This is a genomic window from Aurantimonas coralicida DSM 14790 (genome assembly GCF_000421645.1).
GTDB lineage: Bacteria > Pseudomonadota > Alphaproteobacteria > Rhizobiales > Rhizobiaceae > Aurantimonas > Aurantimonas coralicida.
This window is the reverse complement of record NZ_ATXK01000006.1, coordinates 109,887-165,751: the sequence shown is the minus strand read 5'-3', so window position 1 is coordinate 165,751 and position 55,865 is coordinate 109,887. Positions and strand designations below refer to the sequence as shown.

The following is a 55,865-nucleotide window of genomic DNA, read 5'->3' as shown; positions in this document are numbered from 1 at the left end:
GTCTGATCCGGGCCCGCAGGCCCGGCGCGGACCCCACCGGCCCCGCGTCTCAGTCGACGTTACCACCCGCCGGCCCGTCGGCGCCACTGTCCGGCGTCACGTCGAGAACCTGCGCCCGCGAGGTGATCGACACCGGCCCCGGCTTGCAGTCCGACATGCAGGGATCGGCATCGGCCTTGTAATGGGCCTCCGACGCGCGGTCGTCGGGGATGAAGGCACCAGCATTCGGCATCTCGATAGAGGTGAAGTTCTTGTCGGACAGTTCGAACTCTTCGTCGGTCACCACATCGTTCAGATAGAGGACATAGGCCGTCAGCGCGTAGACGTCGTCGTCGCTGAGCGACCGCGCATTGCCGAAGGGCATGGCCCGCCGGATGTAGTCATAGGCGGTCGACAGATGCGGCCAATAGGAGCCGACGGTCTTTTCGGGCCGTTCGCGGGTGAGCGTGTCCCGCCCGCCGGCGAGCACCGGCCAGCGGCCCCTGCCCTCGCCGAAATCGCCGTGGCAGGAGGCGCATTGCTCGGTGAAGATCACCTCGCCGTCCGCGACCGTACCGCTGCCGACCGGCAGTCCCTTGCCGTCCGGCCGGATGTCGATGTCCCAGGCGGCGACTTCCGCGTCCGTCGCGGCGCGGCCGATACGCATCGGGCCCGTGGACGATTCGCTATGCTGCGTTGGCGCGGTCGCCGACGCGGCGCTGCCGTGCGGTGATGCCTGCGCCACCGCGTCCGGCTCCGGCTCCGCTTCGGCTTCGGGCTGGGCGGGAGCATCCTCGGCAGGGGCCGGTGCCGCCTCGGCGGCCTGTTCAGCCGAGAAGGTCGCGAGATAGGCCAGGAGATCGGTGACCTCCTTGTCCTTCTTCAGGCCGGGAAACGCCATCTTATTGCCCGGCAGCATACCGCGCGGATCAGCGAGATAGGCCGCCAGCGTCTCGTCGTTCCAGACGAGCCCTTCCGCCCCGGCGGTCTTCACGACCGGCGAGTAATTGTAGTTGTCGAGGCCACCGGCGGCGCGACCGTAGAGGTCGTTCAGATGCGGGCCGATCTTGTTCTTCGCCCCCTCGCCGACATCGTGGCAGGCGCGGCAGCGGTTGAAGACCTTCTTGCCGGCCGTGGCATCCCCCTCCTGCGCCAGCACGGGCGCGGCGGACAGGCCGGTCAGGATCAGGGCAACGGCGAGGATCGTCTCAGGACACTTCGACATTCTCGAGCCCTCCCTCGGCGTTCAGGTGCCAGGTCTGGATGCCGTTGTTGTGGTAGATCGAGTTCTCGCCCCGCGCGGCCCGCAGCGCGGACTTCGTCGGCTGGACGAAGCCCTCCTCGTCCATGGCACGGGACTGCAGCAGCAGTTCGGAGCCGTCCCAGTCGAAATCGTAGTAGAAACGGTGCAGCGCCATCGGCAGGCTCGGCCCGTCGATCCGCGCCGCATGCCAGTTGCGGCCGCCGTCGAGGGACACGTCCACCCGCTTGATCCGGCCATTTCCCGACCAGGCGAGCCCGGTCAGCACGGTGCGGCCGCGGCCATGGGTGATCGGCGCCTGGGGGCTCGGATTGGTGATGACCGACTTCACCTCCATGCCCCAGGTGAATTTGCGCGCCGTGCCGTTCGCCAGGAGATCGGTGTATTTGGAGGTTTCCTCGCGCTGCTCCCAGGGCTGGTCGCCGACTTCCAGCCGGCGCAGCCACTTGACCCACATATTGCCTTCCCAGCCGGGAACGACGAGCCGCACCGGGTAGCCCTGTTCGGGCCGCAGCGCTTCGCCATTCATCTTCCAGGCGACGAGGCAGTCGTCGAGAGCCTTCTCCATCGGGATCGAGCGGGTCATCGCCGCGGCGTCGGCGCCCTCGGCAAGCAGCCATTTGCCGGCGGTCTTCACTCCGGCCTCCTCCAGCAGGTAGCGGAGCGGCGTGCCGGTATACATGACGCAATGGACCATGCCGTGGGTGAACTGACAGCCATTGAGCTGGGCACCGCGCCATTCCATGCCGCTATTGGCGGCGCATTCGAGGAAGTAGACGCGGTTCTCGCGGGGGAAGCGCTTGAGATCCTCCATGGTGAAGACCAGCGGACGATCGACGAGGCCGTTGATCATCAGGCGATGCTCGTCCGGCGGCACCTCGGCGATCCCGGCATGGTGGCGCTCGAAGCAGAGGCCGTTCGGGGTGATGATCCCCTCCAGCTCGTGCAGCGGCGTGAAACTCACCGAACTCGTCGCATCGGCCGTCAGCCAGGAGACGTCACGGCGCACCACATGGGCCTCGAAGGGCGACGGCGTGCCGTAGGGCCGCGCCACCACGCCTTCGCCGAGATAGCGATTCCAGTCCTGGATTTCGGTGATCGCCGGATCCCCGCCGGCCGGGGCGGCGGCTGCGCTTCGCAGGCCCGCCAGCCCCGCGGCCGCGGTTCCGCCGATCGCAAGACCACGCTTCAGGAGGTTGCGGCGGGAGAGGCCGCGTTCGCTCGTTCCGGGTCCGTCGCTCATCCGCATTCCTCCCGACATATAAATATATGATATTTTGCATATATCATGCGGCAAGGCGCCTGTCGAGGCGCGGCTGTCAGCCCCGCACGGTCACGCTGCGGTTTTCGCTCGGCGAAATCTCGGGGTGGCCCTTCAGATAGCTCTCCACCAGATCCCAGATCGCCGGTCCCTCGGTGCCTTCGTTCACCGACGCCCAGCCCGCCACGACATAGTCGCGCCCGGCTTCGATCGGCTCCTGCGTGGCGAGGATGGTCATGTCGGAGATCCGCGATCCGATCTCCTTCGTCGGATCGATGCCGTAGCCGAGACCGCCGACACGGACCATGTCGCCGCCCTGCTGGTAGTAGGGATCGACGTTGAAGAGATTGTCGGCGACATCCTCCAGCACCGCCTTCAGCGTCTCGCCGCTCATCATGTTGCGGTAGACCTCCGGATAGGTCATGGCGCAGACGGTGTGCAGATCCTCGACGGTGATGTCGCTGCCGGCGGGGACGGACGTGCCCCATCTGAAGCCCGGCGACAGCGCGATCTCGGCGTCGCGCTCGGCCAGAAGCGCGTCGCAGATGACGTCGTCCCAGGTGCCGTTGAAATTGCCGCGCCGATACAGAAGCCCGTCGGTGTGGCCGATGACCCGCTGGAGCTCGTCCGCATAGGGCGCGCGGACCTCGTCGATGACGGCGGCCATCTCCGCATCCGGGGTGATCACGTCGGAGAAGACCGGGATCAGCCGGTAGCGGAAATCCTTCAGGCGTCCGTCGGCGATGTCGAGATCGAGGCGGCTGAGGAACTTGCCGTTCGAGCCCGAGGCGATCAGCAGCGTGTTGCCGACCTGCACCGGCTCGGGCAGCGCGTCGTGGGTGTGGCCGGTCAGGATGATGTCGATGCCGTCGACGCGCGAGGCGAGCTTGCGGTCGACGTCGAAGCCGTTGTGGGACAGGAGCACGACGAGATCGGCCCCGGCCGCCCTCGCCTCTTCCACATGGGCGGCGATCTGTTCGTCGCGAATGCCGAAGGACCATCCGGGGATCAGCCATGACGGGTTGGCGATCGGCGTATAGGGGAAGGCCTGGCCGATCACCGCGACCTTGGAGCCGCCGCGCTCGAACATCTTCCATGCCTCGAAGGCCGGCTCGTCCCATTCGCGGTCGAAGATGTTGGAGCCGAGGAACGGGAACGGCAGAGCGGCGATCGCCTCTTCCACCCGCTCGGTGCCATAGGTGAATTCCCAATGGCCGGTCATGGCGTCGGGCGCGATGACGTTCATGGCCGTGATCATGTCGGCGCCGGCGGTCTTGTTGGCCGTGTAGCTGCCCTGCCAGGTGTCGCCGCCATCCAGGAGCAGCACGTTGTCGTCGCCGCGCTCGGCCCGCGCCCGACGGACGATGGTCGCGATCCGGTCGAGACCGCCCATCCGGCCGTAGCGCGAGGCCAGCGCCGAGAAGTCCTCGGAGGTCAGCGCATAGGCGTCCGGCGATCCCGGCGCGATGTCGTAGAGCTTCAGGAAGTCCGCGCCGCTGACATGGGGCGGCAGCCCTGCGACCTCGCCGATGCCGATATTGACGGCGGGCTCGCGAAAGAAGACCGGCTTGAGCTGGGCGTGGATGTCGGTGACGTGGAGCAGCGTCAGATTGCCGAAATCGGGCGCGCCGAGCAGGGCATCCTCGCTCAGCGCCTGCTGGGCGGCAGCGCGGGACCAGCGTCCCGACAGACCGGAACCGGTGAGCGCCGCCAGCGCGACGGTCGCGGTCAGAAACTCACGTCTGGAGAACATGGCTCACCCCCGGTCCGGATCGCATGGGCGGGCCGGACTTGATTCCGTATCGAATTGTCAGATGCGCGAGGGGCGACCGCAGTCGCCCTCGCCGCGACTGGCTACTGGCGAACGGCCGGCGTCTCGACCGACAGGCCGCCACCGCGCCAAGCGGTGTAGACTTCCAGCGCCATCAGCTCGTCGGAGAAGGCCTTCGGGAACTCGGCCCGGGTGTCGCGAATGCAGCCGCGAAAGCGGTTGTGCAGCGACACGAGATTGGCCTGCTTCAGACGATAGGTCGGGAAGCCGTTGGTGTTGCCCTGGCTGAGGTGGTCGGCGCGGATATAGCGACCGTTATTGTCCTCGTGGCAGGAGGCGCAGGACAGGTTGAGCTGGCCGGTGCGCAGGTAATAGCGCTCCTTGCCCCGCTCCCACCAGCTCATCATCTCGCCGGCGGCCAGATCCACCTCGACGGGCGTTCCCAGTGACTGGTGCTTGATGAAGGCGGTCAGGTCCTTCTGGTCCTGGGCGTCGAACTTGTAGGGCTCGGCCTGCATATGTTCGGTCCGGCAGGCATCGATCTGCAATTCGACGTTGATCGGCCTGCTGTTCGCCGCGTCCCATTTGGGATAGCTGGCGCCAACGCCGGCCATGCTCTCCGAGGCGTCCTCGTGGCAGGTGGCGCAGGACTTGCCGGCGGCGCCCTCGACCGTGTTCCAGATATCCTCGCCACGCTCGACATTCAGCATGCCGGGATTCTCGAAGCTGTCGGACTCGACCTGACGCGTCTCGGCCTCGCGGTAGAGCCAGCCGGAGCGCACTTCGTCGAAGGGATGTCCTTCAGGCTCGCTCGGCGCGGGCGCGACGGTGATCATCTCCTGGCCGTCAATGGACAGGCCCTCGTCGACCGGGTCGGCGAGAGCACTGGAAACGAGCGCGAGACTTCCCAGGCAGGACACACTCAACAGGGCGATAACAGTCTTCTTCACGCAATTTCCTCCCATTTCGAGGCTCGGCGCCGGACCGACCGATACCGCTCCCCCGTCCGGCGTCTACTTGACCTCGATGGTCTGTTCGTCGGTGTAGGTCTCACCGTTGTCGTCCACCCAAGTGAACTTGAACGTCCCGCTTTCGGGCACCTTGGCGGTGAACTCGAAATAGGGGTTGGCCGACACGGCCGGCTCGATATCGCACTCGAACACCTTGGTTCCGTTGAACTCGCAGGTGAACTTGTTGATGATCTGCCGCGGGATCGGATTGCCGTCCTTGTCCTTGCGCTGGCCGGATTCCATCTCGTGGCTGATCAGGGTCTTGATGGTGATGACTTCCCCGGCGCTGGCGCTCTTGGGAACCTTCACTCTCGGCTTCGGCGTTGCCATGTCTCGTTCTCCTGGGGTGACCATCCGCCTAAGCGGGCCGGGTCACGCATCGATCCTCGTGGGTGAAGCGGTCGCCTCGGCGTCAGCCGCCGCAGCCGCCGATCGTCACCTTGACTTCCTTGCGATCCGAATAGGTCGAACCATCGCTCATCTTCGCGACGGCGATGACGTTCTGGGTCTTGGCCAGCCGGATGCGCGTCGTCGCGGCGGCGGCGCCGCTCATCGGCGTGAAGTGGAAGGTCGCGACCTCGGGATTGGGATTGCCCTCGGCGAAGATCGTGACCGATTCCACGTAGCTGTCGTCGGTCATCGGGCTCTCGACATCGACGGAGATCGGCACGGTGTTGCCGTTCTCGGCGATCTCGGGCGCCGTCAGGGTGATCTTGCCGCTCTCCGGCGTCTTGCCGCCGGTGAAGTCCGACAGCGCCTTTTCGGTCGCCTCGACCGTGGCAAAGGCCCGGCCCGGCGCGAAGGCGAACATGCCCGCCGTGGCCGCTCCGGCGGACAGGGCGAAAAGCTTGCGTCTCGTCACGTACATGGAATGTCCTTCCTATTCGCCCTTGAGCGTCGCCAGATAGGCGACGACGTCTTCGACCTGCTGGGCCGAAAGGATCGTCTTGCCCTGAAATTTCTCGGCCACGTCCACGCCGACATCCAGCGTGTAGAAGCCCGGCATGATGGTCTGCTCGCCGAAGATTTCCTTGGCGTTCGCGACGATCGCGCGGATCTGGCCCGGCTCCCATCGTTCGGCGACGCCATCGAGCGCCGGTCCGACATTACCGTGGAAGAGCTCGCTTTCGAGGTCCTGCACCATGTGGCAGGCAAGGCAGTTGCCGAGCCCGCGATTGGCGAAGACCTTGCGCCCCTCGACCGGGTCGCCCGGCTGACCGGTCAGCGAATCCGCCACCGCCATGTCCGCGAAGGACACATCGGCCGGGGCGGTTTCTGCAGCGAGTGCCAGCGGCGTCAGGGCCACGGACAATGCAAGGCTCAGCGCGAACGAACGCATCATGGACAAGGCTTCCTCCCGAATGTCGGCTTTGGGTAGCCGATCTGCTTCGATCCTGTCGACCCAGTAAAGCAGGACGGCGACATCAATTCAAGTATTGTTATTTTCGAATGTATTGTAGCAGTGCAATAATCTTGCTGCACTGCAGCAAGTCATTCGGTCGTTTCCATCGCCCCGCCGTCGGCCGCCAGCTTGCGCGCATGGTATTTCTGGAAGTGCTCGTCGCCCTCATAGCCCTTCTTGCGAACCCACTGGAACATATGCAGGAACGTCGACTTGCCGAAGGCGCCGGGCATGGTCGCGACAGCCGCCTCCCCGACGGTTCCGTCCTCCGGGGCAATTTCCGGCATGAACAGGATGGTCGGGGTGAAGACGACGCTCCAGCGGCGGGCCGCGGTCTTCTCCGACAGCAACGATCCGTCCAGATCGGTGACCTCCTCGTCGCCGAACATGTTGTACTGCACCACGTTGAAATTCGCCGTGATGTAGTCGCGCACCTGCGGATCGGACAGCACCTCCTCGTGCATCTTGCGGCAGTAGATGCAGCCGCGCTGCTCGAAGACGATGGCGAGGCGCTTGCCCTCCTCGCGGGCGGTCTCGATGTCCTCGGCGACGTCCCGGAACGACAGCGAGAACCAGGGCTGCTTGTGCAGGCCATCGTCGCCGATCTCGGCGGCGTGAGACAGCGTCATCGCGGCCAGAAACGCCACCAGCGACAGCATGAAGATCCGTGCCATATCGTCCTCCTCGACGTGCGATCATCCTTGGCGAGACCGACTGGAGGCCCCGCCTGCCCTGCATGCGCCCGCCGCCCCGGAGCGGCCGGCTTCCTTCTAGCCGATCGTCGCGAAGACCGGAAAGGTCTCGAGCAGCCAGTAGGAGATGGTGGCCATCTGTCCGGTGACGAACAGGATACCGGTGAACACCAGCGCGCCGCCCATGATCTTCTCGACCGTCGCCATGTGCCGGCGCATCCGTGCCGCGAAGGCCAGGAACCTTGTGGCGAAGGCGGCGGCCAGCAGGAACGGCACGCCGATCCCGATGGAATAGGTGGCCAGCAGCCCGGCGCCGCGCAAGGCGGTGTCCTGCGACCCGGCGACGAACAGGATTGCCGCCAGCACCGGCCCGACGCAAGGCGTCCAGCCGAAGGCGAAGGCGAGGCCGATGACATAGGCGCCGAGCGGCCCGGCGGGCTTCTGGGCGACGTTCACCCGCGCCTCGCGGTAGAGCAGCGACAGCCGGAAGACGCCGAGAAAGTGCAGGCCCATGATGATGATGATAATGCCGGCAACGACCGACAGGACATCGAACCATTGGGCGATCACCTGCCCGACCAGGCTCGCCGTGGCGCCGAGCGCGACGAAGACCGTGGTGAAACCGGCCACGAAGGCCAGCGAGGCCAGCATGATCTGCCGCGCCACGGCCGGTTCGGTGCCGCGTTCGCGAACCTGGTCGAAGCTCAGCCCGGCCAGATAGGCGAGATAGGGCGGAACGATCGGCAACACGCAGGGCGAGACGAAGCTGAGAAGCCCCGCCAGCAGTGCGGCGCCATAGCCGACATCGAGCATTTGGACGTTTCCGATTGCGAACTTATCTGAGGCCAGCAACGGTCGCCGGCTTGCTCCGGCGGGATCCGGCCATTAGATAGAAGAATGCATATGTTATCATCTATTGCAATTCCACTGACCGGGCGCCCGCGCCGCCCCGTTGGGCGATTCGGACGGTCGATCGTGGCCGCGGTCTTCGCATGGACGCTGCTGGGTGTGACCGCAAGCCCGTCCCTTGCCGCCGAACTCCTAATGCTGGAGCGGCCCGGCTGCATCTGGTGCGCGCGCTTCGACGCCGAGATCGCGCCGGCCTATCCGAAGACCGAGGCCGGCCGCACCGCGCCGCTGCGCCGGGTCGATGTCAGCGAGCCGTGGCCGGACGATCTGCAGCATATTGCACCGGAGCGGGTGACACCGACCTTCATTCTGGTCGACAATGACCGGGAGATCGCGCGGCTGCGCGGCTATCCCGGGGAAGACTTCTTCTGGGGCCTTCTCGACGACATGCTGGCCGACCTGCCGGCCAGGACCGCGGCTTCGCACGCACCGACCCGACCGAGCGAGTGACTTGAGCAATCTGACCAACTGGGCCGTTCCCAAATTCGATCCCTCGACCTCTCCGGAGGAGACCGAGGCGTTCTTCGCCCAGGCCCGAAAGGCGAGCGATCTCCTGAAGGCGATGTCGCACGAAACGCGGCTCGTCATCCTGTGCCTGTTGTCGGAGAAAGAGCGCTCCGTCGGCGACATCGAGTCGATCCTGTCGATGCCCCAGGCGGCGGTGTCGCAGCAGCTCGCCCGGCTGCGCTTCGACCGGCTGGTCAAGACGCGGCGCGAGGGGCGCACGGTCTATTACAGCCTCGCCAGCGAGGAGGTCACGTCGCTGATCGGGACGCTGTACGAATTGTTCTGCGCGCCCGTCAGAGGCGCGCCGGACGCGCCGCGCTGAGCGTCTTCGGCGGGTGAGTAGCCCGCCGGGTACGACGGCGATCGGCTTGTAAGCGCTGCGGGCCGGGCATAGGCTCGCAGATGGATGCGCCCCTCGGGCGCTCGGGAGGCACCGACATGCTGGTGGAAAGCGGCCTTGCGCTGCCGCTGGCGGGACTGCTCGCCGGCACGGCGATGGGCTATGTCGCCCGCAGACATCATTTCTGCACCCTCTCGGCGCTGGAACGACGCTGGTACGCCGGCGACGACAACGGCCTGCGCGCCTGGGGCCTCGCCATTCTCGTCGCTATCCTGCTCACCCAGCTTCTCGTCCTTGCCGGGCAGTTCACCCCGGAGCAGAGCTTCTATCTCACCCCCGCCTTCGGCTGGACCGGGGCGATCCTCGGCGGCCTCGCCTTCGGTGTCGGCATGGCACTGGTCGGCACCTGCGGCTTCGGCGCGCTGGTGCGGCTGGGTGGCGGCTCGCTGCGCGGGCTGGTGGTCATCATCGTTCTCGGCCTGTCGGCTCTCGCCGCCCAGCGCGGCATTCTGGCGCTCGGCCGCGTCGCCCTCGTCGATTCGCAGGCCTACGACCTGACCCGGCTCGGGGCGCCCGACCAGACGCTCGGCGCCGTCGCCAGCGCGCTTGCCGGCCGCGACCTCAGATGGCTGATGAGCCTCGTCGTCCTCGCGGCGCTCGGCACCTGGGTCTTCCGCTCCGCCAGTTTCCGCGCCGACCGCGGCAAGCTCCTCGCCGGCATCGTCATCGGCGCGGCCGTGGCCTTCGGCTGGCTGGCGACGACGCATGTCGCCGGCCTCTCCTTCGCGCCGGTGCAGGTGGAAAGCGCCTCCTTCGTGGTACCGCCCGGCGACCTGATCTTGCAGATCGTCGCCTATACCGGCGTCCTCCCCGATTACGGCGTCGGGCTCGTCCTCGGCGTGGTCATCGGCGCGGCGCTTGCCGCCTGGCGTCGCGGCGATGTGCGCTGGGAAGCCTGCGACGACGCCCGCGAGCTGTCGCGGCACCTCGTCGGCGCCATGCTGATGGGGGTGGGCGGCGTGTTCTCGCTGGGCTGCACGATCGGCCAGGGCATCTCGGCCGCCTCGTTGCTCACCATCTCGGCGCCGATCGTGCTGATCTCGATCGCCATCGGCGCGCGGCTGGGCCTCGCCTATATTCTCGAAGGCTCGATCCGCCACGCCTTCCGCGGCATCGAGCGGCGGCCGGCCGAATAGCTCACGCTTCCGGCACGAAGCGATAGGCGTTTCCGTCCGCCTCGACACGGCCCAGCCCGCCCTGCGGCAGGTGGAAGCCGACGAAGCGCAGCCTGTCGGCCGCCAGGCGGTCGAGCAGACGGCGGCGGGTCGCCGCGCCCATCTCGGGGTCCTGGTCGGCGCCCCATGGCAGATCCGGCCGTGCGAAAGAGACCGGGTCGTTGGAGATGGCGTCGCCGACCACCATCGCCGGCGCATCGAGGCCGTGCAGCACGAAGGCGCAATGGCCCGGCGTGTGCCCGAACGCCGCCATCGCCTCGACGCCGGCAACGGGCTCGGAACCGGCGTCGAACAGCGTGGTCCTCTCTTCGATGGCATCGAAGCGGCTGCGCGCCCCGACCACGAAGCTCTGCCGCTCCTCCGGCAATCCGGTCAGCGCCGCCTCGGAGCGCCAGAAATCCCACTCGGTGCGACAGACGTGAAAGGCCGCCCCGGGAAAGGCGACCTCGTCGAAATCGTCGAGGACGCCCCAGATGTGATCGGGATGGGCGTGGGTGAAGATGACGTCGGTGATCGCGCCGGGGTCGATGCCCGCCGCGTCGAGACTGTCCGGCAGGCGGCCGGCGCTCGGCATGAAGTTCGGGCCGGAGCCGGCATCGAACAGGACCAGACGCTCGCCGCTGCGGTAAAGGGTCAGATTGCAGGGCGGCGTCAGCACCGCCCCCTCGCCCGTCGCCGGAAGACCGAGTTGCCCGCGATCCTCGTCCGGCAGGCGGGACAGGAGAAACGACGCCGGCAGTTCCAGATGACCGTCGCTGAGTGTCGCCAGCGGATCGGCCGGCGATGCCGCGCGGACCGTACCCCCGGCCGCGATCGCGCCGGCCAGGGCGGCCCCGCCAACCATCAGATTGCGTCGCGTGATCATGGCATCCTCCCGTCAAACCCGTTGGCCGCATTCATACATGCGCTTTTCACGATGTATAGGCGTCGAGAGAGGGCCGAGCCCGCGTGCGTTGCCCTGGCCGTCGCGGGGCAAAGGCGCGAAACGCCTGCGCCGGCAGCTTCCGCGCACGCCGCAGAACAGCGACTGAACGTCTGAGAGAATGATCGGGAAATCGTGCGCTCGACGAAGACTAACACCGTCTTCGGAGAAGTGCTGGTCGGAGTGGCAGGATTCGAACCTGCGACCCCCTCGTCCCGAACGAGGTGCGCTACCAGGCTGCGCTACACTCCGTGACCTGCGCCGCGGTGTATAGCGACGGTGTCCTTCGCCTGCAAGCGCAGATCACGCATTCTGTCGTGCAAATTTCGCATTTTCCGCCGGCGGTGCCGGCAAGGTGATCGCGGCTTCCCGGTCGGGCCCCGGACGGCTCAGGTTCCGGCCTCGTTCCGGCTGCATTCGGCGCAGCGGCCGTTGATCTCGATCGAGGTGCGCACCGGCCGGAACCCTTCCGATTCCGCCCAGCCCTGCAGCCTCTCGCAGATCACATCGTCGGAGAATTCCCAGACGCGGGCGCAGGATTCGCAGATGCCAAAGGCGATCATGGCGCTGCCGTGATGTTCGCCCGGATGGGTGCAGGCGACGAAAGCCTTGCGGCTGTCGATCCGGTGGATCAGGCCGCAATCGATCAGCTTGTCGAGGGCGCGATAGACCTGCAGCGGCGCGCGAAACCCCTCGTCGCGCAGACGATCGAGGATGGTGTAGGCGCTCAGCGGTTCGTCCGCCCCGTCGAGCGTGTCGAAGACGAGGCTCTGGTTGCGGGTGAGATTCGGTCGGGCGCTCATCGCGATGCCTCCGCGGCCGGGTCGCGCGCTGCGCCGCGCAGCGGCCAAGGCAGCAGGCTGACAAGGAACAGGACGAGCGCGGCGACGACGATGGACGGGCCCGACGGCGTGTCGAAATGCAGCGAGCCGAAGAGGCCGCCCGCCGCCGCCGCCGCGCCGATTCCGGCGGCCAGCAGCGCCATCAGCTCCGGCGTCGCGGCGAAGCGCCGGGCGGTGGCGGCGGGGATGATCAGCAGCGAGGTGATCAGCAGGATGCCGACGATCTTCATGGCGATGGCGATGACCAGCGCCATCAGCAGCATGAACAGGAAGCGGGTCCGCTCGGGCGAAAGGCCCTCGGCCTCGGCGAGCTCCGAACTGACCGTCGACGCCAGCAGCGGGCGCCACAGGAACAGCATGCTGACGAGAATCACCACCCCACCGAGATAGATCGCCAGGAGATCGACGCGGGAGACGGCAAGAATGTCGCCGAAGAGGAAGCCCATCAAATCGATCCGCACCCAGGTCATGAAGGCGATCAGCACCAGTCCGAGGGCGAGCGTGGAATGGGACAGGATGCCCAGCAGCGCATCGGTGGAGAGCCCGCCACGCCGCTGCAGGAGGACCAGCGCGGCGGCGACGATCGCGGCGACGCCGAAAACGCCCAGCATCAGGTCGATCTCGAAGGCAGTGGAGAGGGCGACGCCGAGCAGCGCCGAATGGGCCATGGTGTCGCCGAAATAGGCCATGCGCCGCCAGACGACGAAGCAGCCGAGCGGGCCCGCGACCAGCGCGATGCCGATGCCGGCGAGCACCGCGCGGACGAAGAAATCATCGAGCATCGACGGGCTCCTTGCTAGTCGTGCCCGCGTTCTCGGCTTCGGCCGGTGACGCGTGCGGCCCGTGGTGATGATGGTCATGGCCGGCGTGGTGATCGTGCGCGCCACGGTGCCCGGTGACGGGGGTGCATTCGTCGCCGATGGTGCCGTCGGCGAAGCGCACCCGCCCGTCGGGCAGATGGGCATGATCGTGATGATGGGCGTAGATCGCCAGCGTCTCGGCGGCGCGGGGTCCGAACATGCGCTGATAGGCCGGCGAGGACGCGACCGACTGGGGCGAGCCCTGGCAGCAGACATGGCCGTTGAGGCAGACCACCGTGTCGGTCTTGGCCATCACCACGTGCAGGTCGTGGGAGACCAGCAGGATGCCGCAGCCCTCGCTGTCCCGGATGTCGGAGATCAAATCGTAGAGTGCCACCTCGCCGGAAAAGTCGACGCCCTGCACCGGTTCGTCGAGGACCAGGAGATCGGGCTTGCGCAGCATGGCGCGGGCCAGCAGCGCCCGCTGGAACTCGCCACCGGACAGGTGATGCACTTCCGAGCGTGCCAGATGCCCGATGCCGACGCGCGCCAGCGCCGCCTCGACGGCGGACCGCGTGGCCGGTTTGGTCAGGGTCATCAGCCGTTCGACGCTCAGCGGCAGGGTCCAGTCGATGGACAGCTTCTGGGGGACATAGCCGATGGTCAGCTTCGCGGCGCGGCGCACCGTGCCCTCGTCCGGGGTCAGCACGCCGATGGCGCTGCGGGCCGTCGTCGACTTGCCGGAGCCGTTCGGCCCGATCAGCGTGACGATCTCGCCGCGCCGCAAGGTCAGGTCGATGCCGCGCACCAGCCAGCGGCCGGACCGGCGCACGCCGACCCCCCGCATTTCAACCAGGGCGTTCGGTTCCGTCGGAGGCTGGTGGCGCATGCGATACCTGCGAATGAGGGCTTGTCGGGCGATATGGCAGACGTTATAGCATTACGCAAGCCAGACGTTATGACATAACATATCGCTCCGTTTTGACACTGGAAGGTTCTCCCATGCGCATGCTTCGCCTCCTGCTTCTCGCCAGCGCCACGTCGCTGGCCTCCTTCGCGCCGGCACAGGCCGAGGCGCCCAAGGTCATTGCGTCGATCAAGCCGGTCCATTCGCTCGTCTCGTCGGTCATGGCGGGCGTCGGCGAGCCGACGCTGCTGGTCGCGGGTTCGGCGTCGCCGCATACCTACGCCATGAAGCCGTCGGATGCCGCAGCCCTGCAGGACGCCGACATCGTCTTCTGGGTCGGCGATGCGCTGGAGACGTTCCTCGTCAAGCCGATCGGAACGATGGCGAGCGACGCCACCAGCGTTGAACTGGTCGACACGCCGGGCCTGGAAACACTGCCCTTCCGCGAGGGCGGTCCGTTCGAGGAGCATGAGGATGAGGGAGACGACAAGGCCGGGCATGAGGGCCGTGAGCATGGCGAGACCGGCCATGAAGACCATGCGCAGGCCGACGGCGACCACAAGGACGGAGGGCACGCCGGGGAAGTGGATGCTCATGCCGGTCACGAGGGCGACCATCGCGCGGATGCGCATGACCACGGTCATGGCGAGCTGGACATGCATGTCTGGCTCGACCCGCTGAATGCCCGCGCCATGACCGCGCATATTGCCAGCGTCCTGGCGGATGCCGACCCCGAGAACGCCGCCACGTACCAGGAAAATGCCAAAGAGCTCGACGCGCGGCTGGCAGGGCTGATCGCCGAGATCGACGGGCAGCTCGCCGAGGTCCGCGGCACGCCCTTTATCGTCTTCCACGACGCCTACCAGTATTTCGAGCACCGCTTCGACGTGAAGGCGGCGGGCTCGATCACCGTCAGCCCCGATCGGCTTCCGGGCGCCCAGCGGATCGCCGAGATCCAGGCGAAGGTGCGCGACAGCCGCGCTGCCTGCGTCTTCGCCGAACCCCAGTTCGAGCCGCAGCTCGTCGACGTGGCGATCGAGGGATCGGCGGCGCGTTCCGGCGTGCTCGACCCGGAAGGCGCAGACATCCCCGAGGGGCCGGAGCTGTATTTCACCCTGATCGGCAATCTGGCCGGCTCGCTGCGGAGTTGCCTCGCGGGCGAATAGACCGACCAATCCGCGGCCGCGCCACGAGGCGGCCGCAGACCGGACGTCGTCAGCCGGCGAAGGCGGCAGCCCGCTTGTCGAAAAAGGCGCCGACGCCCTCACGGGCATCGGCCGTCTCCCAGGTGTCGGCCAGCCGGCGGGCGGTCTCCTGCAGCGTCGCATCGTCGATGACCGGACCCAGCGACCGGGCCAGGGCCTTCGACGCCGCCACCGCGGCGGGCGAGCAGGCGAGATAGGGCGTCACTTCGGCTGCAATCGCGGTATCCAGCTCGTCCGCCGGAACCGCCTTTGCCAGCAGCCCGAGATCGACAGCCTCGGCCGCGCCGAACAGCCGGGCCGACATGAAGACCCGGCGGGCCCGGCCCTCGCCCATGCGGACCAGGACGTAGGGCGAGATCGTCGCCGGGATCAGGCCGAGCTTCGCCTCGGTGAAGGCAAAGCGCGCCGCGTCGCTGGCGATGGCGACGTCGCAGACCGAGATCAGCCCGAGACCCCCGCCGAAGGCCTGGCCGTTGATCCGGCCGATAAGGGGTTTGGGCAATTCGTTCAGCGCCCTGAGCATGCCGGCGAGTTTCATCGCCTCGGCGATGCGGTCCTCGCGGGTGGCGGCGAACTGGGCCTTCATCCAGTTCAGATCGGCGCCGGCCGAAAAGCTGCGCCCTTCGCCGGTCAGGACGACCACCCGCACCGCCGGATCACCCCCGAGCTGGCGCGCCGCCGCGTGCAATTCGCCGATCATCGCCGCATCCATGGCGTTGTGGCGCTCGGACCGCGTCAGGGTGAGCGTCGCGACGCCCCTCTCGTCGGTGTCGATGCGGATCGTGTCGGTCATGGTGTCTCCCCGACCCTGCCGGCCGTCATGCGATCAGGCGTCCGCGGGCTCGGCCGGCCGCAGCGTGCGGGCGAAGGCGGCGGCCTCTGCCAGCGCGGCGGGGTCCAGCCCGGTTTCGAAGCCGCGCTCCCGCAGCAGCGCGTCGACCTTCAGCGTGTCGACATTGCCCTTGGCGCCGGGCGCATAGGGACAGCCGCCCAGTCCGCCGACGGCGGCATCGAAGGTTCGCAGGCCGAATTCCAGGCTGGCGGCGATGTTATCGAGCGCCCGGTTGATGGTGTCGTGGTAGTGCCCGGCGATCCGCCCGGCCGGCGCGACGTCCAGCACCGCCGTCAGCATCGCGGCGATGGTCTCGGGCGTGCCATGGCCGATCGTGTCGCCGAGCGAGACCTCGTAGCAACCCATGGCGAGCAGCGCCTCGGTAACGGCGGCCACTGCGCCCGGTGCAACCGGTCCCTCATAGGGGCAGTCGGTGACACAGGAGACATAGCCGCGCACCGGTACCCCCGCGGCCCTCGCCGCCTCCGCCACCGGGCGGAACCGTTCGAGGCTCTCGGCGATCGAACAATTGATGTTCTTGCGGCTGAAGCTCTCCGAGGCCGCACCGAAGATCGCCACTTCGTCGGCTTTCGCCGCGCGCGCCGCCTCGAAGCCGCGCAGGTTGGGCGTGAGCGCCGTATAGGCGATGCCCGGCCGCCGGGCGATGCCGGCCAGCACGCTTGCTGCATCGGCCAGTTGCGGCACCCATTTCGGCGAAACGAAGCTGGTCACCTCGATCTTGGCGAAACCGCAGGCGGACAGGAGGTCGACGAGCCGGATCTTGTCGTCCGTGGCGATCAGGCGCTTTTCGTTCTGCAGCCCGTCGCGCGGGCTCATCTCGAAGAGGGTGATGTCGGTCATGACGGCTCAAAATAGCGTTCGCGCGTATAGATGCGATGGGCCGCATCCGGGGCCGGCAGCGCGGCACGGAAGGCCGGCCGCTCGGACAAACGCGCATAATAGGCCGCGACCTGCGGAAACGCGGCGAGGTCGGTGAACAGCCGCGCGATGTGGATGCTGTAGCCGACCCCGACATCCACCGCCGAGAAGCCGGACGCCAGCAGGTGGTCGCGGCCCTCCAGCCGGTCCGCGACAACGCCGAGCGCCTTTTCCAGACGCCGCGTCTCCAGCTTGACGAGGGTCGGCGATTGCAACGCCGGATCGGTGATAACGAGGATCTGCTGGGTCAGGCTCGCCACATGCACCGAGACGGTCTCGGCATAATGCAGCCATTGCAGCCATTCGGCCCGTTCCGGCGTGCCGGGCGCCCGCCAAAGGCCGGAGTCGCGGCCATGGGTCTCACAGAGATATTCGGCGATGGCGCCGCTTTCGAACAAAGTCACCGGCCCGTCGATCAGAGCCGGCACCCGGCCCAAAGGATGGACCGCAAGGTAGGCGGGATCGCGCAACTCGCGGCCGAAAGGATGGACGATCACGTCCGCGTCCAGCCCCAGCTCGTGGATCAGCCAGAGCGAGCGCATCGAGCGCGCCTCGTGGCAATGGTGGAGGGTGAGGGTCATCCGGCCTCCGGTTCCAGCGCCAGAAGCAGCGCGCCATCCTCGACCTGATCGCCCTCGGCCACCAGCAGTTCGGCGACCTTGCCGTCGCGCGGGCTCTTCAGCGTGTGCTCCATCTTCATGGCCTCGAGCACGATCAGCGCCTCGCCCTTCGTCACCATGGCGCCGGCCTTCACGGCCACCAGCTTGACCAGACCCGGCATCGGGGCGGCGACGCGGTCGCCGCCGGCGCCCTCGTCGGCATGGGCCATGGCGCTGTAATCGGCGAAACGATGGGCCGCCCCGTTGAGGAAGACGGTCAATGCGTCGGGCTCACGGGAAATTGCGGCGCCGAAGACGCGGCCATCGGCCTCGATGCGGATCGTGTCGCCGCCGGGAGATTCGGCCAGCACCAGCTCCAAAGCCTCCCCCTCGGCTGCGACCGAGAAGCGACCCCTGCCGAGATCGGAGACGATGAGGTCACGGCGGGTGTTCCCCTCGCCTTCGAAGCGCGCGGCCTGCCGGGCAACGCCCCAGGCGCGAAAGCCGCGCAGGCGTGCCCAGGGATCGGCGTCCCGATCGCCTGACTCGTCGCCGGCTGCCGGGACATGGCCGAGCTGCGCCAGCGCGGCGATTGCCGCGGCTTCGGTGGAGCGGCCTTCCGGCGCGGTCAGCGCCTCCTGGTCGCGGCCGATCAGGCCGGTGTCGACGTCGCCGGCGGCGAAACCCGCATGGCTTGCCAGCCGCGACAGGAAGGCGACATTGGTCACCGACCCGGCAATGCGGGTTTCGGCCAGCGCGGCGCGCAGCAGCCCCAGGGCACTGGCGCGGTCGGGCCCGTGGACGATCAACTTGGCGATCATCGGGTCGTAATGCGGAGTGATCCGGTCGCCTTCCCGCACTCCCGTATCGATGCGGGCGCCGGTCGCCGGAAACCGCAGATGGGTCAGCGTGCCGGTCGCCGGCAGGAAGCCGCGCGCCGCATCCTCGGCATAGATCCGCCCCTCGAAGGCGTGGCCGTCGATCGCCAGATCGGACTGGGCGAAGGGCAACGGCTCGCCGGAGGCGACGCGCAATTGCAGCTCGACCAGATCCAGCCCGGTGATCGCCTCGGTGACCGGATGCTCGACCTGCAGGCGGGTGTTCATCTCCATGAACCAGAACCGGTCCGGCCGCAGCCCGTCGGACGCGTCGACAATGAACTCGATCGTGCCGGCGCCGGCATAACCGATCGCCTTGGCCGCCGTGACCGCCGCCTCGCCCATGGCGGCGCGCATCTCGTCCGGCATGCCCGGCGCCGGGGCTTCCTCGATCACCTTCTGGTGGCGCCGCTGCAGCGAACAGTCGCGCTCGAAGAGATGCACCGCGTTTCCGTGGCTGTCGCCAAAGACCTGGATCTCGATATGCCGCGGCTTCTCGACATATTTCTCGATCAGGCAGTGGGGATCGCCGAAGGACGCCTCCCCTTCCCGCCTCGCCCCCTCCAGCGCGGCGCGGAACTCCACCGGATCGTCGACCCGGCGCATGCCCTTGCCGCCGCCGCCGGCGCGCGCCTTGATCAGCACCGGATAGCCGATCCGGTCGGCCTCGCCGGCCAGAAACTCGGGGTCCTGCTCGTCGCCGTGATAGCCGGGCACCACCGGAACGCCGGCCTCGTGCATCAGCCGCTTGGCGGCATCCTTCAGGCCCATAGCCCGGATCGCCGAAGCCGACGGACCGACGAAGATCAGCTCCGCCGCCGTGACGGCGTCGACGAAATCCGGGTTCTCGGACAGGAAACCATAGCCCGGGTGAATGGCGTCCGCGCCGGTGCGGCGGGCGGCTTCGATGATCCGGTCACCGCGCAGATAGCTGTCGGCCACCGCCGCGGGGCCGATCCGCACCGCCTCGTCGGCCATGGCGACATGCATCGCATCGCGATCGGCGTCGGAGAACACAGCGACGGTACGGATGCCAAGCCGCTTCGCCGTGCGGATCACCCGGCAGGCGATTTCACCACGATTGGCGATGAGGAGAGATCGGATTGGTGCAGGCATCATGCGATCTCCGGCAGATTGGACCAGCTATTATTCAGTGCGCGCGCCGCCGCGTCAGCCAAGTTAGCGCCGAATGCCATTTCCACAGAGAGACGATTCCGCCCGGCACCCACACCGAGGCTTTCGAGCATCGTCTCGTCGAGCTGCAGAATGACCGGGTGTTTCATCGTCGCTTCCGATGTCAGATCACATCCGGAACAGGCCGAACCGGGTCTCCGGGATCGGCACGTTCAGCGAGGCCGAGAGCGACAGGGCCAGGATCTCGCGGGTCCTGGCAGGATTGACGATGCCGTCGTCCCAGAGGCGTGCGGAAGCGTAGAGCGGATGGCTCTGGCGCTCGAACATCTCGATCGTCGGGCGCTTGAACTCGGCTTCCTCCTCGGCCGACCATTCGCCGCCGTGCCGCTCGATGCCGTCGCGTTTCACCGTCGCCAGCACGCCGGCCGCCTGCTCGCCGCCCATCACGGCGATGCGGCTGTTCGGCCAGGTCCACAGGAAACGTGGGCTGTAGGCCCGCCCGCACATGCCGTAATTGCCGGCGCCATAGGAGCCGCCGATCAGCATGGTCACCTTGGGCACCGAAGTGGTGGCCACGGCGGTGACCAGCTTGGCGCCATGCTTGGCGATGCCGCCGGCCTCATAGGCGCGGCCGACCATGAAGCCGGTGATGTTCTGCAGGAAGACCAGCGGGATCCTGCGCTGCGAGCAGAGCTCGACGAAATGCGCACCCTTCACGGCGCTCTCGGCGAAGAGCACGCCGTTGTTGGCAACGATGCCGACCGGGATGCCGCAGACATGGGCGAAGCCGCAGACCAGCGTCGGCCCGTAGCGCGCCTTGAACTCGTCGAAGCGCGAGCCGTCGACGATGCGGGCGATGGCCTCGCGCACGTCGTAGGGCGTCTTCGGATCGGCCGGCACGATGCCGAGCAGTTCGTCCGGATCGTAGGCCGGCGCCTCGGGCGCCTGCAGTTCCACCGTGAACGGCTTCGGCCGGTTCAGATTGGCGACGGCGCGGCGGGCGAGTTCCAGCGCGTGGAGATCGTCGTTGGCCAGATGGTCGGCGACGCCGGACAGCCGCGTATGAACGTCGCCGCCGCCCAGATCCTCGGCCGAGACCACCTCGCCCGTGGCCGCCTTCACCAGCGGCGGGCCGGCGAGAAAGATCGTGCCCTGGTTGCGCACGATGATGGTCTCGTCGCTCATCGCCGGCACATAGGCGCCGCCGGCGGTGCAGGAGCCCATGACGACGGCGATCTGAGGAATGCCCTTCGCGGACATCTGCGCCTGATTGTAGAAGATGCGGCCGAAATGGTCGCGATCCGGGAAGACCTCGTCCTGGTTCGGCAGATTGGCGCCGCCGGAATCGACCAGATAGACGCAGGGCAGGCCGTTCTGCTCGGCGATCTCCTGGGCCCTGAGATGCTTCTTCACCGTGGTGGGAAAGTAGGTCCCGCCCTTCACCGTGGCGTCGTTGGCGAGCACCATCACCTCGCGGCCCGCCACCCGGCCGATGCCGGCGATCATGCCGGCAGCCGGCACCGCGTCGTCATAGAGCCCGTGGGCGGCGAACAGGCCGACCTCCAGAAAGGGCGAGCCGGGATCGAGCAGGCCCTCCACCCGGTCGCGCGGCAGCAGCTTGCCGCGTGACAGATGCCGCTCGCGGGCCCTGTCGCCGCCGCCCGCCATGGCGGCCTCGGCGGCCACCTCGACCGCCTGCATCTGCCGGGCCATGGCCTCGCGATTGGCCGCGAAGGCGTCCGAGCGCGGCGAGATGGACGAGGTGAGGACCGCCACCTACGCGGTCTCCCGGAACAGTTCGCGGCCGATCAGCATGCGGCGGATCTCCGACGTGCCGGCGCCGATCTCGTAGAGCTTGGCGTCGCGCAGCAGCCGGCCGGTCGGATAGTCGTTGATATAGCCGTTGCCGCCCAGCGCCTGGATTGCCTCCAGCGCCATCTGGGTCGCCTTCTCGGCGGCATAGAGGATGCAACCGGCGGCGTCCTTGCGGCTGGTCTCGCCACGATCGCAGGCCGCCGCTACCGCGTAGACATAGGCCCGGCAGGCATTCATCGTGACATACATGTCGGCGAGCTTGCCCTGCATCAGCTGGAACTCGCCGATCGGCTGGCCGAACTGCTCGCGCTCGTGGACATAGGGCACGACGACGTCGAGGCAGGCGGCCATGATGCCGAGGGGGCCGGCGGAGAGCACCACGCGCTCGTAGTCGAGGCCGCTCATCAGCACCTTTGCGCCGCCGCCCTCCTCGCCGAGGATGTTCTCGTAGGGCACCTCGCAATCCTGGAACACCAGTTCGCAGGTGTTGGAGCCGCGCATGCCGAGCTTGTCGAGCTTCTGGGCGGTCGAGAAGCCGGCCATGTCCTTCTCGATCAGGAAGGCGGTGATGCCGCGCGGGCCGGCATCCGGATCGGTCTTGGCGTAGACGATCAGGGTCGAGGCGTCGGGACCGTTGGTGATCCACATCTTGGTGCCGTTGAGGACGAAGCGGTCGTTGCGCTTGTCGGCCCGCAGCTTCATGCCGACAACGTCCGAGCCGGCGCCGGATTCCGACATGGCGAGCGATCCGACATGCTCGCCCGAGACGAGCTTCGGCAGATATTTCGCCTTCTGCTCGGCAGTGCCGTTGCGCCGGATTTGGTTGACGCAGAGATTGGAATGGGCGCCGTAGGACAGGCCCACCGAGGCCGAGGCGCGGGAGATCTCCTCGATGGCGACGCAATGGGCGAGATAGCCCATGGCCGAGCCGCCATATTCCTCCTCCACCGTGACGCCGAGGAGCCCGAGGGCGCCGAGCTCCTTCCAGAGTTCGTTGGGGAATTCGTTGGTCCGGTCGATCTCCGACGCGCGGGGGGCGATCCGCTCCTGCGCGAAGCGGCGCACCATGTCGCGCAGCGCGTCGATCTCCTCGCCAAGCGCGAAATTCATGCTCTTGTCGAACATCGTCCTGTTCCTCCCTGACCCCGACCGTCCTGAGGACGGGCGTTCGGGATCGACCGCGAATCGTGCCGATCTCATCCCGGCTGCCGGCATTGGCGGCGAAGGTCTCCCCTCCCCGTGCGAAGGTCAACTCGCCAGCCGGTCGCAGCGACCGCCATGCGTCATCCGGCGGGCCCGGCCCGACGCCGGCTCGCGCCCCGCCAGCAACCGGCCAGTCGTGGTGCAGATTGATATTGCTGCATTGCAATATTGCGCTGCATTATCGCACGGAGGGACAATATAGGACAGACGTCGAAGCCGGTTCATCCGAAAGTACTATAGTCGAAAACCGCGGACTCGTGGACGATGCGCGTCATCCGGCGGGATCTGGGGCGGACGATCGACATGTCGTGCTGTCTGCCGCTACGGCCGGAATGGGATAATCGGGAGGTGACCAATGGCATTTTACAAGGACGGATGGACCCGTCGTCGACTGCTGACGACCGGCGCCGGCATCACGGCCGGTCTCGCCATGCCGCATGTCTTCACGCGCGGGGCCTGGGCGCAGGATCAGGCATTCTGCAACAACCCGTCCGGTGGCACCGTGACGCTCGGCTTCAACGTGCCGCAGTCCGGTCCGTATGCGGATGAAGGCGCCGACGAGCTGCGCGCCTTCCAGCTGGCGGTCAAGCACCTGAACGGCGAAGGCGACGGCGGCATGTTGTCGACGATGCAGCCGTCCAACCTCAAGGGCAACGGCATCCTGGGCAAGAAGGTCGCGTTCGTGACCGGCGACACCCAGACCAAGTCCGACGCGGCCCGCGCCTCGGCCAAGCGCATGATCGAGGCCGACAAGGCGATCATGATCTCCGGCGGCTCGTCCTCGGGCGTCGCCGTTGCGGTGCAGTCGCTCTGCCAGGACATGGGCGTGATGTTCATGGCCGGCCTGACCCACTCCAACGACACCACCGGCAAGGACAAGCGGCGCTACGGCTTCCGCCACTTCTTCAACGCCTACATGTCCGGCCAGGCGCTCGGCCCGATCCTCGCCGAGGAATATGGCAAGGACCGCCGCGCCTACCATCTGACCGCCGACTACACCTGGGGCTGGACCCAGGAAGAGTCGATCAAGAACGCCACCGAAGGGCTGGGCTGGGAGACGGTGGAGGCCGTTCGCACCCCGCTCGGCGCCGGCGACTTCTCGCAGTATCTGACGCCGGTCCTGAATTCGGGCGCCGACGTCCTGATCCTGAACCATTACGGCGGCGACATGGTCAATTCGCTGCGCCAGGCCGTCACCCAGTTCGACATGCGCTCCAAGCAGGTCAACGGCAAGGACTTCCAGATCGTCGTGCCGCTGTTCTCCGAGCTGATGGCACAGGGTGCGGGCGAGGCCGTGAAGGGCATCCTGGGCACCGCCAACTGGGACTGGAAGCTCGACAACGCCGCCACCAAGGCGTTCTCGAAGTCCTTCGGCGAGGAATACGGCAGCCCGCCGTCGCAGGCCGCCCACACCTGCTACGTCCAGACGCTGCTCTACGCCAACGCCGCCGAGACCGCCGGCACCTTCTATCCGCCGGAGCTGATCAAGGCGCTGGAAGGCTTCGAGTTCGACGGCATGGGCAATGGCCCGACGCTCTACCGCGCCGAGGACCACCAGTGCTTCAAGGACGTGCTGGTGGTGCGCGGCAAGCAGGAGCCGACCAACCAGTTCGACCTGATGGAGATCGTCAAGGTCGTGCCGCGCGACGACGTGACCTACGACGCGTCGATCTTCGGCGGCGAGCTCGGTCCCTACGACGCCAAGGAATGCTGATCGCATCCTGACCCGATCAGGTCGCCGGCAGACATGCCGGCGACCGTCCAGCATCGCAGACATCAAGACGACAGGCGCCGGCCCAGCGGGCGACGGCGACACGAGGCAATCGAACTGCCGCTCGCCAGGGCCGCGCGCATCGACCCCGACAATTCAAAGCGGCAATGCCAGGAGCGACCAAGGGGCACATGGACGCCATCATTCTTCAGATCCTCAACGGTCTCGACAAGGGCGGGGCCTATGCGCTCATCGCCCTCGGCCTGACCCTGATCTTCGGTACGCTCGGGGTGGTCAATTTCGCCCACGGCGCCCTCTTCATGCTCGGCGCCTTCTGCGCCGTCGCCTTCTCCATGGTCCTGTCGATCTCCGAGCGCGTGCGCGACGAGAGCGTGACCTTCTTCGAGGCCTACAAGGAAGTCCCCTATCTGGAGATCTGGTTCGGCGACACCGGCCGCACGATCCTCGACTGGTCGGTCCCCTTGTCGATCCTCGTCGCGATCCCCTTCATGCTGCTCGTCGGCCTGGCGATGGAGCGCGGCCTGATCCGCTTCTTCTACAAGCGCAGCCATGCCGAGCAGATCCTCGTGACCTTCGGCCTTGCCATCGTCCTGCAGGAGATCGTCAAGCACTATTTCGGCGCCAATCCGATCCCGATGACCGCGCCCCCGGCCTTCGCCGGCAGCGCCGACATCGGCCAGTGGTTCGGCATTCCCGGCCTAAGCTATCCGATGTGGCGCATCGTCTACTTCCTGTTCTCGCTGGCCATCATCGGCGCGGTCTTCGCCTTCCTGCAGCTCACCACCTTCGGCATGGTGGTCCGGGCCGGCATGGCGGATCGCGAGACGGTGGGCCTGCTCGGCATCAATATCGGCCGCAAGTTCTCGATCGTCTTCGGCCTCGCCGCCGTCGTCGCCGGGCTGGCGGGCGTCATGTACACACCGATCCTGTCACCCAACTACCATCTGGGCATGGACTTCCTGGTGCTGTCCTTCGTGGTCGTCGTCGTCGGCGGCATGGGGTCGCTCGGCGGCGCCGTGGTCGCCGGCTTCCTGCTCGGCATCCTGCAGTCCTTCTCCTCGATGACCGAGATCAAGGCGATCCTGCCGGGCATCGACCAGATCATCATCTACCTTGTCGCCGTCGTCGTCCTGCTGGTCCGCCCGCGTGGACTGATGGGCCGCAAGGGCGTCATGGAGGCCTGATCGATGAACAGCGCCATCACCTCGACCGACCTCGGCGGCACGCCGCACGAGACCACCCGCAAGACCCGCGACTCGCGGCCGTTCTTCGCGACCACCATGGGCGACTACGCCTTCACCGCGATCTTCGCGGCGGCCGTCCTGACCATGCCGATCTGGCTCGCGCCGATCGGCGCGGGCTACCCGGACATCCTGCAGAAATTCGCGATCTTCGGGATCTTCGCGATCGGCTTCAACATCCTGTTCGGCTTCTCGGGCTATCTGTCCTTCGGCCATGCGGCCTTCCTGGGCACCGGGTCCTACGCCGCGGTCTGGATGTTCAAGCTCCTGTCGATGAACGCGATCTTCGCGATCCCCTTTGCGATCATCGTCGCCGGGCTCCTGGCCCTGGTCATCGGCTTCGTCTGCCTGCGCCGCGCCGGCATCTACTTCTCGATCCTGACGCTCGCCTTCGCGCAGATGTCCTACAACCTCGCCTATTCGGTGCTGACGCCGATCACCAACGGCGAAACCGGACTGCAGATCTCCCGCTCCGATCCGCGGCTGATCGACCGGGCGCTGGGCGAAGTCGGCGCGGGCCTGCCCAAGCCGAACTTCTTCGGCATCGAGCTGCAGGGCTATCCGGGCTTCTATTTCTGCGCGATCCTGCTGGTCCTCGGCTTCTTCCTGGCGCTCAGGATCCGCAACTCGACCTTCGGCATGATGCTGTTCGCCATCAAGTCGAACCAGAACCGCATGGGCTATACCGGCTTTGCCGCCCGCCCCTATCTGCTCACCGCCTTCGTCATCTCGGGCATGTATGCCGGCCTCGCCGGCGGCCTCCTGGCGGTCACCGATCCCCTCGCCGGCGCCGACCGGATGCAGTGGACGGCGTCGGGCGAGGTCGTGCTGATGACCATTCTCGGCGGCGTCGGCACGCTGCTCGGTCCGGTGATTGGCGCGGCCGTGATGAAGTATCTCGAGCAGATCTTCTCGTCCTTCAATGACGGCTTCCTCTATCGCAGCTTCGACTTCCTGCCCGGCTGGGCACAGAACCTGGCGGTCGAGATCACCAGCCCCTTCGTCGGCGAAGGCTGGCACCTGACGCTCGGCCTCCTGTTCATGGTCATCGTCATCTTCCTGCCGGGCGGGATCATGGAGGGGCTGCGCCGCATCGGCGCCCTGTTCCACAAGCCCAAACCGGCTGACGGGTCCACCGGCGACACCGCCGCTGCCCGCGCGAACCACGAATAGAAAGAGCCGGCATGGACATTCTCACCATCAACGGCGTCAGCAAGCGCTTCGGCGGCCTGAAAGCCCTCGACGACGTCAATCTCAGGGTCAAGGAAGGCACGGTCCACGCGATCATCGGGCCGAACGGCGCCGGCAAGTCGACCCTGCTCAACACGCTGGTCGGGCGGATCGTGCCGGACGAAGGCACCGTCGAGTTCAACGGCGCACCGCTGCTCGGGCACAATCCGTACGAGATCAACCAGGCCGGCATCGCGCGGGTGTTCCAGACGCCGGAGACCTTCGCCGAGCTGACGGTCATGGAAAACGTCATGATCCCGGCTTTCGCCCGCAAGGACGGCGCCTTCAAGATCAATCTCTGGGGGCGCGCCAACGACCGGCGTGTCGTGCTGGAGGAGGCCGAGGAGATCCTCGAGGATCTCAACCTGGCCGCCCAGCGCCACCAGCGGGTCGATTCCATGTCCCGCGGCGACAAGCGGCGGCTGGAGCTGGCGATGTGCCTCGTCCAGAGGCCGAAGCTGCTGCTCCTCGACGAGCCGACCGCCGGCATGTCGCGGGCCGACACCAACAACACCGTCGATCTCCTCAAGGCGATCGCCAAGCGCGGCATCACCAAGGTCATCATCGAGCACGACATGCATGTCGTGTTCTCGCTGGCCTCGACCGTCAGCGTGATGGCGCAGGGCACGGTGATCGCCGAAGGCACGCCGGAGGCGATCAAGGCCGATCCGCGCGTGCAGGAAGCCTATCTGGGGGGAGCCCATCTATGAGCGACACGATCGACGCCGTCCGGCCGCATGGTCGCAGCGCCCGGGCCGAGTCCGTCCGGTCCGAGGGCCAGCCCTTCTTCGCCGCCCGCGACCTGCACGCCTATTACGGCGAGAGCTACATCGTGCAGGGCGTCTCCTTCGAGGTGCGGGAGGGCGAGATCGTCGCCCTGCTCGGCCGCAACGGCGCCGGCAAGACCTCGACGCTGCGCACCATCGCGCGGGCCGGTTCGCCGGAGCTGAAGCATGGCGAAATCTGGCTAGACGGCCAGCCGCTGCACACAATGCAGGGCTACGAGGCGGCCCGGCTCGGCGTGCAGCTGGTGCCCGAGGACCGGCGGATCATCGCCGGCCTGACGGTGGAGGAGAACCTCAAGCTCGCGCAGATCGAGCCGCCCATCGGCTGGTCGCTGGAGCGGATCTACGAGCACTTTCCCCGGCTGGCCGAGCGCCGCACCCAGGAAGGCATCACCATGTCCGGCGGCGAGCAGCAGATGCTGGCCGTTGCCCGGGCGCTGGCCCGTGATGTCAAGCTGCTGCTGCTGGACGAGCCTTATGAGGGGCTGGCGCCGGTCATCGTGCAGGAAATCGAGCGCATTCTGGAAGAGATCAAGCAGATCGGCATCACCACGATCCTGGTCGAGCAGAACGCCATCGCCGCGCTGCATCTGGCCGACCGGGCGATCATCCTGGAGATGGGCGAGATCGTCTTCGACGGTACCGCCCAGCAGATCATCGACGACAAGGAAATGCGGCTGCAATATCTCGCCGTCTGACCCGTCGCCTCAAGCCGACAACGAAAAAGCGCCCGGCGGCAACGCCGGGCGCTTTCGGTTTTTGGGCGACGGACGCCGGCGGGATCAGCCGAGCTTGGCTGTCACCGCCTCCACGGCATCGGCGGTGCGCTCCACCACCATGTCGGCCTCTTCGCGGGTCAGGACGAAGGGCGGCGCAAAGCCGAGGATGTCGCCTTCCGGCATGGCCCGGCCGATGACGCCGCGCTCCAGCAGTGCCGCCGCGATCTGCGGTCCGACCTTCAGCGACGGGTCGAAGAACTTGCGGTCATCCTTGTCCTCGACAAACTCCACCGCGGCCATCAGGCCGTCGCCCCGAACCTCGCCGACATGGGCGTGGCCCGCCAGCGCGTCGGCGAGGCCCTTGCGGAAATGCGCGCCGACGGTGCCGGCATTCTCAACGAGGTCGAGCTTGTCGATCAGTTCGAGATTGGCGACGCCGGCGGCCGCACAGAGCGGATGCGCCGAATAGGTCCAACCATGGCCGATCGGGCCCATCTCGTCGGAGCCCCGGACGAGAACGTCCCAGACCTTGTCGGAGATGATGCTGCCCGACAGCGGTGCATAGGCCGAGGTCAGGCCCTTGGCGATGGTGATGATGTCCGGCTTGATGCCGTAATGCTCGGAGCCGAACATCGTGCCGAGACGCCCGAAGCCGGTGACCACCTCGTCGGCGACCAGCAGGATGTCGTATTTTGCCAGCACGGCCTGGATCTTCTCCCAGTAGCCGGCCGGCGGCGGGACAATGCCGCCGGTGCCCAGGATCGGCTCGCCGATGAAGGCGGCGACCGTGTCCGGCCCCTCGGCGAGGATCATCTCCTCCAGCTTGTCGGCGCAATGCTGCGAGAACTGCTCCTCGCTCATCGAGCGGTCTTCGCGGCGGAAATAATACGGCGCCTCGGTGTGCAGGATCGGCGCGCGCGGCAGGTCGAAGGCGTTGTGGAACAGCTTCAGGCCGGTGAGCGAGCCGGTCATCACGCCCGAGCCGTGATAGCCGCGCCAGCGCGAGATGATCTTCTTCTTCTCGGGCCGGCCGAGGATGTTGTTGTAGTACCAGATCAGCTTGATGTTGGTCTCGTTGGCGTCCGATCCCGACAGGCCGAAATAGACCCGGCTCATGTGGTCCGGCGCCCGGTCGATGATCATCTTGGCAAGCTGGATCGACGCCTCGGAGCCGTGACCGACATAGGCGTGGTAATAGGGCAGCTTGTGCGCCTGCGCCGCGATCGCGTCGGCGATCTCGGTCTGGCCGTAGCCGACATTGACGCAATAGAGTCCGGCAAAGGCGTCGAGGCTTTCACGGCCGTTGGTGTCGACGATGGTCGCGCCCTTGCCGCCGGCGATCACCCGGGTCGGCGTCTCCCCGCGGGCATGGCTGCCCATATGGGTCGACGGGTGGAAGAAATGATCGCGGTCGAAGGCGGCGAGTTCGTTGTTCCGGTCGAGCATTATCTGCTCCTTTCCTGACTGTATGCGTCGTGACTGAATGCGGATCTGTCGAAAGCGGCGGTCAGCCGATGTCCTGACAGACATATTTGAGGTCGGTGAAGGCTTCGAGGCCGTGGCGGGCCCCTTCCCGGCCGATGCCCGACTGCTTGACGCCGCCGAAGGGGACCGGCGCGCCGGTGATCTTGACCCGGTTGACGGCGACCATGCCGTATTCGAGCGTCGCGGTCATGCGGGCGATCCGCGCGGCGTCACGCGTCACCAGATAGGCGACGAGGCCGTATTCGGTGTCGTTGGCGCGGGCCAGAACCTCGTCCTCCGCGTCGAAGGGGGTGACGGCGGCGACCGGGCCGAAGGTCTCCTCATGCATGATCAGCGCGTCCTCCGGCACATCGGCCAGTAGCGTCGGCCGGTAGAAGAGCGGCCCAGCGGCATCACGGCCACCGCCGGCGAGGCAGCGGGCGCCGCGGCCGACGGCGTCGTGCACCTGCGCCTCGACCTTGGCGATGGCGCGGGCGTGCATCAGCGGGCCGATCTCCGTGCTGGCATCGAGGCCCGGCCCGACCGCCAGCGCCTCGATCCGCGCCTTGAAAGCGGCCAGGAACGGCTCGTAGATCGAGCGCTCGACATAGATGCGGTTGGCCGCCAGGCAGTCCTGCCCGGAGGTGGCGAACTTGGCGTCCATGGCGATGTCGACGGCCCGGTCGAGATCGCTGTCGGCGAAGATCATCAGCGGCGCGTGGCCGCCGAGTTCCATGATCAGCCGCTTGACCGTCGGCGCGGCCTGCGCCGCGATCAGCCGGCCGATCTCGGTCGAGCCGGTAAAGCTCATGGCCCGCACGCGGCTGTCCTCGCAGAGGCGGCCGACGATCGTCGCGGCATTGCCGGTGACGACGTTAAAGACGCCGGCCGGCATGCCGGCGCGTTCGGCCAGCGCCGCCAGCGCCAGCGCCGAGAACGGGGTTTCCGACGAGGGATGGGCCACCGTCGTGCAGCCGGCGGCGAGCGCCGCGGCGGCCTTGCGGGTCAGCATGGCCGCCGGGAAGTTCCACGGCGTCACCAGACCGACGACGCCCAGCGGCACCCGGGAAAGCGTCATCTGGGCGTTCGGCAGATGGCTGGTCAGCCCCTCGACAGCGATGCGCCGCGTCTCCTCGGCATAATAGTCGACGAAGGACGCGGCATAGTCGATCTCGCCGCGGGATTCGGCCAGGGGCTTGCCCTGCTCCAGCGTCATCAGGAGCGCCAGATCCTCACGCGACGCAAGGATCAGATCATGCCAGCGCTTGAGGATCCGCGCCCGCTCCTGCGGCAGCAGGGCGCGCCAGGCCGGCAGGGCGGCTTCGGCCGCGTCGATCGCCCGGCTGGTATCTTCCGCGGTCAAAGCGGGGATGAACCCGAGGGTCTCGCCGGTGGCAGGATCGGTGACGGCGACGGTCGTTTCGCTGGTGATCCAGCGCCCGCCCAGAAAAGCCGCCTGGACGAACAGCGTCGCGTCGTCCAGCGCGGCCAGAGGGTGAAGGGTGTCGAGATGGCGTATCGCTGCAGACATGGCGCTCTCCTGTTCCGTCAGGAGAACGCTATCGCGTTCGCAGGCGAGACGTCGGCCATAGATCGGCCCGGGAAGCGAATTCTCTCCTGCCGAAGGGCCCTTGCGGCGATGGCTCGTCGCCCGCGCCTCAGCGCGCCGAGTCGGCGATCATCTGGATGGGGATCGGCGCCTTCTTGATCGACGTCATCACCGGATAGCTGAAGTAGCGCTTGACCCCGGAGCCGTTCGACAGAAGCCGGTCGATGATCGCCTGGTAGCTGGCGAGATCGCGGGTGACGAACTTGCAGAGATAGTCGAAGCCGCCGGACACCGAGAAGCACTCGACGATCTCCGGCACGTCGCGGATCGCCGCCTCGAAGGCCGCGAAATCCTCCGTGCGGTGGCTCTCGATCTCCATCATCACGAAGAGAACGGTGAGCGGCCCGTAAGTGCTCTCGGCGATCATCGCGCCGTAGCCCTCGATGATTCCGGCTTCTTCCAGCCGGTTCAGCCGCTCCCAGCAGGGCGTCGGCGACAGGTTCACGCGCTCCGCCAGCGTCGCCTTCGGAATCCGCCCCTCCGACTGGAGGATGGTCAAGATCTTGATATCGCGGTCGTCCAGCTTGATGCGGCCCGGTGGCATGGCGAGTCCTGGTCCGAAGAGGTCGATCCCCTTCAATAGACTGCCGGTTTGGCCGGCGTCCACCGCCGAGTGACGGGTGTCAGCGTACGATCAGGCAATGCTGGGGGGCGAGCGAGGCCACCTTGTGGGACACCGAACCGAGGAGAAAGCCCTCGATGTCGCCATTACCGCGGGCGCCGAGCACGATCAGGTCGCAGTCATGCTGCTTGGCAAAGGTCACGATGGCGCGCGAGGGCTGGCCGCGCTTGGCATAGGCTGTGACCTCCTCGACGCCAGAATCGAGCGCCCGGGCCTTGGCGGCCGCGGCGATTTCGCTGGCGTAGGTCTTGAGGGAATCGTCCGGTCGCTCGGCCGGCTGCTTGACCCGGACCATGGAGAGCGAGGCTTCCAGCGGCGAGTGATGCCGATAGACGCACAAGGTGATCAGGCGCGCGCCAAAGAGCCGGCACATCTCGGATGCCACGTCGAGGGCGCGCGTGGCCATGGGGGAGCCATCCACGGGCACGAGGACCGTCTTGTACATGCATCGCCTCCAGGAGCGGTTCGGATCGTGTCGACAGGCCCCGGCCCTTCGCGGCCTAGCGGAAGGCCAGATCGCGAAGGAACAACGCCAGCGGCGGCCATGCGATGAGCAACGCACTGACCAGGAGCAGGATGAAGATGAACGGCGGCGTACCGCGGATCACCTCGATATAGGGACGTTTGAAGATCGCGATCGCCGTGAAGATATCGCAGCCGAAGGGCGGCGTGGCCGACCCGATCGCAACCTGCAGCGTGATGATCACGCCGACCAGCACCGGGTCAAGCCCGAGACCGGAGACGAGCGGCGAGAAGATCGGCACCAGCACCAGAATGACCACGATCGGGTCGACGAACATGCAGCCGACGAAGAAGGCGATCGAGATCGCGATCAGCACGCCGACCGGCCCGGCTTCGGTCAGGCCGATCGCCCCGAGGAGCATCTGCGGGATCTGCTGGAACGAGATGACCCAGGAGAACGCCGCGCCGGCCGCGACGAGGATGAACACCACCGCGGTGATCAGGCCGGTCGACTTGGCGATGTCGAAGATGTCGCTCAGCTTCAGCGAGCGGAAGATCACCATCTCCAGAAGCAGCGCATAGCCGACGCAGACGGAGGCCGCCTCGGTCGGGCTGAAGATGCCGCCATAGATGCCGCCGACGACGATCAGCGGGAAGCCGAGCGGCCAGATCGCCGCCACCATCGCCTGGCCGCGCTCGCGCCAGGTGGATTTCGGCTCGGTCTCGAGATTGTGCATCCGTGCGTAGATCACGGCGTAGATCGAGAACAGGAACAGGATCAGAAGGCCCGGGCCGACACCGGCGATGAACAGTTCCGAAATCGAGGTACCGGACACGACACCGTAGATGATCATCGCGATCGACGGCGGGATCAGCATGGCGATGTCGGAGGAATTGATGATCAGCGCCAGGGTGAAGCTGTCGCTGTAGCCGGCCTTCAGCATGCGCGGCCGCAACGGACCGCCGACCGCGACCACGGTCGCCTGGGTCGAGCCGGAGACGGCGCCGAACAGGGTGCAGCTCATCGCCGTCGCGACGCCCAGACCACCGCGCATATGGCCGACGAAGCGCATCACCATGTCGATCAGCCGGTCGGCCGAATGGCCCTTGGTGATGATGTCCGCGGCCAGGATGAACATCGGCACGGCGACCAGCGCGGCCGGCCGGATGCCGGCGATCATCTGCTGGACCATGATCTCCGGCCCGATGGGCAGGAAGAAGAAGAACCCCACCAGTGTCGCCATGAGCAGCGGCACCATCATCGGGAACCCCAGAAGCAGGAGAACCACCATGGTCGAAAGCATCGCAGTTGCCATGGATTTCCTCTGGTCAGAGCGCGCGGCGGCGGATGTTTAAGCAGGTCGACGGCGGTGGCGGCGTCAGATCTGAGTTTCGGTGTCTTCGTAGGAATCGACCACGGAGACGGACAGGTAGATTTCCGGCCGGGTCAGATTGGCCAGGGCCGTCAGCACGTACTGGATGCCGGTGATGACGAAGCCGATCGGCAGCCAGACGAGGGTCACGTAGATCGGCAGGCGTAGCACCGGCGAAATCCGGCCGGTGTCGAAGACGCTGACGACGTAGAACCAGGAGAACCAGGCGAGGATGAACATGGTCGCCGCGGTGACCAGCGCGATCACGATCATCAGGGCGCGGCGCGCCGGATCGGGCAGCTCGTCATAGATCGCCGACATGCGGATATGGCGGCCATGGCGCGCGGCGAAGCCGATGCCGGCAAAGGTCACCAGGATGACCAGGAACTGGTTGAGTTCCTGCGAGAAATAGAGGCTGCGCCCGAAGGCGAACCGACCGATGACATTGGCGACCGAATTGACCGCCATCATCAGGATGCCGGCCGTCAGGATGACGGATTCCAGCACCGCGATCGACCGGTCGAGAATCTGGAAGGGCTTGAGAACGCCGGAAAAGCCGCTTTCGGGCGCGTCCGTCTTGTTCGTCGAGGAATCCTCGGAGGGCCTCGGGCCACCCAGACTTTCGGCGGGGGCGTCCGGGTCGGTCGACGGGTCGGGTCGGTTCATCGGCGTTCCATCCTATGGCGCCACACATATGCTGCCGCGCATGATGATAGCGCGGCAGCAGCTTTCGGCGACCGGCGAACGCACCGCCGGCCGGATTCCTGTCGGATCAGCCGCCGCTGCCGACCCGCTCCTGCGAGGCCTTGATGTCGGCCTCGAAGCCGTCGAGCACGGCCTTGCCGCTGTCGCCCGTCATCTCGACGAACTTCTCGCGGACCTGCTCGGCTGCCTTGCGGAACGGCTCGCGCTGCTCGTCGGTCAGGCGCGTCACCGTCATGCTCGGCTTGGCTTCCTGGATCTTGGCGAGCGCCTCGTCCTCGAGACCCTTCTGGTAGTCGATGATGTAGTCGTAGGCGGCATCGGCCGCTTCCGTGACGAGCGCCTTGTCCTCGTCGGACAGGCCGTCATAGAAGCTCTTGTTGGCCGCCACGGCGGTGGTGAAGGTGTTGTGGCCGGTGAAGGTGATATGATCGGTCACCTCGTACATCTTCGTGGATTCCACGAAGAACATCGGGTTCTCCTGGCCCTGGATCATGTTGAGCTGCAGACCCGAGAAGGTCTCACCCCAGGGCAGCGGCGTCGCCGTCGCGCCGAAGGCGTTGTAGGTCTCGACGAGCAGCGGCGTGGTCATCACGCGGAACTTCACGCCCTCCAGATCGGCCGGCGACGTCACCGGCTCCTTGGTCGTCATCACGACCTCGCCTTCCGGGAACATGTCGATCAGGTGCAGGCTCTGCGCCTCATAGAGCTCGGCCAGATCCTCGTTGATCGTCGGCGACGTCTTGTAGAAATCCGCCAGCACGTCCGGGTCTTCCGGCAGCACGTAGGGCATCAGGAAGACCTGCAGCTCGGGGATCAGGCTGCCGGTGAAGCCCGGCGAGGCATCGACGAACTGGATGGCGCCCATCTGGGCCAACTCGGTGGTGTCGGCGGACTCGCCGAGGGTGCCGAACGGGAAGATGGCGACGGTGTGGTCCGAATTCGCCTCGATATGCTCCTTGAACTTCGTGGCGTAGACGCCCTGAACCTCTTCCAGCGCTTCCTCGATGGCGTATTTCCACTCGGCGGCGAAAGCCGGGCCGGCCAGAAGGGTCAGCGCGGTCGTGGCTGCCAAGGTCTTGGCCACCAGATTGCGGCGGCGCGTCTTCATCGGATTGGTCATTCAACGATCTCCGTTTCTCGGTTCGACGACAGGAGGTCAACAAACCATAGCATTCGAAATCAGCAGGAAAAGCGTAGCCCGCGAAAAATCCGCCGACGGCGCACGATCGGCAATGGAAATCAGGATCATCGCCGGCGAGATCAGTCGATCTCGGATATTTCGCCTGCTCATCACAGGGTTCGATTGCACGAACCGTCGTGAAGCACCGGGCTCCTGCTTGAAGGGAGCCCAAGCCTGCACATCGACGACCGTCAGTCAACGTTCGCATCCTCTGGATCGCCGAAGATCAGCTTCCGAATATTATCGCGCCGTGTCGAGCGAGCGTTCGCCCGAATGCGTTCGGGCCGGCAGCAGAATACACTTCTGGCGCCAGCGAAAAAGGATGGTTCGCCTAATTGCCGGGCATGCCCAAGGCGTGATCATTTGAGCGCTGTAACGTCGGGGAACAAGCGGTTCGCGGGTTGACCGGGGCGAAGGGAAATGCGCCTTTTCGGCTCCGGGTCGCCCGGTCCGGCTTTCACCCTCGGCACCTTGCGCATGCACCGGCGGCGACGGGTTCGCAGAGAGCATCAGGCCATGGCGACAAAACTCTGTTTTCCCTGTTGAAAGTTTCTGCCATGAGCGTCCCGATCACCACCTCGGACCTGCCTCTCGCGCTCGATGAGCGGGCCTGCGAGCGCCGTGTCGGCCTGATTCTTCTGGCGACCGACCAGTCCACCGAGGCCGATTTCACGCGCATGGTCGCCTCCGACACAATCCACGTCTTCGGCACCCGGATCGAGTTCGCCAATCCCACCACGACGGAGAACCTGCGGGCGATGAAGCCGCGCCTCGCCGCCGCGGCCGGCCTGCTCCTGCCGGGCGAGGCCTTCGACGTGATCTGCTTCTCTTGCACCTCCGGCACCGTGCTCATCGGCGACGACGAGATTGCCGCGGCGATCCATGCCTCCAAGCCCGAAGCTGCCGTGGTGACCCCGCCGGCTGCCGCCGCCATGGCCCTGCGCGCCCTCGACGCCCAGAAGATCAGCGTCCTGACGCCCTATGTCGTGCCGGTCGGCGAACTGATGGCGGATTATTTCGTCGATGCCGGCTTCGCGCTGGAAAGCTTCACCTGCCTCGAGATGGAGGATGACGGGGACATGGCCCGGATGTCGCGGGCCAGCCTGGTCGAGGCAGCCGTCGCCGCAACCGCTCCGTCCGCCGAGGCCCTGTTCATCTCCTGCACGGCCCTGCGCTCGGCCGCCGCTGTGCCGGAGATCGAGGCGCGCATCGGCCGGCCGGTCGTCACCAGCAATCTGGCGACGGTCTGGGCGACGCTTGGCCATTGCGGCGCCCTCGCCGCACGACCGGACGCCGGCCGCCTGATGGCGCGGTCCCTGCCCGCCGCCGCGTAACGCCATGGGGATCGTGACGCTCACCGACATCGAAGCTGCGGCCCGCCGGATCGAGGGCCGGATCCGGCGCACGCCGGTCGATCTCTCGCCGAGCCTGTCCGACCGGGCCGGCGTCCCCGTCCATCTGAAGCACGAGCACCGGCAGATCACCGGCGCCTTCAAGCTGCGCGGCGCGACCAACGCCCTGCTGCAGTTGACGCCAGAGCAGCGCGCGAAGGGCGTGACCGCCGCCTCGACCGGCAATCACGGCCGGGCGCTGGCCCATGCGGCGGCCGCCGAGGGCGTTCGCTGCATCGTCTGCATGTCGGCGCTGGTGCCGCGCAACAAGCTCGATGCCATCGCCGCGCTGGGCGCCGAGACCCGGATCGTCGGCCGGTCGCAGGACGAGGCCCAGATCGAGGTCGACCGCCTCGTCGCCGAAGACGGCATGACCAATGTGCCGCCCTTCGATCATCCGGCCATCGTCGCCGGCCAGGGCACGATCGGGCTGGAAATCGTCGCCGACCTGCCGGACGTCGAGACGGTGCTGGTGCCGCTGTCGGGCGGCGGCCTCGTCGCGGGCATTGCCGCGGCGGTGAAGGGCCTGCGCCCGGATGTGCGGGTGATCGCCATCTCCATGCGCCGCGGCGCCGCCATGCAGGCGAGCCTCGCCGCCGGCCATCCGGTCGAGGTCGAGGAACTGCCGACCATCGCCGATTCCCTCGGCGGCGGCATCGGCCTCGGCAACGCATGGACCTTCGAGGCCGTGCGCAGCCTCGTCGACGAGGTGGTGCTGCTCGACGAGGCGGAGATCGCCGCCGGCATCCGCCACGCCTATGCCGAAGAGCGCGAGATCGTCGAGGGCGGCGCCGCCGTCGGCATCGCGGCGCTTCTGGCCGGCAAGGTGCAGCCGAACGGGCCGACGCTGGCGCTTCTGTCGGGCCGCAACATCGACATGCAGTTGCATCGCGCCATCCTCAATGGGGCGAACACGCTGGAGGAGGCTGCCTGATGCCACAGATGCGCATCCTCACCGAAACCGATCTGCGCCGGCTGGTGCCGCTCGATCTGGAGGCCATCGCCGCCGTCGAGGGCGCCTTCGAGGCGCTGGCGACCAAGGCGGTGGCGATGCCGCCGATCCTGCGGCTCGACATTCCCGAGCATCACGGCGAGGTCGACGTGAAGACCGCCTATGTGCCGGGCCTTTCGGGCTTTGCCGTCAAGATCAGCCCGGGCTTCTTCGACAATCCGAAGCTGGGCCTGCCGAGCGTCAACGGCATGATGGTGCTGCTGTCCTCCACCACCGGGCTGGTGGAGGCGCTGCTGCTCGACAACGGCTATCTGACCGACGTGCGCACGGCCGCCGCCGGTGCGGTCGCCGCCCGGCATCTCAGCCGGCCGGATTCCAGCATCGCCGCAATCTTCGGCGCCGGCGTCCAGGCGCGGCTGCAACTGAAGGCGCTGACCCTGGTGCGGCCGATCACCGAGGCACGGATCTGGGCCCGCGACGCCGGCAAGGCGGATAGAGCGGCGGCCGAGCTTTCGGCGGAGCTGGGGATCGCGGTCACCGCTGTTGCCGACGGCGAGCGGGCCGTAGCCGGCGCCGACATCGTGGTGACGACGACCCCGTCGGAGACGCCGATCCTGATGGCGGGCTGGCTGGCGCCCGGCCAGCACGTGACCGCCATGGGCTCCGACGCCGAGCACAAGAACGAGCTCGATCCGGCCGCCATCGCAGGCGCCGACCTCTATGTCGCCGACAGCCTGTCCCAGACCCGGCGGCTCGGCGAACTTCACCACGCGATCGCCGCCGGCGCGGTCCCTGCGGATGCGCCCTTCGCGGAACTCGGCGCCATCGTCGCCGGCCGCAATGCGGGCCGTCCCTCGCCCGAGGCGTTGACGATCTGCGATCTGACCGGCACCGGCGTCCAGGACACCGCGATCGCCACACTGGCCAGCGACCGCGCCGTCGCGGCCTCTGCCGGCACAACCTTTACCAGCTGACCCCTCCGACCACAGGTGCACCCATGCGTGAGCCGCGATTCAAGTTTACCCGACCGGAATATGCCGAGCGGCTGGAGAAGACCCGGGCGGCCATGGCCGAGAAGGATATCGAACTCCTGTTCGTGTCGGACCCGTCGAACATGGCGTGGCTGACCGGCTATGACGGCTGGTCCTTCTACGTCCACCAGGGCGTGCTGGTACCGCCGGAGGGCGACCCGGTCTGGTTCGGCCGGTCGCAGGACGCCAATGGCGCGCGGCGCACCGCCTATATCGGCAACGACAACATCGTCGGCTATGCCGACCACTACGTGCAGTCGTCCGAGCGCCACCCGATGGATTTCCTCGCCACGGTGATCAAGGATCGCGGCTGGGCGAACCTCTCGATCGGCGTCGAGATGGACAATTACTGGTTCTCCGCCGCCGCCTTCCTGTCGATGCAGACCTATCTGACCGAGGCGCGCTTCGTCGACGCGACCGGCCTTGTCAACTGGCAGCGGGCGGTCAAGAGCACGCAGGAACTGGAATATATGCGCATCGCCGGGCGCATCGTCGGCGCCATGCACAAGCGCATCCTGGAGAAGGCCGAGCCGGGCATCCGCAAATGCGATCTCGTCGCCGAGATCTGGGACGTCGGCACCCGCGGTGTTGACGGCTATGGCGGCGACTACCCGGCCATCGTGCCGCTGCTGCCCTCGGGCCTCGACGCCTCGGCGCCGCACCTGACCTGGGACAATCTGCCGATGGAGCGCGGCGAAGGCACCTTCTTCGAGGTCGCCGGCTGCTACAACCGCTATCACTGCCCGCTGTCGCGGACGATCTTCCTCGGCAAGCCGCCCCAGAGCTTCCTCGACGCCGAGAAGGCGACGCTGGAGGGCATGGAGGCGGGCCTCGAGGCGGCCAAGCCCGGCAACACCTGCGAGGATCTGGCCAATGCCTTCTTCGCGGTGCTCAAGACCTACGGCATCATCAAGGACAACCGCGCCGGCTATCCGATCGGCCTGTCCTATCCGCCGGACTGGGGCGAGCGGACCATGAGCCTGCGGCCCGGCGACCGCACCGAGCTGAAGCCCGGCATGACGTTCCACTTCATGACCGGCATCTGGCAGGAGGACATGGGCATCGAGATCACCGAGTCGATTGCCATCACCGAGACCGGCTACGAGCTTCTGGCCGACGTGCCGCGCCAGCTCTTCGTGAAGGACTGAGCCATGCGGCAGGACAATCTGGCGCCCTCGCCGCTGGTGGCGACGGTCGATTTCCAGGCCGACGGCATCCAGCACGGCTTCCTGCGGATGCCCTACAGCCGCGACGATTCGGCCTGGGGCTCGGTGCTGATCCCGATCACCGTCGCCAGGAATGGCGACGGCCCGACGGCGCTCCTGACCGGCGGCAATCACGGCGACGAATATGAGGGGCCGATCGCGCTCTTCGACCTCGCGCAGCGGCTGACCATGGAGGAAATTACCGGCAGGGTCATCATCCTGCCGGCGATGAACTATCCGGCTTTTCGCGCCGGCACGCGGACCTCGCCGATCGACAAGGGCAATCTGAACCGGCTGTTTCCCGGCTCCCCCGTCGGCACGCCGAGCCAGAAGATCGCCGACTACGTCACCCGCTACCTGCTGCCGATGGCGCATGTCGTGCTCGACTTCCATTCCGGCGGCAAGACGCTGGACTTCCTGCCCTTCGCCGCCGCCCATGCGTTGGACGACAGCCGTCAGGAAGAGGAGTGCATCGCCGCCGTCGCCGCCTTCGGCGCACCCTGGTCGGTGAAGATGCGCGAGATCGATGCGGTCGGCATGTTCGACACCACGGTCGAACAGCTCGGCAAGGTGTTCGTGACGACCGAACTCGGCGGCGGCGGCACGGCGACGGCCCAAAGCGCCGGCATCGCCAAGCGCGGCACCGCCAATCTCCTGCGCCATGCCGGCATCCTGTCGGGCGCGGTCGAGGAACGGCCGACCCGCTGGCTCGACATGCCGTCGGACGATTGCTTCACCTTCTCGGAGATCGACGGGATGATGGAGCCGCTGGTGGATCTGGGTGACGCGGTCCGCAAGGGCCAGCCCATCGGGCGGGCCTGGCCGATCGACCGCACCGGCGTCGCGCCCTACGAATATACCGCCAAGATGGACGGCATCCTCGCGGCAAGGCACTTCCCCGGCCTCGTCAAGGCGGGCGACTGCATCGCCGTGCTCGGCGTCACCGACTGAGGACGTGCGAGGGTCGAGCGGTCAGCCGACCCAGTCGACCCGCGTCGCGAAGACATAGCCGGCGCCATAGACGGTGCGCACATGGACGGGCTTCTTCGGGTCCTCGTCCAGCTTCTTGCGAAGCCGCGAGACGCGCACGTCGACGCTGCGGTCGAAGGCCTCCTCGCCGCTGGCCGAGAACAGCTCCAGCAGGAAGTCGCGGCTGAGCACCCTGCCCTGCGCTTCCAGGAAGGCACGCAGGAGCTCAGCGTCGGAGCGTGACAGCGGCTGCTCGGCGCCGCCGGGCGCGCGCAGGGTCAGCGAGCCAAAGTCGGCCCGCCAGCCGGCGAATTCGGCAATGTCGGTCCGCGCCGTCGCGCTGGCGCGCAGCGTCGGGGTTGCCTCCCGGTTGCGCGACGTGCGCCGCAGGACGCTGCGGATGCGGGCGGCCAGTTCCAGCGGCTCGACCGGCTTGGTGAGGTAATCGTCGGCGCCGCTTTCCAGCCCCCGCAACCGGTCGTCCAGCGCCCCACGGCCGCTGACGATGACGATCGGCAGGCCGTGCCGGCCGAGTTCGTCCTTCAGAAGCGCGAGGCCGTCGCCGTCGGGCAGGCCAAGATCGACGATGCACAGATCCGGCGGCGCGGCGCCGAGCTGGCGGCGGAAATCGGCGATCCGCTGGAAGGTCGCGACCACGAAGCCCTGCTCGGTCAGCTCGCGCGCGAAGACAGCGGCAAGATCGCGGTCGTCCTCGAGAATGAAGATGCGCTTATGCATCCGTCGTCACCCTCCGGAGACGGCTCGGGTCCGGCATCGTCAGCCCCCCGCCGTGAAGGCGGAGACGATGGCCCGCCGCTCGAACGGTTTCTGCAGGACGCGCACCCGCGGCGAGAGATCGGCCCGTATGCCGTCCTGGCCGAAGCCGGTCATCAGGACGATCCGCTTGCCCGGATGGCGCCGTTCGATCTCGGCGGCGAGGTCGACGCCCGACATGCCGCCCGGCATGGTGATGTCGCTGAGGACGAAGTCGATGCCGTCCACCGCTTCGAGAAGCTGCAACGCCTCGGCCCCGCCGCTCGCCTCGATCAGACGGGCCCCGCAGCCGAGGAGATCGCGGCGCAGCACGGTACGGACCTCCTCGTCGTCGTCGACCAGCAGCACGAAGCGGTCCCTCAGCCCGTCGGAGCAGTCCAGGCCCGCATCGCTTACGGCTGCGGCCTCGTCTTCTGCCGGCACCTCCGCGGCAGGCAGGCGCAGGGTGAATATCGTGCCCTCTCCGGGGGCGGTGTCGAGCGCCACCGTGCCGTGCGAGGCGGTGACGAAGCCCTGCACCATGGTCAGGCCGAGACCGGAGCGTTCGGTGCCGGTCTTGGTGGAGAAGAAGGGTTCGAAGATCTTTCGCCGCGTGGCCTCGTCCATGCCCTTGCCGTCGTCGGCGACGACGATCACGACGGTGCCGCTCGCCGCGTCGTTTTCCGCCGCCACCCGAATACGGCCGCCGGTCAGGCAGGCATCGGCGGCATTGACCACGAGGTTGATCAGGCTGGCTTCGAGCTGGGCGGGATCGACGAAGGCGTGGGGCGTGCCGTCGATCTCCACCGCGATGCAGGTGCCGTCATGCAGCGACGGGCGCACCAGTTCGACGATGGTCCGGATCGTCTCGCCGATATCGACCACGGCGGGCTCCAGCGGCTGGCGACGAGCGACGGCCAGAAGCCGCCGCATCAGGTCGGCGCCACGCCGCGTGGCGCGGATGGCCGGCTCCAGCATCTCCGCCTTCAGGGACGGATCGTCGATCCTGGCCACGAGCGGCGTCAGATTGCCGAGAATGATGGTCAGGAGATTGTTGAAGTCATGGGCGATGCCGGACGAAAGCTGGCCGAGCGTCTCCATCTTCTGGGCCTGCAAGAGCGCCGCCGCGGCCTCCTTCTCCTTGGTGACGTTCACCGTCAGCACGTAGAAGCCGCGCGGCGTGCCGTCGGGGTCGCGGTCGGGCCGAAGAAAGGTGCGCGTGTCGAGAACCCGCCCGTCCGGAAAGGCGATCTCCTGGTCGAAGTCGAGCGCCTCGCCGGTCTTGGCGCGGGCGAAGAACGGGCGTACGCGGGCCATGGTGGCAGCGCTCAGCACCTCGTCATGGCGCAGGCCGGGGATTGCATCGGGTGACAGGCCGTAGGCCCGGGCGAAGCGGCGATTGACGAAACGGAACACCTCGTCCCGGTCGAGATAGGCGATGCCGGCCGGCACCTCGTTGGCGATCAGCCGCAGCCTCTCCTCGCTGCGGCGCAGATCCTCGGTCTGGCGCAGCAGCCGCTGCTCCAGCCGCAATTCGCGCCGGCGCTGGTCGGTGATGTCGGTGTAAACGGTGGCAAAGCCTCCCTCGGGCAGCGGCCAGCCGCTGACCCGGATGACGACGCCGTTGGGCCGCGTGCGCTCCAGCGTGTGCGGCTCGAAGCGACGCGCCGCCGCGACCCGATCGGCAACCATCGCCTCGATGTCGCCATGGCCGTATTCGCCATGGGCCGCGTTGTGGCGCACGATCGTCTCGAAATGCGTGCCCGGCTCGGCCAGCGCCTGCGGCAGGCCGACCAGTTCGACCAGCCGGCTGTTGGCGAAGACCAGCTTCAGATCCGGACCGAACAGCGTGATTCCCTGATCGAGCCGGTCGAGGCCGGCCATCAGCATGGCGAGCGTTCCCGCCTGCCCCCGCTCGGATGCCGCGACGCCCGCGCCCGTCTGTGTCTCTCCCAACGCCGCCGATGCCTCCCTGTCCGGCCACGCGGCAGCCTAGCAAGGCGCAACCGCCATTGCATCGCTTCTGGAAAAACTCTCGCAACAATTGCCTGCCAGCGTGACACAGTGCCCTCGGGAGCGGGCATCGAAACGCGGGTCGCACGGCGCAGCAGCCGGTGCCCCGCGGACAGGTCGGCGGGCAAACGCCGACGGGAGGATGAATTGTGACGTCAGGCGAACGCCTCCTGGAGGTCCGTGATGTCTCGCTGCGATTCGGCGGCGTGCGCGCCCTGAGCAATGTCAGCTTTCACGTCGAGGCCGGCGAGCTGTTCTCGATCATCGGGCCGAACGGCGCCGGCAAGACCTCGATGCTCAACTGCATTTCCGGCCGCTACAAGCCGACCGAGGGCGACGTCCTCTACAAGGGCGGCTCGCTGCTGAAGCGCTCGATCAACGATCGCGCCCGCCTCGGCATCGGCCGCACCTTCCAGAACCTCGCGCTGTTCGGCCATATGAGCGTCCTTGACAACATCCTCGTCGGCCGCCACCACCGCCTGAAGAACAACCTCTTCACCGGCATGGCCTACTGGGTCGGCGGCGCCCGCACCGAGGAACTGGCCGAGCGGCGGCGGGTCGAGGAGATCATCGACTTCCTCGAGATCCAGCATGTGCGCGGCGAACCGGCCGGCACCCTCTCCTACGGGCTGCGCAAACGGGTCGAACTGGCCCGCGCCATGGCGATCGAGCCGGAGCTGATCCTGCTCGACGAGCCGATGGCCGGCATGAACCTGGAAGAGAAGGAAGACATCGCCCGCTACGTCGTCGCGCTGAACCAGGAATTCGGCATGACCATCGTGATGATCGAGCATGACATGGGCGTGGTCATGGATCTGTCGGATCGGGTGATCGTGCTCGATTTCGGCAAGGTGATCTCCGCCGGCACGCCCGACGCGGTGCTGGCCGACGAACACGTCAAGCGCGCCTATCTCGGCGAGGACGACGAGACGCTGGACGCGCTGGCCGCCGAGACCGGAGAACCGGCATGACCGCGCCCCTCGCCGTCAGCGGATCGGAGCTGCCCTGGCCGGACGACACGCCGGAGGTGAAACAGGCCGCCGGTCTCGACACCCTGCCGAAGCTTCTCGCCCACAACGCCCTCCTGCACCCCAAGGCCATCGCCCAGCGCGAGAAGGAATTCGGCATCTGGGTGCCCTATGACTGGGAGAGCGTCGAGACGCATGTCGCGCGCATGGCCGTCGGCTTCGCCGGCCTCGGCCTCGGGCCCGGCGACATCGTCGCGCTGATCGGCGACAACCGCCCGGAATGGGTCTGGGGCGAGGTCGCCGCCCATGCCTGCCGGGCGATGAGCCTCGGCATCTATCGCGACGCGCTGGAAGAGGAGATCCGCTACCTCTTCGACTATGCCCAGCCGAAGATCGTCGTGGCCGAGGACGAGGAGCAGGTCGACAAGCTGCTGGCCCTCGGCGACGCCATCCCGAGCGTCGTCGCCATCGTCTACACCGACCCGCGCGGCATGCGGAAATACGACGATCCGCGGCTGATCCCGATCGAGACGCTGGAGGCGGCCGGCAAGGACGCACTCGACCTATCCCCCAATCTGTGGCGCGACATGGTCGGCGCGACGCGCGGCGAAGACGTCGCGATCCTGTGCACCACCTCCGGCACCACGGCCCATCCCAAGCTCGCCATGTGGACCGGCACCGCCTTCATCGGCCATGCGGCGAGCTATCTGCGGGCCGATCCGCGCGGGCCGGACGACGAATATGTGGCGGTGCTGCCGCTCTCCTGGGTGATGGAGCAGATGTATTCCGTCGCCTGGAACTTCCTTGCCCGGATGAAGGTGAACTTCCCCGAGGAAGAGCAGACCACCATGGCCGATCTGCGCGAGATCGGGCCGACCTTCGTCCTGTTCTCGCCGCGCGTCTGGGAGACGGTCGCCGCCGACATCCGCGCCCGCATCATGGACAGCAAGCGCTGGAAGCGGGCGATCTACGACTGGGGCGTCGCCAAGGGCATGGCCGCGGTCGAGCATGGCGGCCATTCGGGCGCTGCCGACCTTCTCCTGTTCCGGCACCTGCGCGACCGGCTCGGCTTCACCAATCTGAAATCCGCGGCCACCGGCGGCGCCGCCATGGGCCCTGACACCTTCCGCTTCTTCCAGGCCATGGGCGTGCCGCTCAAGCAGCTCTACGGCCAGACCGAGGCGATGGGCGCCCACACCATCCACAAGGATGGCGAGGTCGACAACGAGACGGTGGGCTATCCGATGCCCGGCTGCGCGCTGAAGATCCGCGACCCCGATCCCGAGGGGCTCGGCGAGGTGCTGGTCAAGCATCCCAACATGATGAGCGGCTACTACCGCAACGAGGCCGAGTCCGAGGCCAGCCTCGATGCCGAGGGCTGGTTCCAGACAGGCGACGCCGGCTACCTGACGGACAAGCGCCACCTCGTCGTCATCGACCGGATCAAGGATCTGGCGACGACCGCCAAGGGGGTGCGCTTCTCGCCGCAATTCATCGAGAACAAGCTGAAATTCTCGACCTATGTCGCCGAGGCGGTGATCCTCGGCAACCGGCGGGACTATCTGACCGCGATGATCTGCATCCGCTTCCCGATCATCTCGAAATGGGCGGAGGAGCGGCGGATCTCCTTCACCACCTATTCCGATCTCGCCGCCCGGCGCGAGGTCTACGACCTCCTGCGTGCCGAGGTGGAGCGGGTCAACGCGACGCTGCCCGCCCAGCAGCGGATCGCGAGGTTCCTGCTTCTCTACAAGGAGCTCGACGCCGACGACGGCGAGCTGACCCGCACCAAGAAGGTCCGGCGCAGCGTGATTGCCGAGAAATACGAGGACATCATCGCCCGCCTCTATTCCGGCGCCGACCACGTCGACGTCGACACGGTGATCCACTTCCAGGACGGCTCGAAGCAGCGGATCGTCACGACGCTGCCGATCGAGACGCTGGTACCGGATGCGGGCCACAGGCAGGAGGCAGCCGAATGAACACCGAACTCCTTCTCCAGCTCGTCATCAACGGCGTCATCGTCGGCATGCTCTACGGCATCGTCGCGATGTGCTTCGTGCTGATCTACAAATCGACCCAGGTGGTGAATTTCGCGCAAGGCGAATTCGTGGTGCTGGGCGCCTGGGTTTGCCTTGCCCTCGTCGTCTCCCTCGGCCTGCCCTTCTGGCTGGCCTTCATCTTCTCCCTCGTCTTCATGACGCTGTTCGGCATCCTGGTGCAGGTGCTGTTGCTGCGCCCGCTCGTCGGCGAGCCGGTGATCTCCGTCATCATGGCGACGATCGGCCTGTCGATCTTCATGCGGGCGCTGATGAACTGGATCTTCGGCAACAATGCCGTGCGCTTCCCGCAGGTCTTCGACCGGAGCACCGTCTCCATCGGCGGCCTCAACGTCGAGACCGCCTATCTGATGAGCCTCGTCCTGTCGCTCATCGTCATGGTGATGTTCTTCTGGTTCTTCCGCTATTCGCGCTGGGGCCTCGCCATGCGGGCGACCGCCTACAACCAGCAGGTCGCCCAGTCGCTCGGCGTCAATGTCGGCCGCGTCTTCGCCATGGCCTGGGCGATCTCGGCGGTGGTGTCGGGGATCGCCGGCGTTGTCATCGGCCTCGTCAGCGCCGTGTCCAACTCGCTGGCGATCATCGGCATCAAGGTGTTCCCGGCGGTGATCGTCGGCGGCCTCGATTCCATCGTCGGGGCGATCGTCGGCGGCCTTACCATCGGGCTCCTGGAGAACCTCGCCGAATTCGTCGACGGCCAGTATCTGCAGGTCGGCAACATGTACCAGGTCGCGCCCTTCTACGTGCTGATCGTGATCCTGATGATCCGTCCCTACGGGCTGTTCGGCACGCCCGACATCGAGCGCATCTGATGGCCCACGTTCCCAATCCGCGCCCGGCCGGCGACTTCCGGACCAGCTACAAGGCAGACCAGTCGCTGTTCCGCACCCATTTCGAGCAATGGGCGGTGGTCACCCTCGTCGTGCTGGTGGCGCTGATGCCGCTGGTCTTCGGCGGCTATGTCCTGTCGCAGATGATCCTGATCGGCATCTACGGGATCGCCGCTTTGGGCCTCAACGTCCTCACCGGCATGACCGGGCAGATCTCGCTCGGCCACGGCGCGTTTTTCGGCTTCGGTGCCTTCGCCTCGGCCTGGATCGCGTCGAAGGGCATCCCGGTGCTCATCGCGATCCCGCTCGCCGGCCTGATGACGACGGCGGTCGGCATGATCTTCGGCATTCCGGCGGCGCGACTGAAGGGCCTGTACCTGGCCATCGCCACCCTCGCCTCGCAGTTCATCCTGGAGGATTTCTTCGGCCGGGCGGCATGGTTCACCGGCGGCCCCTATGGCTCGCTGGCCGAGACCGCGACCCTGTTCGGCTTTCCGCTGAACACCGACGAGCGCTATTTCTACCTCGTCCTGTTCTGGGTGGTGATCTGCTTCCTGGCGGTGGCCAATCTGGCCCGCACCCGCGACGGCCGGGCGCTGGTGGCGGTGCGCGACCATTATCTCTCGGCCGAGATCATGGGCATCAACCTGACCCGCTACCGGATCATGTCCTTCGGCATCTCCAGCTTCTTCGCCGGCATCGGCGGCGCCCTCTACGGCCACTATCTCGGCTTCGTCTCCGGCGAGGGCTTCACCATTCTCCTGTCGATCGAGTTCCTGGCGATGATCATCATCGGCGGCCTCGGCTCGGTCTCGGGATCGCTGCTCGGCGCGGCCTTCATCCTGCTCCTGCCGCAGGTGATGGAGATCTTCGCCAACGGCCTCGCCGACGTGTTTCCCGCCATCGCCCAGGGCACCGCCTACATCAAGCAGATGTCGGTGGGCGCGGCGATCATCCTGTTCCTCGTGCTCGAGCCGGAAGGGCTTGTCCATCGCTGGCGGCTGATGCGGGCCAGCTGGAAGCTCTTCCCCTTCTCGCACTAGCCATTCTTGCCCCGAACCCGGCGTCAGACCGGACGGGGCACCCCGGGTCCGGCGGGCTTCGCGGCACCGCCGCCTTCGGATCGAACCAGTCCGCGAACGGGAGGAAGACATGACCAAACTGAAGATCCTGGCCGGCGCGGCGCTCGCCGCCGGCACGATGCTCGGCACCGCGCAGGCGCAGGACAGCGTGCTCGTCGGCCATCTCGCCGACTATACCGGCCCGACCTCCTTCGTCGGCAAGCAGTACGCGCCGGGCGTCACCGACGCCTTCAAGCAGATCAATGCCGATGGCGGCATCGACGGCACCATGGTCGAGCTCGACACGGTCGACTACGCCTACAAGGTCCCCGAGGCGATCTCGCTCTACAAGCGCTGGATCGGCAACGGCATGGTCGCGCTGCAGGGCTGGGGCACCGCCGATACCGAGGCGCTGATCACCTTCATCACCCGCGACGAGATCCCCAACATCTCCGGCTCCTATTCGGCGCATCTGACCGATCCGAGCGGCAAGAACCCCAACACCAAGCTGCCGGCGCCGTTCAACTTCTTCTACGGCCCGTCCTATTCCGACGCCTGCCGGGCGCTGGTGCAGTGGGCCTCAGAGGATGCCAAGGGCAAGGGCATCGACAACCCGACCTTCGTCCATACCGGCGACAATCATCCCTATCCGAACGCCCCCAAGGAGGCCTGCGCCGCCTATGCCGAGGAGCTCGGCATGACGGTCGCGCCGCCGGTGGTGGTGCCGCTGGCACCGGGCGACTTCAAGGCCCAGTGCCTGACCATCAAGGATACCGGCGCGCAGTACGTCTACATGGGCAATCTCGGCGGTTCGGTCGTCTCGCTGATCAAGTCCTGCAACACGGTCGGCGTCGAGGCGACCTACATGGGCAACCCCTGGGCGGGCGACTACCAGACGGTGGAAGCCGCCGAGGCGCAGAACCTGATCTTCCCGACCTCGACGCCGTTCTACGGCGCCGAGGTGCCGGGCATGGCGCTGGTCAAGACCATCCTCGAAAACGGCGGCGGGCAGGTCGGCGACCGGCCGACCCACCATTACCTGCGCGGCGTCTGCGCGGCCTACTACATGAAGGAAGCCATGGAGTGGGCGAAGGCCAATGGCGGCATCACCGGCAAGGGCATCCGTGACGGCATGTACCAGAAGAGCGAGTGGGTGCCCGAGGGGCTGGAAGGCGTCTGCCTGCCCTCGACCTGGACCCCCGAGGATCATCGCGGCCTGATGACCGTGGCGATCAATTCCGGCTCGATGACCGACGGCAAGGCGGAGATCGAGGAGATCGCCGAGATCGATCTGCCGCGCCGCGACGACTGGCTCGGCCAGTAAGCCCGACCGCATCGGCCGGGACGTCCCGCGTCCCGGCCGGCCGCATCCAGGGAAACGAAAAGGGTCGCCCCCATGACCGTCGCAGAGCCGCTTTCCGCCCCCGAGCCCGCAACGGCCCCGGCCGAGGACATTCTCGCCCTCAACAATGTCGAGGTGGTCTTCAACGACGTCATCCTCGTCCTGCGCGGCATGTCGATGGCCGCCAAGCGCGGGCAGATCACGGCCCTGCTGGGCGCCAATGGCGCCGGCAAGTCGACGACGCTGAAGGCGATTGCCGGCCTGCTGCACACCGAGGACGGCGCCATCACCCGCGGCTCGGTGTCCTATGAGGGCCAGGACATCACCCGCATGTCGCCGGACCAGAAGGTCTGCAACGGCATCTTCCTGGTCATGGAAGGCCGCGGCATCGTCCAGGACATGACGATCACCGAGAACCTGCGGCTGGGCGCCTTCACCCGTCCGAAGGCCAACATCCGCGAGGAGATCGAACAGGTCTACGAGTTCTTCCCGCGGCTGCGCGAGCGCAGCGGCCTCGCCGGCTATCTGTCCGGCGGCGAGCAGCAGATGCTGGCGATCGGCCGGGCGCTGATGGCCAAGCCCAAGCTGATCCTGATGGACGAGCCGTCCATGGGCCTGTCGCCGCTTCTGGTGAAGGAGGTGTTCGGCATCATCCGGCGGCTGAACCGCGAGCTCGGCATCTCGATCCTGCTGGTCGAGCAGAACGCCAACATGGCGCTGAAGGCGGCGGACTACGGCTACATCATGGAGAACGGCAAGATCGTTCTCGACGGCACCGGCGCCGAGCTCGCCGACAACGAGGACGTCAAGGAATTCTATCTCGGCGGCGGCGAGCGGCGCTCGTTCAAGAACGTCAAGAGCTTCCGCCGGCGCAAGAGATGGCTATGACGGCGCCGCGCGCCCTGCCCCCGACCTGCACCGAACGATCCCGGAAGGCTCCGGCATGAGCGACCATTTCGACGACCGCGAGACCCGCGCCCCCGCCGCCCGCGAGGCCAACCTGTTCGAGCGGCTGCGCGTGCAGTTGCGGCATGCGATTGCCACGTCGCCGCACTACGCCGGCAGCCTCGCCGGCATCGATCCCGACACCATCGGAAACCGGGCGGCGCTCGCCGCCCTGCCGGTCCTCTACAAGTCCGACCTGATCGAGATGCAGGAGGCCCACTCACCCTTCGGCGGGCTGACGCCGCGCAGCGCCGGCGGCTTTCGCCGGCTGTTCCTGTCGCCCGGCCCGATCGTCGAGCCGGAGGCCGAACACGAGCACTGGCGCATGGCCCGGGCGCTCTATGCCGCAGGCTTTCGCCGCGGCGACATCGTCGCCAATTGCTTCGCCTACCATCTGACGCCGGCGGGCTTCATGTTCGACCACGCCGCCGCCGCGATCGGCTGCGCGGTGTTTCCGGGTGGCGTCGGCAATACGGAGACGCAGGTCGAGGCCTTCGCCCGGCTTGGGGTCCGCGGCTATATCGGCACTCCGGACTTCCTGAAGATCATCCTGGAAAAGGCCGATGCGGCCGGCGTGGCGCTCAGCTCGGTGACCAGGGCGCTGGTCAGCGGCGGGCCGCTGTTTCCCAATCTGCGGCAATGGTACGCCGAGCGCGGCATCGCGGTGCGCCAGTGCTACGGCACCGCCGAACTCGGCCTGATCGCCTATGAGGCGGCCGGCCCCGGCGACGGCATGGTGATCGACGAGGATGCGCTGGTGGAGATCGTGCGCCCCGGCACCGGCGATCCGGTCCCCGACGGCGAGGTCGGCGAGGTCGTGGTGACCACCTTCAACGCCGCCTACCCGCTGATCCGCTTCTCCACCGGCGACCTGTCGGCTGTGATGATCGGGCAGAGCCCGTGCGGGCGCACCAACCGCCGGCTGAAGGGCTGGATGGGCCGGGCCGACCAGACCACCAAGGTGCGCGGCATGTTCGTGCATCCACGCCAGGTCGCCAATATCGTCCGGCGCTTCCCGCAGATCGCCCGGGCGCGGCTGGAAGTGGGCGAGGATGGCGGCCGCGACACGCTGCTGCTGCATATCGAGAGCACCGAGCGCGGCGCGGCCTTCGCAGAAACGGTGGCCGAGGCGATCCGCGCCGAATGCCGGGTGCGCGGCGAGGTCGCCTTTGCCGAGGACGGCACCCTGCCCAATGACGGCAAGGTCATCGACGACAAGCGCGCCCTCGGCGTCTGAGCTAAGGGACGTTCGCTGAAAGGCGCCTACTGCCCCGCGGGGAACGCCGCGTCATAGGCGGCGACTGCCTTGTCGGCGCGCGCGCGCACCGTCGCCGCCTCGTCGCCCGGCTTGTAGAGCGACGAGCCGAGCCCGAAATGCCGGACGCCGATGGCACCATAGGCGGCAAAATCCGCTTCCGAGACGCCGCCGACAGCGCCCACCGCAAGGCCCTTGGGCAGCACGGCGCTGATCGCCTTGATGCCGTTCGGCCCGAGGACGTTCGCCGGGAAGAATTTCAGCGCCGAGGCGCCCGCCGCCGCCGCTGCCAGCGCCTCGGTCGGGGTGAAGACGCCGGGCATGGTCACCATGCCGTGGACCGCTGCGCGATGCAGCACCGCCGGGTCGACATTCGGGCTGACCAGCAGCCGGCCGCCGGCCGCATGCAGCCGGTCGGTGTCGTCCGGCGTCAGCACGGTGCCGGCGCCGATCAGTACGCCATCCGGCGCCATGCGGGCTGCGGCGGCGATCGAGGTGAAGGCGTCCGGTGAGTTCAGCGGAATCTCGATGGCCTCGAAGCCGGCCTCCAGCAGCGCGCCGACGATCGGCTCGCACTCGTCCGGCGTCAGGCCGCGCAGGATCGCGACGAGGTCGCGCTTCAGCGTCGGCCATGGAGCGGAGCGAAGGTCGGTCATGCGAGAATCTCCCTGGCGGCGGCGAAGAGGCCGCGGCGCACCGCCGCGTCCGCATCGGCGGCCACGGCTTCGATGCCCGCCAGTTCGCATGCCACCGTATAGATGTCGAGAAGCTGGCCGGAGGCGACGAGCGTCACCCGCGGCGTCGCGCCGAAGCGGCTGCGGGCGCCGGCGAATTCGAGGCCGAGAACGAGGCCGGAGAGTTGCGATCCGCCGTCGCCGCCGGCACCGACATCCAGGAGCCCGCCGGCGCGGATCGCGAACATGCGGTTGGTGGCTTCGGCGGGCGATTCCAGCCCGGCCCGGAAGCCGTCGACAAAGCCGGCCCGATCGAAGGGCGCGGCCGGATCGGCCACCGAATGACGCAGGATCGTGTGCTTGGCCACCGCGGCGAACAAATCACCGGTGATGAAGGTGGCAAAGCCGGCGATCCGGCCCGCCTCCAGCGCGACCCATTTGGAATGGGTGCCCGGCATGCAGACGAGATCGAGGCCGCCCGTTCCGCCGGCCCGCTCGGGCAGGCCGAGGATCTGGGTTTCCTCGCCGCGCATGACGTCGGGCGTCGACGCGTTGCGCTGCGCGACGCCGGGCAGGATGTGCACCGGCCGCTCCAGGCCCGGCACGCGGCAGGCGCTGGCGGCGATGGAGGCGGCGGTCGCCGGGGTCTCGACATAGGGCGCCTCGACCCAGCCCTGGCGCGCACCGACCATGCCGCAGGCGATGACCGGCAGGTCGGCCGACGCACCGACGGTCGACAGATGCGCGTCGAGAATGGCGGCAAAGCCGTCCGGCCCGGCGGCGAGCATGCCCTCGCCGCTGCGGCGTTCGGCGAGAATTTCGCCGGCGGCGTCCAGCAGCCAGAGACGGAAGCTGGTGGTGCCCCAGTCGACGGCCGCGCAATAGGCGTTCATGCAGTGTCCCGGTTCGGTTGATCGTGGAACGGCTCGACCGTCAGATGGCGGCCCAGCATGAACGCGTCGGCGACATGGCGGAGCGGCGCGAGATCCACGTCGGACCCGCCGCTCGCCACCAGTTCGGCGAAGCGTGCATAGATGCCGTCATATTCGGCTTCGGCCTGATCGACCACCGATTCCCCGTCGATCCACAGGCGCGCGCCGCCCGACGACAGGAGAAGATCGCCGGCATCGGTGCCGACATGGATGTCCCAGGTCTGCGGACCGGTCTGGCGCCAGTCGAATTCGGCATTCATCGCCGCACCGGACGCGCCGGCAAAGCGCAGCGAGGCGGCGATGGGCGCGGCGCGGTTCTCGGGGAAGGACAGTTCGCCGCCGGTCAGGAACATTGGCTCCGGCAGGATGTCTGTGACGATCGACAGGGCATTGATGCCCGGATCGAAGACGCCGAGCCCGCCCGGCTCCCAGATCCAGTCCTGGCCCGGATGCCAGTGGCGGACATCCTCCTTCCATTCCACCCGCACCGATCGCACCTGCCGTCCGGCAAGCCAGCGACGCGCCGGCGCGACGCCGGGGGCAAAGCGCGAATGCCAGGTGGCGAACAGGCTGACGCCTTGCGTCTCCGCCAGATCGGCGAGATGCGCGACCTCCGACAGAGTGGCGCCGGGCGGCTTTTCCAGCAGCACGTGCTTGCCCCGGCGCAGCGCGTCGGCCGCCATGACATGGCGCACCTGGGGCGGGACGCAGAGGGCGACCGCGTCGATCTGCGGCATGGCGTCGAGCATCTCGGCGGGCGTGGCGAAGCGCGCGACCCCGTCGACGGAGGCGCTGCGGCTCGCCGTCGCGACAAGCTCGAAGGCCGGGTTGCGGCCGATCGAGGGAATGTGCTGATCGCGGGCGATCTTGCCGACGCCGACGAGGCCGAGCCGGATCGGCGGGGTCATCTGGAGCGGCTCCCGGCAAGCCGGCGGTCGTCAGGCCCGGCCGCAGGCGCTTCTGGTTGGCGGCGCACCCGGCTCACCCCTTGTTCTTGTTGTAGACGTCGAAGATGACGGCGAGCAGCAGGACGAGGCCCTTGATGACCTGCTGGTAGTCGATGCCGATGCCCAGGATCGACATGCCGTTGTTCATCACGCCCATGATGAAGGCGCCGATCACCGCGCCGACGATGGTGCCGACGCCGCCGGACATGGAGGCGCCGCCGATGAAGACCGCGGCGATGACGTCGAGCTCGAAGCCGAGACCGGCCTTGGGCGTCGCCGTGTTGAGGCGGGCAGCGAAGACGAGGCCGGCCAGCGCCGCCAGCATGCCCATATTGGCGAAGGTCAGGAAGGTCAGCCGCTCGGTCTTGATGCCGGAAAGCTTGGCCGCCTTCTCGTTGCCGCCCAGCGCATAGATGCGCCGGCCGATGGTCGTGCGCGAGGTGACGAAGGAATAGAGCGCGATCAGCAGCGCCATGACGATGAGGACGTTCGGGAAGCCCCGGAAGGTCGCGAGCATCCAGGCGAGATAGAGGATCGCGCCGACGACGATGACGATCCGCGCCGCAAAGAAGGCGAAGGGCTCGTCCTCGCCACCATGGGCCTGGCTGCGCATGCGAGCCCGCACCGCCAGGAACAGGATCAGCCCGGCCAGCGCCACACCGAGAGCCAGCGACAAGAGGTTGATGTCTTCGCCGCCGAAGAGGTCCGGCAGGAAGCCCGAGGAGATCAGCTGGAAGCCCCGCGGGAACGGCCCGACCGACTGGCCGGCCAGGAGCCAGAGCGTCAGACCCTTGAAGACCAGCATGCCGGCCAGGGTGACGATGAAGGAGGGAATGCGCCAATAGGCGATCCAGTAGCCCTGCATGGCGCCGATCACCGCGCCGACGAACAGGCAGATGACCCCGGCCAGGACATAGTTCATGTCCCAGTTGACGATCATCACCGCGGCGAGCGCGCCGACGAAGCCCAGCA

54 protein-coding genes and 1 tRNA gene (1 of these 55 only partly in view) are annotated in these 55,865 nt (G+C 67.3%); 21 read left to right on the top strand and 34 right to left on the bottom strand.

Features of this window, described 5'->3' with window-relative positions:
* Positions 1–49 precede the first annotated feature (49 nt).
* The 9 genes from H536_RS0114350 to H536_RS0114310 form a co-directional block, all read right to left on the bottom strand.
* Entirely contained in the window at positions 50–1,204 is a 1,155-nt protein-coding gene (locus tag H536_RS0114350) for a c-type cytochrome (protein WP_024351140.1), read from the bottom strand.
* A complete protein-coding gene (gene soxC, locus H536_RS0114345; RefSeq protein WP_024351139.1) occupies positions 1,188–2,483 on the bottom strand; it encodes a sulfite dehydrogenase in 1,296 nt (431 codons plus the stop codon). The genes H536_RS0114350 and soxC overlap by 17 nt, the downstream gene beginning before the upstream one ends.
* 76 nt (positions 2,484–2,559) lie before the next feature.
* Positions 2,560–4,254, bottom strand: coding sequence for a thiosulfohydrolase SoxB (soxB, locus tag H536_RS0114340; protein ID WP_024351138.1), 1,695 nt, complete (start codon positions 4,252–4,254; stop codon positions 2,560–2,562).
* A gap of 101 nt (positions 4,255–4,355) precedes the next feature.
* Positions 4,356–5,237: a sulfur oxidation c-type cytochrome SoxA gene (gene soxA, locus H536_RS0114335; RefSeq protein ID WP_029703299.1), complete on the bottom strand. Its 882-nt coding sequence runs from the start codon at positions 5,235–5,237 to the stop codon at positions 4,356–4,358.
* Positions 5,238–5,285: 48 nt separating this feature from the next.
* Positions 5,286–5,612, bottom strand: a complete 327-nt coding sequence (soxZ, locus tag H536_RS0114330) for a thiosulfate oxidation carrier complex protein SoxZ (protein ID WP_009209820.1) — start codon at positions 5,610–5,612, stop codon at positions 5,286–5,288.
* Between the two features lie 82 nt (positions 5,613–5,694).
* Positions 5,695–6,150, bottom strand: a complete 456-nt coding sequence (gene soxY, locus H536_RS0114325; protein WP_024351136.1) for a thiosulfate oxidation carrier protein SoxY — start codon at positions 6,148–6,150, stop codon at positions 5,695–5,697.
* A gap of 12 nt (positions 6,151–6,162) precedes the next feature.
* Positions 6,163–6,621: a sulfur oxidation c-type cytochrome SoxX gene (soxX, locus tag H536_RS0114320; protein WP_029703298.1), complete on the bottom strand. Its 459-nt coding sequence runs from the start codon at positions 6,619–6,621 to the stop codon at positions 6,163–6,165.
* Positions 6,622–6,773: 152 nt separating this feature from the next.
* A complete protein-coding gene (locus tag H536_RS0114315; protein WP_024351134.1) occupies positions 6,774–7,358 on the bottom strand; it encodes a thioredoxin family protein in 585 nt (194 codons plus the stop codon).
* Between the two features lie 96 nt (positions 7,359–7,454).
* Positions 7,455–8,189 carry a cytochrome c biogenesis CcdA family protein gene (locus H536_RS0114310; protein ID WP_024351133.1) on the bottom strand — a complete coding sequence of 245 codons (735 nt, stop codon included), beginning with the start codon at positions 8,187–8,189 and terminating at the stop codon, positions 7,455–7,457.
* Between the two features lie 162 nt (positions 8,190–8,351).
* On the opposite strand from H536_RS0114310, the gene H536_RS0114305 reads away from it, so the two are divergent.
* The 3 genes from H536_RS0114305 (at position 8,352) to H536_RS0114295 (ending at position 10,328) form a co-directional block, all read left to right on the top strand.
* Positions 8,352–8,735, top strand: a complete 384-nt coding sequence (locus tag H536_RS0114305) for a thioredoxin domain-containing protein (RefSeq protein ID WP_024351132.1) — start codon at positions 8,352–8,354, stop codon at positions 8,733–8,735.
* Position 8,736: 1 nt separating this feature from the next.
* Positions 8,737–9,114, top strand: a complete 378-nt coding sequence (locus H536_RS0114300) for an ArsR/SmtB family transcription factor (protein WP_024351131.1) — start codon at positions 8,737–8,739, stop codon at positions 9,112–9,114.
* 80 nt (positions 9,115–9,194) lie between these two features.
* Entirely contained in the window at positions 9,195–10,328 is a 1,134-nt protein-coding gene (locus H536_RS0114295; RefSeq protein WP_029703294.1) for a YeeE/YedE family protein, read from the top strand.
* Between the two features lies 1 nt (position 10,329).
* On the opposite strand, the gene H536_RS0114290 is transcribed toward H536_RS0114295, so the two are convergent.
* From H536_RS0114290 to H536_RS0114270, 5 genes are all read right to left on the bottom strand, one after another.
* A complete protein-coding gene (locus H536_RS0114290) occupies positions 10,330–11,232 on the bottom strand; it encodes an MBL fold metallo-hydrolase (RefSeq protein ID WP_024351129.1) in 903 nt (300 codons plus the stop codon).
* A 232-nt stretch (positions 11,233–11,464) separates the two neighbouring features.
* A tRNA-Pro gene (locus H536_RS0114285) sits at positions 11,465–11,541 on the bottom strand.
* A 137-nt stretch (positions 11,542–11,678) separates the two neighbouring features.
* Positions 11,679–12,092: a Fur family transcriptional regulator gene (locus H536_RS0114280; protein WP_024351128.1), complete on the bottom strand. Its 414-nt coding sequence runs from the start codon at positions 12,090–12,092 to the stop codon at positions 11,679–11,681.
* Positions 12,089–12,913 (bottom strand): metal ABC transporter permease, encoded by an 825-nt coding sequence (locus H536_RS0114275; RefSeq protein ID WP_024351127.1) that lies wholly within the window; start codon positions 12,911–12,913, stop codon positions 12,089–12,091. The genes H536_RS0114280 and H536_RS0114275 overlap by 4 nt, the downstream gene beginning before the upstream one ends.
* Complete coding sequence (locus H536_RS0114270) at positions 12,903–13,820, bottom strand: ATP-binding cassette domain-containing protein (protein WP_024351126.1); 918 nt, start codon at positions 13,818–13,820, stop codon at positions 12,903–12,905. Before H536_RS0114270 ends, H536_RS0114275 begins: the two co-directional genes overlap by 11 nt.
* Before the next feature lie 113 nt (positions 13,821–13,933).
* On the opposite strand from H536_RS0114270, the gene H536_RS0114265 reads away from it, so the two are divergent.
* The gene (locus H536_RS0114265) at positions 13,934–15,004 is read left to right on the top strand and encodes a zinc ABC transporter substrate-binding protein (RefSeq protein ID WP_024351125.1); all 1,071 of its coding nucleotides are present in this window, start codon (positions 13,934–13,936) and stop codon (positions 15,002–15,004) included.
* Between the two features lie 49 nt (positions 15,005–15,053).
* Here H536_RS0114265 and H536_RS0114260 read toward each other — a convergent pair whose 3' ends face one another.
* The 7 genes from H536_RS0114260 to H536_RS0114230 are packed head-to-tail and all read right to left on the bottom strand — an operon-like array spanning position 15,054 to position 22,350.
* On the bottom strand, positions 15,054–15,836 hold the full coding sequence (locus H536_RS0114260) for a crotonase/enoyl-CoA hydratase family protein (RefSeq protein WP_024351124.1): 783 nt from the start codon (positions 15,834–15,836) through the stop codon (positions 15,054–15,056).
* A gap of 33 nt (positions 15,837–15,869) precedes the next feature.
* Positions 15,870–16,736, bottom strand: coding sequence for a hydroxymethylglutaryl-CoA lyase (locus H536_RS0114255; RefSeq protein ID WP_024351123.1), 867 nt, complete (start codon positions 16,734–16,736; stop codon positions 15,870–15,872).
* Positions 16,733–17,395, bottom strand: coding sequence for a glutathione S-transferase family protein (locus H536_RS0114250; RefSeq protein ID WP_024351122.1), 663 nt, complete (start codon positions 17,393–17,395; stop codon positions 16,733–16,735). Before H536_RS0114250 ends, H536_RS0114255 begins: the two co-directional genes overlap by 4 nt.
* Positions 17,392–19,410, bottom strand: coding sequence for an acetyl-CoA carboxylase biotin carboxylase subunit (locus H536_RS0114245; protein WP_202814815.1), 2,019 nt, complete (start codon positions 19,408–19,410; stop codon positions 17,392–17,394). Before H536_RS0114245 ends, H536_RS0114250 begins: the two co-directional genes overlap by 4 nt.
* A complete protein-coding gene (locus H536_RS24435; protein ID WP_155898498.1) occupies positions 19,407–19,574 on the bottom strand; it encodes a hypothetical protein in 168 nt (55 codons plus the stop codon). Before H536_RS24435 ends, H536_RS0114245 begins: the two co-directional genes overlap by 4 nt.
* Positions 19,575–19,593: 19 nt before the next feature.
* Positions 19,594–21,201 (bottom strand): carboxyl transferase domain-containing protein, encoded by a 1,608-nt coding sequence (locus H536_RS0114235; protein ID WP_024351120.1) that lies wholly within the window; start codon positions 21,199–21,201, stop codon positions 19,594–19,596.
* Positions 21,202–22,350 carry an isovaleryl-CoA dehydrogenase gene (locus H536_RS0114230; RefSeq protein WP_483213128.1) on the bottom strand — a complete coding sequence of 383 codons (1,149 nt, stop codon included), beginning with the start codon at positions 22,348–22,350 and terminating at the stop codon, positions 21,202–21,204.
* A 448-nt stretch (positions 22,351–22,798) separates the two neighbouring features.
* Here H536_RS0114230 and H536_RS0114225 point away from each other — a divergent pair, with 448 nt between their 5' ends.
* The 5 genes from H536_RS0114225 (at position 22,799) to H536_RS0114205 (ending at position 28,129) form a co-directional block, all read left to right on the top strand.
* On the top strand, positions 22,799–24,157 hold the full coding sequence (locus tag H536_RS0114225) for a substrate-binding protein (RefSeq protein ID WP_024351118.1): 1,359 nt from the start codon (positions 22,799–22,801) through the stop codon (positions 24,155–24,157).
* 188 nt (positions 24,158–24,345) lie between these two features.
* The gene (locus H536_RS0114220) at positions 24,346–25,359 is read left to right on the top strand and encodes a branched-chain amino acid ABC transporter permease (protein ID WP_024351117.1); all 1,014 of its coding nucleotides are present in this window, start codon (positions 24,346–24,348) and stop codon (positions 25,357–25,359) included.
* 96 nt (positions 25,360–25,455) lie between these two features.
* A complete protein-coding gene (locus H536_RS0114215) occupies positions 25,456–26,589 on the top strand; it encodes a branched-chain amino acid ABC transporter permease (protein ID WP_035695048.1) in 1,134 nt (377 codons plus the stop codon).
* Between the two features lie 11 nt (positions 26,590–26,600).
* The gene (locus H536_RS0114210) at positions 26,601–27,356 is read left to right on the top strand and encodes an ABC transporter ATP-binding protein (RefSeq protein WP_024351115.1); all 756 of its coding nucleotides are present in this window, start codon (positions 26,601–26,603) and stop codon (positions 27,354–27,356) included.
* Entirely contained in the window at positions 27,353–28,129 is a 777-nt protein-coding gene (locus H536_RS0114205; protein WP_024351114.1) for an ABC transporter ATP-binding protein, read from the top strand. Before H536_RS0114210 ends, H536_RS0114205 begins: the two co-directional genes overlap by 4 nt.
* A gap of 84 nt (positions 28,130–28,213) precedes the next feature.
* Here the strand turns inward: H536_RS0114205 and H536_RS0114200 are convergent, their stop codons facing one another.
* From H536_RS0114200 to H536_RS0114170, 7 genes are all read right to left on the bottom strand, one after another.
* Complete coding sequence (locus H536_RS0114200; protein WP_024351113.1) at positions 28,214–29,596, bottom strand: aspartate aminotransferase family protein; 1,383 nt, start codon at positions 29,594–29,596, stop codon at positions 28,214–28,216.
* A gap of 61 nt (positions 29,597–29,657) precedes the next feature.
* Entirely contained in the window at positions 29,658–31,145 is a 1,488-nt protein-coding gene (locus H536_RS0114195) for an NAD-dependent succinate-semialdehyde dehydrogenase (protein ID WP_024351112.1), read from the bottom strand.
* A 127-nt stretch (positions 31,146–31,272) separates the two neighbouring features.
* Positions 31,273–31,767: an Lrp/AsnC family transcriptional regulator gene (locus tag H536_RS0114190; protein WP_024351111.1), complete on the bottom strand. Its 495-nt coding sequence runs from the start codon at positions 31,765–31,767 to the stop codon at positions 31,273–31,275.
* A gap of 79 nt (positions 31,768–31,846) precedes the next feature.
* Entirely contained in the window at positions 31,847–32,290 is a 444-nt protein-coding gene (locus H536_RS0114185) for a universal stress protein (RefSeq protein WP_024351110.1), read from the bottom strand.
* Between the two features lie 55 nt (positions 32,291–32,345).
* Positions 32,346–33,623 (bottom strand): TRAP transporter large permease, encoded by a 1,278-nt coding sequence (locus H536_RS0114180; protein ID WP_024351109.1) that lies wholly within the window; start codon positions 33,621–33,623, stop codon positions 32,346–32,348.
* Between the two features lie 63 nt (positions 33,624–33,686).
* Positions 33,687–34,346, bottom strand: a complete 660-nt coding sequence (locus H536_RS0114175) for a TRAP transporter small permease (protein WP_024351108.1) — start codon at positions 34,344–34,346, stop codon at positions 33,687–33,689.
* A gap of 106 nt (positions 34,347–34,452) precedes the next feature.
* Positions 34,453–35,505 carry a TRAP transporter substrate-binding protein gene (locus tag H536_RS0114170; RefSeq protein ID WP_244495440.1) on the bottom strand — a complete coding sequence of 351 codons (1,053 nt, stop codon included), beginning with the start codon at positions 35,503–35,505 and terminating at the stop codon, positions 34,453–34,455.
* Positions 35,506–36,122: 617 nt separating this feature from the next.
* On the opposite strand from H536_RS0114170, the gene eutA reads away from it, so the two are divergent.
* From eutA to doeB, 5 genes are read left to right on the top strand one after another with little or no spacing between them, the layout of a single operon-like run.
* The gene (gene eutA, locus H536_RS0114165) at positions 36,123–36,899 is read left to right on the top strand and encodes an ectoine utilization protein EutA (protein ID WP_024351106.1); all 777 of its coding nucleotides are present in this window, start codon (positions 36,123–36,125) and stop codon (positions 36,897–36,899) included.
* 4 nt (positions 36,900–36,903) lie between these two features.
* Positions 36,904–37,890 (top strand): hydroxyectoine utilization dehydratase EutB, encoded by a 987-nt coding sequence (gene eutB / locus H536_RS0114160; protein WP_024351105.1) that lies wholly within the window; start codon positions 36,904–36,906, stop codon positions 37,888–37,890.
* Entirely contained in the window at positions 37,890–38,882 is a 993-nt protein-coding gene (gene eutC, locus H536_RS0114155) for an ectoine utilization protein EutC (RefSeq protein WP_024351104.1), read from the top strand. Before eutB ends, eutC begins: the two co-directional genes overlap by 1 nt.
* Positions 38,883–38,905: 23 nt before the next feature.
* Positions 38,906–40,087: an ectoine hydrolase DoeA gene (doeA, locus tag H536_RS0114150; RefSeq protein WP_024351103.1), complete on the top strand. Its 1,182-nt coding sequence runs from the start codon at positions 38,906–38,908 to the stop codon at positions 40,085–40,087.
* A 3-nt stretch (positions 40,088–40,090) separates the two neighbouring features.
* Positions 40,091–41,095 carry a N(2)-acetyl-L-2,4-diaminobutanoate deacetylase DoeB gene (gene doeB, locus H536_RS0114145; protein WP_024351102.1) on the top strand — a complete coding sequence of 335 codons (1,005 nt, stop codon included), beginning with the start codon at positions 40,091–40,093 and terminating at the stop codon, positions 41,093–41,095.
* Between the two features lie 21 nt (positions 41,096–41,116).
* Here the strand turns inward: doeB and H536_RS0114140 are convergent, their stop codons facing one another.
* The gene (locus tag H536_RS0114140) at positions 41,117–41,851 is read right to left on the bottom strand and encodes a response regulator transcription factor (RefSeq protein WP_024351101.1); all 735 of its coding nucleotides are present in this window, start codon (positions 41,849–41,851) and stop codon (positions 41,117–41,119) included.
* Between the two features lie 39 nt (positions 41,852–41,890).
* Positions 41,891–43,822, bottom strand: coding sequence for a hybrid sensor histidine kinase/response regulator (locus H536_RS0114135; protein ID WP_155898497.1), 1,932 nt, complete (start codon positions 43,820–43,822; stop codon positions 41,891–41,893).
* Positions 43,823–44,028: 206 nt separating this feature from the next.
* Between H536_RS0114135 and H536_RS0114130 the strand changes: the two genes are divergently transcribed.
* The 7 genes from H536_RS0114130 to H536_RS0114100 all read left to right on the top strand — a co-directional run bounded on the left by H536_RS0114130 (position 44,029) and on the right by H536_RS0114100 (position 52,322).
* Complete coding sequence (locus H536_RS0114130) at positions 44,029–44,850, top strand: ABC transporter ATP-binding protein (RefSeq protein WP_024351099.1); 822 nt, start codon at positions 44,029–44,031, stop codon at positions 44,848–44,850.
* Positions 44,847–46,829 carry an AMP-binding protein gene (locus H536_RS0114125; protein WP_024351098.1) on the top strand — a complete coding sequence of 661 codons (1,983 nt, stop codon included), beginning with the start codon at positions 44,847–44,849 and terminating at the stop codon, positions 46,827–46,829. Before H536_RS0114130 ends, H536_RS0114125 begins: the two co-directional genes overlap by 4 nt.
* The gene (locus H536_RS0114120; RefSeq protein WP_024351097.1) at positions 46,826–47,719 is read left to right on the top strand and encodes a branched-chain amino acid ABC transporter permease; all 894 of its coding nucleotides are present in this window, start codon (positions 46,826–46,828) and stop codon (positions 47,717–47,719) included. Before H536_RS0114125 ends, H536_RS0114120 begins: the two co-directional genes overlap by 4 nt.
* Positions 47,719–48,780 (top strand): branched-chain amino acid ABC transporter permease, encoded by a 1,062-nt coding sequence (locus tag H536_RS0114115; protein ID WP_024351096.1) that lies wholly within the window; start codon positions 47,719–47,721, stop codon positions 48,778–48,780. The genes H536_RS0114120 and H536_RS0114115 overlap by 1 nt, the downstream gene beginning before the upstream one ends.
* 109 nt (positions 48,781–48,889) lie before the next feature.
* Entirely contained in the window at positions 48,890–50,122 is a 1,233-nt protein-coding gene (locus H536_RS0114110) for an ABC transporter substrate-binding protein (protein ID WP_024351095.1), read from the top strand.
* Between the two features lie 72 nt (positions 50,123–50,194).
* Positions 50,195–51,028, top strand: coding sequence for an ABC transporter ATP-binding protein (locus H536_RS0114105; protein WP_024351094.1), 834 nt, complete (start codon positions 50,195–50,197; stop codon positions 51,026–51,028).
* 55 nt (positions 51,029–51,083) lie between these two features.
* A complete protein-coding gene (locus tag H536_RS0114100; protein ID WP_024351093.1) occupies positions 51,084–52,322 on the top strand; it encodes a phenylacetate--CoA ligase family protein in 1,239 nt (412 codons plus the stop codon).
* Positions 52,323–52,348: 26 nt separating this feature from the next.
* Here the strand turns inward: H536_RS0114100 and H536_RS0114095 are convergent, their stop codons facing one another.
* The 4 genes from H536_RS0114095 to mmsB all read right to left on the bottom strand — a co-directional run.
* Positions 52,349–52,996, bottom strand: coding sequence for a 2-dehydro-3-deoxy-6-phosphogalactonate aldolase (locus H536_RS0114095; RefSeq protein WP_024351092.1), 648 nt, complete (start codon positions 52,994–52,996; stop codon positions 52,349–52,351).
* On the bottom strand, positions 52,993–53,907 hold the full coding sequence (locus H536_RS0114090) for a 2-dehydro-3-deoxygalactonokinase (protein ID WP_024351091.1): 915 nt from the start codon (positions 53,905–53,907) through the stop codon (positions 52,993–52,995). Before H536_RS0114090 ends, H536_RS0114095 begins: the two co-directional genes overlap by 4 nt.
* Positions 53,904–54,854, bottom strand: coding sequence for a Gfo/Idh/MocA family protein (locus tag H536_RS0114085; RefSeq protein ID WP_024351090.1), 951 nt, complete (start codon positions 54,852–54,854; stop codon positions 53,904–53,906). Before H536_RS0114085 ends, H536_RS0114090 begins: the two co-directional genes overlap by 4 nt.
* Before the next feature lie 73 nt (positions 54,855–54,927).
* Positions 54,928–55,865, bottom strand: the 3' portion of a protein-coding gene (mmsB, locus tag H536_RS0114080) for a multiple monosaccharide ABC transporter permease (protein ID WP_024351089.1). It continues 274 nt past the right edge of the window; only the last 938 of its 1,212 coding nucleotides appear in the window; the start codon falls outside the window, past its right edge; the stop codon is at positions 54,928–54,930.

Excerpts from the sequence above, each read along its gene's own strand:
- H536_RS0114350 (WP_024351140.1), bottom strand. The coding sequence starts at position 1,204 with ATGTCGAAGTGTCCTGAGACGATCCTCGCCGTTGCCCTGATCCTGACC.
- soxC (WP_024351139.1), bottom strand. The coding sequence starts at position 2,483 with ATGAGCGACGGACCCGGAACGAGCGAACGCGGCCTCTCCCGCCGCAAC.
- soxB (WP_024351138.1), bottom strand. The coding sequence starts at position 4,254 with ATGTTCTCCAGACGTGAGTTTCTGACCGCGACCGTCGCGCTGGCGGCG.
- soxA (WP_029703299.1), bottom strand. The coding sequence starts at position 5,237 with ATGGGAGGAAATTGCGTGAAGAAGACTGTTATCGCCCTGTTGAGTGTG.
- soxZ (WP_009209820.1), bottom strand. The coding sequence starts at position 5,612 with ATGGCAACGCCGAAGCCGAGAGTGAAGGTTCCCAAGAGCGCCAGCGCC.
- soxY (WP_024351136.1), bottom strand. The coding sequence starts at position 6,150 with ATGTACGTGACGAGACGCAAGCTTTTCGCCCTGTCCGCCGGAGCGGCC.
- soxX (WP_029703298.1), bottom strand. The coding sequence starts at position 6,621 with ATGCGTTCGTTCGCGCTGAGCCTTGCATTGTCCGTGGCCCTGACGCCG.
- H536_RS0114315 (WP_024351134.1), bottom strand. The coding sequence starts at position 7,358 with ATGGCACGGATCTTCATGCTGTCGCTGGTGGCGTTTCTGGCCGCGATG.
- H536_RS0114310 (WP_024351133.1), bottom strand. The coding sequence starts at position 8,189 with ATGCTCGATGTCGGCTATGGCGCCGCACTGCTGGCGGGGCTTCTCAGC.
- H536_RS0114295 (WP_029703294.1), top strand. The coding sequence starts at position 9,195 with ATGGATGCGCCCCTCGGGCGCTCGGGAGGCACCGACATGCTGGTGGAA.
- H536_RS0114290 (WP_024351129.1), bottom strand. The coding sequence starts at position 11,232 with ATGATCACGCGACGCAATCTGATGGTTGGCGGGGCCGCCCTGGCCGGC.
- H536_RS0114280 (WP_024351128.1), bottom strand. The coding sequence starts at position 12,092 with ATGAGCGCCCGACCGAATCTCACCCGCAACCAGAGCCTCGTCTTCGAC.
- H536_RS0114275 (WP_024351127.1), bottom strand. The coding sequence starts at position 12,913 with ATGCTCGATGATTTCTTCGTCCGCGCGGTGCTCGCCGGCATCGGCATC.
- H536_RS0114270 (WP_024351126.1), bottom strand. The coding sequence starts at position 13,820 with ATGCGCCACCAGCCTCCGACGGAACCGAACGCCCTGGTTGAAATGCGG.
- H536_RS0114265 (WP_024351125.1), top strand. The coding sequence starts at position 13,934 with ATGCGCATGCTTCGCCTCCTGCTTCTCGCCAGCGCCACGTCGCTGGCC.
- H536_RS0114260 (WP_024351124.1), bottom strand. The coding sequence starts at position 15,836 with ATGACCGACACGATCCGCATCGACACCGACGAGAGGGGCGTCGCGACG.
- H536_RS0114255 (WP_024351123.1), bottom strand. The coding sequence starts at position 16,736 with ATGACCGACATCACCCTCTTCGAGATGAGCCCGCGCGACGGGCTGCAG.
- H536_RS0114250 (WP_024351122.1), bottom strand. The coding sequence starts at position 17,395 with ATGACCCTCACCCTCCACCATTGCCACGAGGCGCGCTCGATGCGCTCG.
- H536_RS0114245 (WP_202814815.1), bottom strand. The coding sequence starts at position 19,410 with ATGATGCCTGCACCAATCCGATCTCTCCTCATCGCCAATCGTGGTGAA.
- H536_RS24435 (WP_155898498.1), bottom strand. The coding sequence starts at position 19,574 with ATGAAACACCCGGTCATTCTGCAGCTCGACGAGACGATGCTCGAAAGC.
- H536_RS0114230 (WP_483213128.1), bottom strand. The coding sequence starts at position 22,350 with ATGAATTTCGCGCTTGGCGAGGAGATCGACGCGCTGCGCGACATGGTG.
- H536_RS0114225 (WP_024351118.1), top strand. The coding sequence starts at position 22,799 with ATGGCATTTTACAAGGACGGATGGACCCGTCGTCGACTGCTGACGACC.
- H536_RS0114220 (WP_024351117.1), top strand. The coding sequence starts at position 24,346 with ATGGACGCCATCATTCTTCAGATCCTCAACGGTCTCGACAAGGGCGGG.
- H536_RS0114215 (WP_035695048.1), top strand. The coding sequence starts at position 25,456 with ATGGGCGACTACGCCTTCACCGCGATCTTCGCGGCGGCCGTCCTGACC.
- H536_RS0114210 (WP_024351115.1), top strand. The coding sequence starts at position 26,601 with ATGGACATTCTCACCATCAACGGCGTCAGCAAGCGCTTCGGCGGCCTG.
- H536_RS0114205 (WP_024351114.1), top strand. The coding sequence starts at position 27,353 with ATGAGCGACACGATCGACGCCGTCCGGCCGCATGGTCGCAGCGCCCGG.
- H536_RS0114200 (WP_024351113.1), bottom strand. The coding sequence starts at position 29,596 with ATGCTCGACCGGAACAACGAACTCGCCGCCTTCGACCGCGATCATTTC.
- H536_RS0114195 (WP_024351112.1), bottom strand. The coding sequence starts at position 31,145 with ATGTCTGCAGCGATACGCCATCTCGACACCCTTCACCCTCTGGCCGCG.
- H536_RS0114190 (WP_024351111.1), bottom strand. The coding sequence starts at position 31,767 with ATGCCACCGGGCCGCATCAAGCTGGACGACCGCGATATCAAGATCTTG.
- H536_RS0114185 (WP_024351110.1), bottom strand. The coding sequence starts at position 32,290 with ATGTACAAGACGGTCCTCGTGCCCGTGGATGGCTCCCCCATGGCCACG.
- H536_RS0114180 (WP_024351109.1), bottom strand. The coding sequence starts at position 33,623 with ATGGCAACTGCGATGCTTTCGACCATGGTGGTTCTCCTGCTTCTGGGG.
- H536_RS0114175 (WP_024351108.1), bottom strand. The coding sequence starts at position 34,346 with ATGAACCGACCCGACCCGTCGACCGACCCGGACGCCCCCGCCGAAAGT.
- H536_RS0114170 (WP_244495440.1), bottom strand. The coding sequence starts at position 35,505 with ATGACCAATCCGATGAAGACGCGCCGCCGCAATCTGGTGGCCAAGACC.
- eutA (WP_024351106.1), top strand. The coding sequence starts at position 36,123 with ATGAGCGTCCCGATCACCACCTCGGACCTGCCTCTCGCGCTCGATGAG.
- eutB (WP_024351105.1), top strand. The coding sequence starts at position 36,904 with ATGGGGATCGTGACGCTCACCGACATCGAAGCTGCGGCCCGCCGGATC.
- eutC (WP_024351104.1), top strand. The coding sequence starts at position 37,890 with ATGCCACAGATGCGCATCCTCACCGAAACCGATCTGCGCCGGCTGGTG.
- doeA (WP_024351103.1), top strand. The coding sequence starts at position 38,906 with ATGCGTGAGCCGCGATTCAAGTTTACCCGACCGGAATATGCCGAGCGG.
- doeB (WP_024351102.1), top strand. The coding sequence starts at position 40,091 with ATGCGGCAGGACAATCTGGCGCCCTCGCCGCTGGTGGCGACGGTCGAT.
- H536_RS0114140 (WP_024351101.1), bottom strand. The coding sequence starts at position 41,851 with ATGCATAAGCGCATCTTCATTCTCGAGGACGACCGCGATCTTGCCGCT.
- H536_RS0114125 (WP_024351098.1), top strand. The coding sequence starts at position 44,847 with ATGACCGCGCCCCTCGCCGTCAGCGGATCGGAGCTGCCCTGGCCGGAC.
- H536_RS0114120 (WP_024351097.1), top strand. The coding sequence starts at position 46,826 with ATGAACACCGAACTCCTTCTCCAGCTCGTCATCAACGGCGTCATCGTC.
- H536_RS0114115 (WP_024351096.1), top strand. The coding sequence starts at position 47,719 with ATGGCCCACGTTCCCAATCCGCGCCCGGCCGGCGACTTCCGGACCAGC.
- H536_RS0114110 (WP_024351095.1), top strand. The coding sequence starts at position 48,890 with ATGACCAAACTGAAGATCCTGGCCGGCGCGGCGCTCGCCGCCGGCACG.
- H536_RS0114105 (WP_024351094.1), top strand. The coding sequence starts at position 50,195 with ATGACCGTCGCAGAGCCGCTTTCCGCCCCCGAGCCCGCAACGGCCCCG.
- H536_RS0114100 (WP_024351093.1), top strand. The coding sequence starts at position 51,084 with ATGAGCGACCATTTCGACGACCGCGAGACCCGCGCCCCCGCCGCCCGC.
- H536_RS0114095 (WP_024351092.1), bottom strand. The coding sequence starts at position 52,996 with ATGACCGACCTTCGCTCCGCTCCATGGCCGACGCTGAAGCGCGACCTC.
- H536_RS0114090 (WP_024351091.1), bottom strand. The coding sequence starts at position 53,907 with ATGAACGCCTATTGCGCGGCCGTCGACTGGGGCACCACCAGCTTCCGT.
- H536_RS0114085 (WP_024351090.1), bottom strand. The coding sequence starts at position 54,854 with ATGACCCCGCCGATCCGGCTCGGCCTCGTCGGCGTCGGCAAGATCGCC.